General features: G+C 39.7%; 60 protein-coding genes (2 of these 60 cut by a window edge). 33 read left to right on the forward strand and 27 right to left on the reverse strand.

Going from position 1 to position 57,311, the window contains the following annotated elements:
* From mscL to tsaB, 8 genes are all read left to right on the forward strand, one after another.
* Positions 1-386, forward strand: partial view of a large conductance mechanosensitive channel protein MscL gene (gene mscL / locus EZ437_RS09820; RefSeq protein WP_317126426.1) — the 3' portion only. 181 nt of this gene lie to the left of the window's left edge; only the last 386 of its 567 coding nucleotides appear in the window; its start codon lies beyond the left edge, outside the window; its stop codon occupies positions 384-386.
* A gap of 247 nt (positions 387-633) precedes the next feature.
* Positions 634-1,407 (forward strand): LiaF transmembrane domain-containing protein, encoded by a 774-nt coding sequence (locus EZ437_RS09825; protein WP_131595753.1) that lies wholly within the window; start codon positions 634-636, stop codon positions 1,405-1,407.
* Between the two features lie 144 nt (positions 1,408-1,551).
* Positions 1,552-2,499 (forward strand): sensor histidine kinase, encoded by a 948-nt coding sequence (locus EZ437_RS09830; RefSeq protein ID WP_131595754.1) that lies wholly within the window; start codon positions 1,552-1,554, stop codon positions 2,497-2,499.
* Positions 2,477-3,217, forward strand: a complete 741-nt coding sequence (locus EZ437_RS09835; protein ID WP_131595755.1) for a LytR/AlgR family response regulator transcription factor — start codon at positions 2,477-2,479, stop codon at positions 3,215-3,217. Before EZ437_RS09830 ends, EZ437_RS09835 begins: the two co-directional genes overlap by 23 nt.
* A gap of 90 nt (positions 3,218-3,307) precedes the next feature.
* Positions 3,308-3,466: a 50S ribosomal protein L34 gene (gene rpmH / locus EZ437_RS09840; RefSeq protein WP_015807371.1), complete on the forward strand. Its 159-nt coding sequence runs from the start codon at positions 3,308-3,310 to the stop codon at positions 3,464-3,466.
* Between the two features lie 67 nt (positions 3,467-3,533).
* Complete coding sequence (locus EZ437_RS09845) at positions 3,534-3,938, forward strand: ribonuclease P protein component (RefSeq protein ID WP_131595756.1); 405 nt, start codon at positions 3,534-3,536, stop codon at positions 3,936-3,938.
* Entirely contained in the window at positions 3,925-4,155 is a 231-nt protein-coding gene (gene yidD / locus EZ437_RS09850; RefSeq protein WP_131595757.1) for a membrane protein insertion efficiency factor YidD, read from the forward strand. Before EZ437_RS09845 ends, yidD begins: the two co-directional genes overlap by 14 nt.
* Before the next feature lie 11 nt (positions 4,156-4,166).
* Positions 4,167-4,850: a tRNA (adenosine(37)-N6)-threonylcarbamoyltransferase complex dimerization subunit type 1 TsaB gene (tsaB, locus tag EZ437_RS09855; RefSeq protein WP_131595758.1), complete on the forward strand. Its 684-nt coding sequence runs from the start codon at positions 4,167-4,169 to the stop codon at positions 4,848-4,850.
* A 21-nt stretch (positions 4,851-4,871) separates the two neighbouring features.
* Here tsaB and EZ437_RS09860 read toward each other — a convergent pair whose 3' ends face one another.
* Together EZ437_RS09860 and EZ437_RS09865 are read right to left on the reverse strand one after the other, a co-directional pair.
* Positions 4,872-6,287 (reverse strand): DUF5723 family protein, encoded by a 1,416-nt coding sequence (locus EZ437_RS09860; protein WP_131595759.1) that lies wholly within the window; start codon positions 6,285-6,287, stop codon positions 4,872-4,874.
* Positions 6,288-6,331: 44 nt separating this feature from the next.
* Entirely contained in the window at positions 6,332-7,927 is a 1,596-nt protein-coding gene (locus EZ437_RS09865) for a hypothetical protein (protein WP_131595760.1), read from the reverse strand.
* Positions 7,928-8,021: 94 nt separating this feature from the next.
* On the opposite strand from EZ437_RS09865, the gene EZ437_RS09870 reads away from it, so the two are divergent.
* The 3 genes from EZ437_RS09870 to EZ437_RS09880 all read left to right on the forward strand — a co-directional run bounded on the left by EZ437_RS09870 (position 8,022) and on the right by EZ437_RS09880 (position 11,644).
* Complete coding sequence (locus tag EZ437_RS09870) at positions 8,022-8,417, forward strand: DUF423 domain-containing protein (protein WP_131595761.1); 396 nt, start codon at positions 8,022-8,024, stop codon at positions 8,415-8,417.
* Positions 8,410-10,890, forward strand: coding sequence for a replication restart helicase PriA (priA, locus tag EZ437_RS09875; protein ID WP_131595762.1), 2,481 nt, complete (start codon positions 8,410-8,412; stop codon positions 10,888-10,890). Before EZ437_RS09870 ends, priA begins: the two co-directional genes overlap by 8 nt.
* Before the next feature lie 97 nt (positions 10,891-10,987).
* A complete protein-coding gene (locus tag EZ437_RS09880; protein ID WP_131595763.1) occupies positions 10,988-11,644 on the forward strand; it encodes a protein-L-isoaspartate(D-aspartate) O-methyltransferase in 657 nt (218 codons plus the stop codon).
* 12 nt (positions 11,645-11,656) lie between these two features.
* On the opposite strand, the gene smpB is transcribed toward EZ437_RS09880, so the two are convergent.
* Genes smpB through EZ437_RS09895 form a run of 3 tightly spaced genes read right to left on the reverse strand, consistent with a single transcriptional unit; the run spans position 11,657 to position 14,691 of the window.
* The gene (smpB, locus tag EZ437_RS09885; RefSeq protein WP_131595764.1) at positions 11,657-12,106 is read right to left on the reverse strand and encodes an SsrA-binding protein SmpB; all 450 of its coding nucleotides are present in this window, start codon (positions 12,104-12,106) and stop codon (positions 11,657-11,659) included.
* A gap of 23 nt (positions 12,107-12,129) precedes the next feature.
* Positions 12,130-14,004: an Nramp family divalent metal transporter gene (locus EZ437_RS09890; protein ID WP_131595765.1), complete on the reverse strand. Its 1,875-nt coding sequence runs from the start codon at positions 14,002-14,004 to the stop codon at positions 12,130-12,132.
* A 33-nt stretch (positions 14,005-14,037) separates the two neighbouring features.
* Positions 14,038-14,691, reverse strand: a complete 654-nt coding sequence (locus tag EZ437_RS09895) for a metal-dependent transcriptional regulator (protein WP_131595766.1) — start codon at positions 14,689-14,691, stop codon at positions 14,038-14,040.
* Between the two features lie 136 nt (positions 14,692-14,827).
* On the opposite strand from EZ437_RS09895, the gene EZ437_RS09900 reads away from it, so the two are divergent.
* Positions 14,828-15,298: an Lrp/AsnC family transcriptional regulator gene (locus EZ437_RS09900; RefSeq protein WP_131595767.1), complete on the forward strand. Its 471-nt coding sequence runs from the start codon at positions 14,828-14,830 to the stop codon at positions 15,296-15,298.
* Here EZ437_RS09900 and ung read toward each other — a convergent pair.
* Together ung and EZ437_RS09910 are read right to left on the reverse strand one after the other, a co-directional pair.
* The gene (gene ung / locus EZ437_RS09905) at positions 15,295-15,972 is read right to left on the reverse strand and encodes a uracil-DNA glycosylase (protein WP_131595768.1); all 678 of its coding nucleotides are present in this window, start codon (positions 15,970-15,972) and stop codon (positions 15,295-15,297) included. The genes EZ437_RS09900 and ung overlap by 4 nt on opposite strands.
* Before the next feature lie 2 nt (positions 15,973-15,974).
* Positions 15,975-16,490 carry a thioredoxin family protein gene (locus tag EZ437_RS09910; protein WP_131595769.1) on the reverse strand — a complete coding sequence of 172 codons (516 nt, stop codon included), beginning with the start codon at positions 16,488-16,490 and terminating at the stop codon, positions 15,975-15,977.
* Positions 16,491-16,587: 97 nt separating this feature from the next.
* Here EZ437_RS09910 and EZ437_RS09915 point away from each other — a divergent pair, with 97 nt between their 5' ends.
* Complete coding sequence (locus tag EZ437_RS09915; RefSeq protein WP_131595770.1) at positions 16,588-17,127, forward strand: DUF2892 domain-containing protein; 540 nt, start codon at positions 16,588-16,590, stop codon at positions 17,125-17,127.
* A gap of 8 nt (positions 17,128-17,135) precedes the next feature.
* Here the strand turns inward: EZ437_RS09915 and EZ437_RS09920 are convergent, their stop codons facing one another.
* The 6 genes from EZ437_RS09920 to EZ437_RS09945 form a co-directional block, all read right to left on the reverse strand.
* Positions 17,136-17,348, reverse strand: coding sequence for a hypothetical protein (locus tag EZ437_RS09920; RefSeq protein ID WP_131595771.1), 213 nt, complete (start codon positions 17,346-17,348; stop codon positions 17,136-17,138).
* A gap of 87 nt (positions 17,349-17,435) precedes the next feature.
* On the reverse strand, positions 17,436-19,157 hold the full coding sequence (lysS, locus tag EZ437_RS09925; RefSeq protein WP_131595772.1) for a lysine--tRNA ligase: 1,722 nt from the start codon (positions 19,155-19,157) through the stop codon (positions 17,436-17,438).
* Between the two features lie 64 nt (positions 19,158-19,221).
* On the reverse strand, positions 19,222-21,135 hold the full coding sequence (locus EZ437_RS09930; protein ID WP_131595773.1) for an AMP-dependent synthetase/ligase: 1,914 nt from the start codon (positions 21,133-21,135) through the stop codon (positions 19,222-19,224).
* Between the two features lie 68 nt (positions 21,136-21,203).
* Positions 21,204-21,530, reverse strand: a complete 327-nt coding sequence (locus tag EZ437_RS09935; RefSeq protein ID WP_131595774.1) for a HesB/IscA family protein — start codon at positions 21,528-21,530, stop codon at positions 21,204-21,206.
* 53 nt (positions 21,531-21,583) lie between these two features.
* Complete coding sequence (gene iscU / locus EZ437_RS09940; protein ID WP_131595775.1) at positions 21,584-21,997, reverse strand: Fe-S cluster assembly scaffold IscU; 414 nt, start codon at positions 21,995-21,997, stop codon at positions 21,584-21,586.
* A gap of 112 nt (positions 21,998-22,109) precedes the next feature.
* On the reverse strand, positions 22,110-23,321 hold the full coding sequence (locus tag EZ437_RS09945; protein ID WP_131595776.1) for an IscS subfamily cysteine desulfurase: 1,212 nt from the start codon (positions 23,319-23,321) through the stop codon (positions 22,110-22,112).
* Positions 23,322-23,445: 124 nt separating this feature from the next.
* Between EZ437_RS09945 and mce the strand changes: the two genes are divergently transcribed.
* From mce to EZ437_RS09980, 7 genes are all read left to right on the forward strand, one after another.
* Positions 23,446-23,847: a methylmalonyl-CoA epimerase gene (gene mce / locus EZ437_RS09950; protein WP_131595777.1), complete on the forward strand. Its 402-nt coding sequence runs from the start codon at positions 23,446-23,448 to the stop codon at positions 23,845-23,847.
* Positions 23,848-24,166: 319 nt separating this feature from the next.
* Positions 24,167-24,415 carry a type B 50S ribosomal protein L31 gene (locus tag EZ437_RS09955; RefSeq protein WP_048906621.1) on the forward strand — a complete coding sequence of 83 codons (249 nt, stop codon included), beginning with the start codon at positions 24,167-24,169 and terminating at the stop codon, positions 24,413-24,415.
* 72 nt (positions 24,416-24,487) lie between these two features.
* Entirely contained in the window at positions 24,488-25,663 is a 1,176-nt protein-coding gene (locus EZ437_RS09960) for a putative sugar nucleotidyl transferase (RefSeq protein WP_131595778.1), read from the forward strand.
* A gap of 50 nt (positions 25,664-25,713) precedes the next feature.
* Positions 25,714-26,475: a triose-phosphate isomerase gene (gene tpiA / locus EZ437_RS09965; protein ID WP_131595779.1), complete on the forward strand. Its 762-nt coding sequence runs from the start codon at positions 25,714-25,716 to the stop codon at positions 26,473-26,475.
* On the forward strand, positions 26,475-27,314 hold the full coding sequence (prmA, locus tag EZ437_RS09970) for a 50S ribosomal protein L11 methyltransferase (protein ID WP_131595780.1): 840 nt from the start codon (positions 26,475-26,477) through the stop codon (positions 27,312-27,314). Before tpiA ends, prmA begins: the two co-directional genes overlap by 1 nt.
* Positions 27,315-27,382: 68 nt before the next feature.
* Entirely contained in the window at positions 27,383-28,741 is a 1,359-nt protein-coding gene (locus tag EZ437_RS09975; protein ID WP_131595781.1) for a UDP-N-acetylmuramate--L-alanine ligase, read from the forward strand.
* 34 nt (positions 28,742-28,775) lie between these two features.
* Positions 28,776-29,105, forward strand: coding sequence for a helix-turn-helix domain-containing protein (locus EZ437_RS09980; RefSeq protein ID WP_131595782.1), 330 nt, complete (start codon positions 28,776-28,778; stop codon positions 29,103-29,105).
* Between the two features lie 4 nt (positions 29,106-29,109).
* Here EZ437_RS09980 and EZ437_RS09985 read toward each other — a convergent pair whose 3' ends face one another.
* From EZ437_RS09985 to EZ437_RS10000, 4 genes are all read right to left on the reverse strand, one after another.
* The gene (locus EZ437_RS09985) at positions 29,110-30,228 is read right to left on the reverse strand and encodes a GNAT family N-acetyltransferase (protein ID WP_131595783.1); all 1,119 of its coding nucleotides are present in this window, start codon (positions 30,226-30,228) and stop codon (positions 29,110-29,112) included.
* Positions 30,229-30,299: 71 nt separating this feature from the next.
* A complete protein-coding gene (locus EZ437_RS09990; protein WP_131595784.1) occupies positions 30,300-30,491 on the reverse strand; it encodes a hypothetical protein in 192 nt (63 codons plus the stop codon).
* Positions 30,492-30,902: 411 nt separating this feature from the next.
* Entirely contained in the window at positions 30,903-33,854 is a 2,952-nt protein-coding gene (locus EZ437_RS09995; RefSeq protein ID WP_225869586.1) for a ligand-binding sensor domain-containing protein, read from the reverse strand.
* Positions 33,844-34,623 carry a LytR/AlgR family response regulator transcription factor gene (locus EZ437_RS10000; RefSeq protein WP_131595785.1) on the reverse strand — a complete coding sequence of 260 codons (780 nt, stop codon included), beginning with the start codon at positions 34,621-34,623 and terminating at the stop codon, positions 33,844-33,846. Before EZ437_RS10000 ends, EZ437_RS09995 begins: the two co-directional genes overlap by 11 nt.
* A 166-nt stretch (positions 34,624-34,789) precedes the next feature.
* Between EZ437_RS10000 and EZ437_RS10005 the strand changes: the two genes are divergently transcribed.
* Together EZ437_RS10005 and EZ437_RS10010 are read left to right on the forward strand one after the other, a co-directional pair.
* Positions 34,790-35,506, forward strand: coding sequence for a ferritin-like domain-containing protein (locus tag EZ437_RS10005; RefSeq protein WP_131595786.1), 717 nt, complete (start codon positions 34,790-34,792; stop codon positions 35,504-35,506).
* A gap of 11 nt (positions 35,507-35,517) precedes the next feature.
* Complete coding sequence (locus EZ437_RS10010; RefSeq protein ID WP_131595787.1) at positions 35,518-36,336, forward strand: ferritin-like domain-containing protein; 819 nt, start codon at positions 35,518-35,520, stop codon at positions 36,334-36,336.
* A 137-nt stretch (positions 36,337-36,473) separates the two neighbouring features.
* On the opposite strand, the gene mqnC is transcribed toward EZ437_RS10010, so the two are convergent.
* Positions 36,474-37,598 carry a cyclic dehypoxanthinyl futalosine synthase gene (gene mqnC, locus EZ437_RS10015; protein ID WP_131595788.1) on the reverse strand — a complete coding sequence of 375 codons (1,125 nt, stop codon included), beginning with the start codon at positions 37,596-37,598 and terminating at the stop codon, positions 36,474-36,476.
* Between the two features lie 145 nt (positions 37,599-37,743).
* Between mqnC and EZ437_RS10020 the strand changes: the two genes are divergently transcribed.
* The 6 genes from EZ437_RS10020 to guaB all read left to right on the forward strand — a co-directional run bounded on the left by EZ437_RS10020 (position 37,744) and on the right by guaB (position 44,307).
* Positions 37,744-38,988, forward strand: a complete 1,245-nt coding sequence (locus tag EZ437_RS10020; protein WP_131595789.1) for a M16 family metallopeptidase — start codon at positions 37,744-37,746, stop codon at positions 38,986-38,988.
* On the forward strand, positions 38,981-40,255 hold the full coding sequence (locus EZ437_RS10025) for a M16 family metallopeptidase (RefSeq protein WP_131595790.1): 1,275 nt from the start codon (positions 38,981-38,983) through the stop codon (positions 40,253-40,255). Before EZ437_RS10020 ends, EZ437_RS10025 begins: the two co-directional genes overlap by 8 nt.
* 45 nt (positions 40,256-40,300) lie before the next feature.
* Complete coding sequence (locus EZ437_RS10030; protein WP_131595791.1) at positions 40,301-40,762, forward strand: GNAT family N-acetyltransferase; 462 nt, start codon at positions 40,301-40,303, stop codon at positions 40,760-40,762.
* 70 nt (positions 40,763-40,832) lie between these two features.
* Positions 40,833-42,347 (forward strand): glycoside hydrolase family 43 protein, encoded by a 1,515-nt coding sequence (locus EZ437_RS10035; protein WP_131595792.1) that lies wholly within the window; start codon positions 40,833-40,835, stop codon positions 42,345-42,347.
* A gap of 13 nt (positions 42,348-42,360) precedes the next feature.
* Complete coding sequence (locus EZ437_RS10040) at positions 42,361-42,651, forward strand: SelT/SelW/SelH family protein (protein ID WP_131595793.1); 291 nt, start codon at positions 42,361-42,363, stop codon at positions 42,649-42,651.
* A gap of 186 nt (positions 42,652-42,837) precedes the next feature.
* Complete coding sequence (gene guaB / locus EZ437_RS10045; RefSeq protein WP_131595794.1) at positions 42,838-44,307, forward strand: IMP dehydrogenase; 1,470 nt, start codon at positions 42,838-42,840, stop codon at positions 44,305-44,307.
* Between the two features lie 2 nt (positions 44,308-44,309).
* On the opposite strand, the gene EZ437_RS10050 is transcribed toward guaB, so the two are convergent.
* From EZ437_RS10050 to EZ437_RS10070, 5 genes are all read right to left on the reverse strand, one after another.
* Positions 44,310-45,017 (reverse strand): hypothetical protein, encoded by a 708-nt coding sequence (locus EZ437_RS10050; protein WP_131595795.1) that lies wholly within the window; start codon positions 45,015-45,017, stop codon positions 44,310-44,312.
* 116 nt (positions 45,018-45,133) lie between these two features.
* Positions 45,134-46,498 carry a hypothetical protein gene (locus EZ437_RS10055; protein ID WP_131595796.1) on the reverse strand — a complete coding sequence of 455 codons (1,365 nt, stop codon included), beginning with the start codon at positions 46,496-46,498 and terminating at the stop codon, positions 45,134-45,136.
* A 24-nt stretch (positions 46,499-46,522) separates the two neighbouring features.
* On the reverse strand, positions 46,523-47,116 hold the full coding sequence (locus EZ437_RS10060) for a YceI family protein (RefSeq protein ID WP_131595797.1): 594 nt from the start codon (positions 47,114-47,116) through the stop codon (positions 46,523-46,525).
* A gap of 125 nt (positions 47,117-47,241) precedes the next feature.
* Positions 47,242-47,649 (reverse strand): hypothetical protein, encoded by a 408-nt coding sequence (locus tag EZ437_RS10065; RefSeq protein ID WP_131595798.1) that lies wholly within the window; start codon positions 47,647-47,649, stop codon positions 47,242-47,244.
* Positions 47,650-47,654: 5 nt separating this feature from the next.
* Complete coding sequence (locus tag EZ437_RS10070) at positions 47,655-48,260, reverse strand: YceI family protein (protein ID WP_131595799.1); 606 nt, start codon at positions 48,258-48,260, stop codon at positions 47,655-47,657.
* 196 nt (positions 48,261-48,456) lie between these two features.
* Here EZ437_RS10070 and EZ437_RS10075 point away from each other — a divergent pair, with 196 nt between their 5' ends.
* Complete coding sequence (locus EZ437_RS10075) at positions 48,457-48,993, forward strand: pyridoxamine 5'-phosphate oxidase family protein (RefSeq protein ID WP_131595800.1); 537 nt, start codon at positions 48,457-48,459, stop codon at positions 48,991-48,993.
* 5 nt (positions 48,994-48,998) lie between these two features.
* Here EZ437_RS10075 and EZ437_RS10080 read toward each other — a convergent pair whose 3' ends face one another.
* Entirely contained in the window at positions 48,999-50,825 is a 1,827-nt protein-coding gene (locus EZ437_RS10080) for a hypothetical protein (RefSeq protein ID WP_131595801.1), read from the reverse strand.
* Positions 50,826-50,960: 135 nt separating this feature from the next.
* Between EZ437_RS10080 and EZ437_RS10085 the strand changes: the two genes are divergently transcribed.
* The 4 genes from EZ437_RS10085 (at position 50,961) to hemN (ending at position 55,139) form a co-directional block, all read left to right on the forward strand.
* On the forward strand, positions 50,961-52,145 hold the full coding sequence (locus EZ437_RS10085) for a PAS domain-containing sensor histidine kinase (RefSeq protein ID WP_131595802.1): 1,185 nt from the start codon (positions 50,961-50,963) through the stop codon (positions 52,143-52,145).
* Between the two features lie 44 nt (positions 52,146-52,189).
* Positions 52,190-53,245: a response regulator gene (locus EZ437_RS10090; protein ID WP_131595803.1), complete on the forward strand. Its 1,056-nt coding sequence runs from the start codon at positions 52,190-52,192 to the stop codon at positions 53,243-53,245.
* 81 nt (positions 53,246-53,326) lie between these two features.
* The gene (locus EZ437_RS10095; RefSeq protein ID WP_131595804.1) at positions 53,327-53,791 is read left to right on the forward strand and encodes a Rossmann-fold NAD(P)-binding domain-containing protein; all 465 of its coding nucleotides are present in this window, start codon (positions 53,327-53,329) and stop codon (positions 53,789-53,791) included.
* Entirely contained in the window at positions 53,781-55,139 is a 1,359-nt protein-coding gene (gene hemN, locus EZ437_RS10100) for an oxygen-independent coproporphyrinogen III oxidase (protein ID WP_131595805.1), read from the forward strand. The genes EZ437_RS10095 and hemN overlap by 11 nt, the downstream gene beginning before the upstream one ends.
* 7 nt (positions 55,140-55,146) lie before the next feature.
* Here the strand turns inward: hemN and EZ437_RS10105 are convergent, their stop codons facing one another.
* The 3 genes in view from EZ437_RS10105 to ccoG are tightly spaced (at most 4 nt apart) and all read right to left on the reverse strand, a layout consistent with a single transcriptional unit that may run on beyond the window.
* Positions 55,147-55,830, reverse strand: coding sequence for a sulfite exporter TauE/SafE family protein (locus EZ437_RS10105; protein ID WP_131595806.1), 684 nt, complete (start codon positions 55,828-55,830; stop codon positions 55,147-55,149).
* Positions 55,823-56,035, reverse strand: a complete 213-nt coding sequence (locus tag EZ437_RS10110) for a FixH family protein (RefSeq protein WP_131595807.1) — start codon at positions 56,033-56,035, stop codon at positions 55,823-55,825. The genes EZ437_RS10105 and EZ437_RS10110 overlap by 8 nt, the downstream gene beginning before the upstream one ends.
* A gap of 4 nt (positions 56,036-56,039) precedes the next feature.
* Positions 56,040-57,311 carry the 3' portion of a cytochrome c oxidase accessory protein CcoG gene (ccoG, locus tag EZ437_RS10115; RefSeq protein ID WP_131595808.1) on the reverse strand. It continues 126 nt past the right edge of the window, so 1,272 of the gene's 1,398 nt are visible here — the last part of the coding sequence; its start codon lies beyond the right edge, outside the window; it ends in the stop codon at positions 56,040-56,042.

Raw genomic sequence — 57,311 nt, forward strand, 5'->3', positions numbered from 1 at the left:
TAATGGATCTTGCTGTGGGTGTTATTATCGGAGGTGCCTTTGGTAAAATAATTGACAGCGTTGTTAAAGATTTAGTGATGCCTTTAATATCTGCTGTAATAGGCTCGGTTGACTTTAGCAATATGTATATCGTACTGAAAGGTACCGTTGACAATGGCCTGGCGCTTGATAAGGCCAGAGAAGTCCCTGATACAGTAATATTTGCTTATGGTAATTTTATTACCGTTGCCATTAACTTTTTATTGCTTGCGCTGGCAGTTTTTATGTTGGTAAAAGGGATTAATTCTTTGAAACGTAAACAGGAAGCTGCTCCTGCGGCACCTGCGGCTCCCTCCAGAGAAGAAGTTTTATTGGCAGAGATCAGAGATGCGCTTAGATCTAAATAGGCTTTAGCTTTCCGTACGATTGGCACCTGATCTTTGTCAAGATAACGGACAATGGATCAAGTGCTTTTTTATTCCTGCATATTTTTACCGATAGAATGATATACTTTACCGATGTTTTGACCTAATATGGGTGCACGATGTTGGTAGGTGTTCCGGTTGTGCCTACATTTGAAGAAATAAACGGGAATAATTAAATTTATAATTCCTAATGGTTAGTCACCATTAAGAATTGATTAACATAACGAAAATGGATAACGTAACAAATAGCAATAGTTCCAGCAGATTGTGGAGTGGTTTGATCTTATTACTGGTAGGACTTGTGTTTTTTTTAGATAACATCGGTGTAAATATCCCTCACTGGGTGATCAGTTGGCATACATTGCTGATCGTGATTGGATTACTTGTGGGATATAAACGCAATTTTGATGGAGGCGGCTGGCTGATTATGGTCCTGATAGGAGGCTTCTTCACCCTTGAAGACATCACTAACTACGACATGTCAAAATATTATTTTGCTGTGGCTTTTATCATTCTTGGGCTGTATCTGATCTTTAAACCTAAAAGAAAACAGTCTTTTAAAGCCCAATGGAAAAATAAATGGGATTCAAAGAATGCAGATTTTGGTAATTTGAACGATCCTGCCGAACCAGTAGCTGAAAAGGTGTACACAGATATAGACAAGCATGATATCCTGGATTCTGTAAATGTTTTTGCAGGAACGCATCAAAATGTGTATTCTAAAAATTTTAAGGGTGGTGAAGTGGTCGCCATATTTGGTGGATGTGATCTCAACCTTACGCAGACTGACTTTGAGGGTATTATAATTATAGAGGTTGTGGCCGTATTTGGTGGGGTAAAAATTATTGTCCCTCCCAGCTGGGAAGTAAAATCTGAAGTTACTGCTGTGTTTGGAGGGATGGATGATAAAAGAGCCGTAGGGCCTGCCAATGATCAGCCAAAGAAAATATTGATCATCAAAGGAGTAGCCATGTTTGGTGGGGTAGAGATAAGAAATTTTTAATTCAAACTCATTATTAGATCCTGATATATTTTGACAACCAGACCTTTATCAATTATTCAGATACAAAAGATAGCTGCTTCCATATTTTTGGTATGGGTAGCAGTTTTCATTTTTCTGTTTTATTATACGCTGAATTTCAGTATCATGATATCGGTTTCGGATAGCTTGGTTACCAATGGCCTGCTTGCTGTGGCCTGTATAAGTTTGAGTAATCTGCTTGGTTATTATCAGCCTAAGAATGAAACCATTTTGTTTATACTGGTGCTAACCTTGATGCTTGCGCTTATTATTACCTTTGCGAGTAAGTTTTTGCTGGCCATGCTGTTTATGGACGACAAGACTTATCTCAGTTTTCTAAACCTTTCTTTGCTGATAAGATTTGTGATCTTGTTTGTGTTTATCGCCTGGTGTGCCCTGGCCAATATTTTATGGTACAGGCTTGAAGAGCAATCAGCTACGCAGGACCGCCTGCTTACTGCTCAAAACTTAAGTAAAGAGGCTGAATTGAATAAGTTGAGACACCAGTTGCAACCTCATTTTTTATTTAACAGCTTGAACTCTGTATATGCACTGACCATTGTAAATCCGAAAGAGGCGGGTACGATGATTACTAAGTTAGCCGCCTTTTTGAGAGGGACACTTAAACGTGATGATGAAGTATGGGTAGCCGTGAGCGAGGAGATGGAGTACATACAACTCTACCTGGATATTGAAAAAGTCAGGTTTAGCCACAGACTAAATATACAGGTAGAAGTAGAGGAAGATACCATGGAATTATACCTGCCGGGTACCTTACTGCAACCCATTGTAGAAAATGCCATAAAGTTTGGATTGTACAATACTTCGTCTGCAATAACGATCTCTATGTTTGTAAAGGTAGAGAATAACGTGCTGGTAGTAAAGGTTCAGAATCCTTATGATCCTGAGATGAGGGCAACCGGAGGTACAGGTTTTGGTTTGTCGGCCATTAAAAGAAGATTATATTTGCTGTTTGCCGATGAAACTTTACTGCAAACACAAGCTACCGACGATAATTTTTTTATAACTACGCTTAAAATACCTCAAAAGAATGATAAGAACTATATTGATTGATGATGAGTCTCTGGCCAGAGATATTGTGAAGCATTATTTAAGTGATTTTCCGGAGATTGAGGTGGTAGCCGAGTGCAGTGATGGTTTTGATGGTTTAAAAGCAATTACCCAACATCAGCCAGACTTTATTTTTCTGGACATACAGATGCCAAAAATTAATGGTTTTGAAATGCTGGAGCTGGTAGAAAAGCCCCCGGCAGTAATATTTACGACTGCGTTTGATGAATATGCCATCAAAGCTTTTGAAGTAAATGCCATAGATTACCTGCTAAAGCCTATTGAAAAAAGCAGGTTTGACCTGGCTATTCAGAAGCTGCCCTTAAGGCTGGCCAATGCCGAAGGAGTGGCCACACAGGAATTGCTGGATTCTGCTGCGATGAGTCCGGCACAGAATAATAGGGTAGTGGTAAAGAAAAATGGAGTCATTAAGATCATTGCGGTAACAGATATCCATTACCTCGAAGCAGATGATGATTATGTGAAAATGAGTACTACAGAGGGAATTTTTCACAAAAATAAGACCATGAGCTTTTTTGAGCACACTTTAGATCCTGGGCAGTTTATCCGGATACACCGCTCCTATATCATAAACCTTGCCCAAGTAACCCGCATAGAACTAAAAGAAAAGGACAGTTATATCGTACTTTTGAAGTCTGATATATGGTTGCCGGTAAGTAAAACAGGTTATGTAAAATTAAAAACCGCATTAGGTTTATAATTACCTTTTAATAATTACTTGCAATTATTAAAAAATCACACTATATTTGCACCTCTTAATTAAAAAAATAGTCTAAGATATAATACAGTTATGAAAAGAACATTCCAACCTTCGCAAAGAAAGAGAAGAAACAAGCATGGCTTCCGCGAAAGAATGGCTACAGCAAACGGTAGAAGAGTATTAGCTTCACGTCGTGCAAAAGGAAGAAAAAGATTAACGGTTTCAAGCGAAGGCCGTCATAAAGCATAGTTTTTGATTGCAGCACTTTGCTGAGTGTTAGCAGATCAAAACAATCTGCAAGATAGCTATCAAGAACATGAACACATTTAATAAAGAAGAACGGTTGTGCAGCAGGAAGTTAATTGACTTGCTGTTTAAAGACGGTTCTTCTTTTTTATTATACCCTTTTCGTGTATCCTATCTGTTTACGGATACACCACATTCCTTCCCTGTACAGGTTGTGATCAATGCTTCCAAGAAGAGATTCAGGAGAGCGGTAGACCGAAATCTGATCAAACGCAGATCAAGAGAGGCTTATAGATTACAAAAACAAATACAACTTTATTCATTGCTTACAGATCGCGAAGATCTGCTGTTGCTTTCATTACAATTTGTTGGGAAGCAGATTTATGATTATTCGTTTTTTGAGAAAAAACTGTCAGCTGTTTTTAAACGACTGGTGTCAACCATTGAACTGAGCAATACCGATGGGATTAATTAAAACTTTATTAGGCTGGATCTTTTTGATCCTGATAAAAGGCTATCAATGGCTGTTATCACCTTTGCTCGGAGCAAGTTGCAGGTTTACACCCACCTGTTCGCAATACGGCATAGAAGCGATCAAAAAGCACGGCCCTTTTAAAGGGGGCTGGCTGACTTTAAAGCGCATCGGCAGGTGTCACCCCTGGGGAGCCCATGGCCATGATCCTGTCCCTTAACAATTAATATTATGGCTATTATAATTCAAATCGAAACCGCTACACAAGTCTGCTCTGCTGCTATTTCTGAAAATGGCAAGACCATTGCCCTGAAGGAAGAAAAGGCGAGTAATATCCATGCCGGTAGCTTGACTTTATTTATAAAAGAGGTTATGGATACTGCAGGCCTGCAGTTTGCGGATATAGATGCTGTGGCCGTAAGTAAAGGCCCGGGTTCTTATACAGGCCTGAGGATCGGAGTATCCACTGCCAAAGGATTGTGCTTTGCGCTGGATAAACCATTAATTGCCATAGATACGCTTCAAATGATGGCAGCCGGATTTATGATTGATCAGCCATATTATTCAGGGATGGTCTGCCCGATGATCGATGCCAGGAGAATGGAAGTGTTTACTGGATTATATGATAAGGATTTGAAAGAAGTAACGCCTGTTGCTGCGCAGATTATTGATGAGCATAGCTTTGCAGAAGTATTGGCATCAAATAATGTAAGCTTTATAGGTGACGGGGCTGAAAAGTGTAAAGCAGTGCTGCAACATGAGCATGCATCATTCTCTGATGTTAATTTTAACTCTGCGACCAATATGAGCAAACTTTCATATGAGGCATTTGCTGCTGCTAAATTTGTAGATGTAGCCTATTTTGAACCTTTTTATTTAAAGGATTTCGTGCTGACCACACCTAAAAAGAGGTAGTAAACCCAGTTAACCGTAATGTTACTTCTTTTTGGAAAATACGCTGAAAAGACGTCTAAAGAAGCTAGTTTCCTCCTCATCCAGTCCGGGCATATAGCTGCTGTTTTGAGGATGTTCTACGAAATAACCAAACTTAATCCCTATGCCTGCATATACTGCAAAACTGTTATAGCCGGTTCCGATAGCTCCGTTGTGCTTGTTTATCTTTGTCTGATCTATGGTATTAAACGCATTGTTGGTTCCCAGGTAGACTTCAAAATTTGGCGTCTGATACATTCCCTGGGCACCCAGCATAAAAAGATTTGCCAAATTGTAGGAAGGGTTGATGCTGGCAGAGAAATTATTAAAATTAAATCTATTTACCAGTGTTGCATCGCCACCTTTAAAGAATAGATTTTTTGACAATACCAAGCTGGGGGTATAGCTGCCATAGGATTTGGAAATGAGGAAATCTGCTCTGGCATTGGTGGGGCTGTAAAAGCCGGTATTGTCATCTTTAGGATTAGCTACTTCAGCAGCAATCCTGTTTTCAAGGTAAGCAACATCTCTCTCAGCCGCCGATGTGATCCTCACAGGTGTATCAAATTGCTGAAGGGAGGTTTCTTTCCATCTGATAAAGCCCAGGTCTTTTATATTGGCCATGATAAATACACCGCTTTTTGCGGTGTATGTAGTGCCCAGGCTTATAGCAAGGCCGGGATTTTTAAAGCTCGGCAAAAAGGATTTGTTGCTTAGCTTACTGCCTTCTACAAAACTTGTACGAAAGTCACCCTCAAGGGCCATTCTTATTTCGTCCTGTACCGGATCAAAGGTAAAACTGGTATTGGCCAGGTTGAGGCTATTGTATAATATGCCGCTCAGGATACTGATTTTGGCACCGAAAGCCAGTTTTTTATTATAGTTTTCTCTATAGCTCAGGCTAAACTGATGGTATGACTGCACCCTGTCAAAGCTATTGAAGGAGTTTGCTAAAGGGATATTGATGTAATTGGGATTTGTTTTATAGTTGTCCAGAATGTCGAGACTTTCTCTGTTGTAGTTAAATTCGACGTCGGTACGCAACTGCCATGAAAAACCCAGCTCTTTGTGATACTTATAGGATTTAAATATTTTATAATTAAACAAATATATATTGGGGCTCTGCAGCAGCATATTTAAATATTTGTTTTGCGACAAGCTGTCTTTGGTGGTAGAAAGTCCGGTCCTGGCAAGTAAACGAAATAGTTGGTCATTGCCATCAGTATTTGCATTTATAGTCAGATTAGGTAAAAAGAAATTGGAGGCATATTGGCGTGAATAGTCCAGTACAAATGTTTTTTGGGCAGTATTTTCAAATCCATCAAACATGGTCTTGGTATTAAATAAGCCATATTGCTGCGCTTTTGATTGGTTAGCAAAAAATACCAGGCAACAGAGAAAGGTGAATTTTCTTAACATAATATAGACGTAACCCAATAAAGCTAATGAATTAAATTTATATGTCAGGGTGCGATTATTAATGAATCGATGTTAATAGCTAAAGAATCTGTGATTATTTGCTGGTTTTTATTGATCAGCATATTTGTTTGAAATTTGCCATTGTCCCCATTTAGCTGGTAGGTGAAAGAGGAATAGTTCTTCAGCCCATTTTCTGAAATCATGTGCTTGTAATAAGTTGAAAAGCTGTTTTTTCTAAAAATATCAGTGGAATGCGGCAGGTCCACAAAAAAGCTGATGCATGCTGTATTGGGAAGCAGATTTATGGTATAGCTATACCCTTTGTCATTAATTAATAACCGGTTATTCTTATAACTGTTTAAGAATGATTGTATTGTGCTTGCATTGTTGGCAAATACCAGGTAATTGTCAATAATGGTATAATAAGGCCGCTTAAATTTTTTGAATGGTTCTCCAAAATAGGCATACAATAGGGTTTCTTCCCGGAAAAGCCTTATTTCTTCATTGTATTCTGTACTCAATTCCAAAAGAAGCTGATCTGTTTTATCACCATTGCTCAAATTAATTGCACCTAGCCTTTCGGTAGTACTGAGCTGGAATGTTATGATCTGGTCCTTAAAGTATTTTGGAAATACTTGTGCCAGGTCGAGGTGGTACTTTTGGTTAATCTTTTCGGTGGTATTTTCAATGGCTTCATCAGTCTTTTGTGTTAGCAACCACTTATCTAATAATGGTTTCCAATTGGCGTAGTTGTCAATGGTAAAAACTGAATAATTTGCCGTATTGATCGGTAAAATATTAGTAATAGTGATTTTTTGAGGGGCTAGTTTGGCAAATAACTGGTAATAGTTATTGGCATCATTTGCTTTCGTGGTTCCGGTTAGCAACACTTTATCTTTGCTATAATTGTAAACCAAAGAGGCAAATGAGTTTTGATTATTGAGTATGGAAAGCTCACCAGTTAATTTCCCTGGTATTACTGATTTGAGCAGTACCGGAAGTTTTGCAAAGTTAATATACAGTTCTGCAAGACTTGTCTTTGAAAGCCTGCTGTTTAATTTAATGTACTCGACAAATTCATTGTTCTTTTCAAATTTTGCAGCAATGACATCCCGGATAGGTTTGTCCGAACTTGAAAGCAGTAATAAATTGTCCTTCACACCGAAATAAAAAACAGAGCTGTCTGTCAGTGTAATCCGGGTGATTGCCTTTTCTTCTTGCAGCAAGGCCTTGCTGGATTTTAATGCAGCCAGTAACTGGGTGATGGTAGCTTCCTGATTAATCTGGGTGGTGTAGAGTAAATCTATTTTTCGGTTTTCTGCCGGTACCAGACTTATATATATGCCTTGCTGATCTATTATACTGTTAATTGCCGGAACATTTAGCAAATGATTCTTTAATGAAACCATCTGGTTATAATTTTCTTCACCAATTATTTCAGAAAATAAAGGTTGGCTTTTGAGGATGTCAAGAATACTTTTGTCATTCTGAAAGGATAATATCACCGCAGAATTATTCACAGCAGCGTGCAGATCGTTATCATTATTTTCCCGTTCAGTATTCAGCCTGCTAAAGTAGAGGTATGCCATGGTGATGATGGCAGTAAATAATACGATAACTACGACTAGGATCCTTTTCATGACTTGTATAGACAAACTTAGACAAAAGCAGGCAGCAATCATGGGTTCAGTTGAAAAAAGTTTGTTAAGTTTGCTTTATAAAATGCCTGGAGTAATGAGTAAACGTATATTGGTAACTGCATCATTATTTGGTGCCACAGCTGTAATACTTGGTGCCTTTGGGGCGCATGGCTTAAAAAGTTTAATAGATCAAAATGCATTGGCAATCTGGACAAAAGGAGTGGAATACCAGTTTTACCATACTTTTGCTTTGCTGTTTCTGTACCTCTTTGCTGCAAAAAGAGCTGGTAAGCTTGTTAAACTCGCCTATGGGTTTTTTACCTTCGGTATTTTACTGTTTTCCGGGTCACTTTATCTGCTTGCCACACGCAGCATATTGGATATTGGCTTTGTAAATTACATAGGCCCGGTAACACCCGTCGGGGGTCTTTTATTCATCTGTGGTTGGCTATCCTTATTTTTTGCGGCTTTAAAAAATGACAATGCTTGATTTCCATGAACCGGATTTTGAAGAAAGAGAAACCCTTTTTATAGAGGTAGTTCTGCCGCTTTCATTAGCAAAGAATTATGTTTACAGGGTGCCTTTTGAGCTAAATGACCAGATCGCTGTTGGAAAGAGGGTGGTTGTCCAGTTTGGCAAGAACAAGATCTATACTGCTTTAATCAGAAGCATAGATCTTGTTGCGCCATCGGTCTATGAAGCGAAATATATCATTGATGTGGTAGATTCTTATCCGATTATCACCGTGGAACAGCTGCAGTTGTGGGATTGGATGACCGGTTATTATTTGTGTAATGAAGGAGATGTTATGTCCGCAGCATTACCCGCAGGTTTAAAACTGGCAAGTGAGACGATCATAGTGTTAAAAGAAGAAGCCACCTGGGCAGAGGGAGTGCATACCGGAAAAGAAGAAACTATCCTCCATGCATTGAAAAGCAGGCCCCGGTTAACGATTGATGATGTCATGGCTTTGCTGGGACAGAAAACCGTTTATCCGGTAATTAATTCCCTGCTGGACAAAGGTATGGTTTACATAGCTGAGGAGGTGGTAGAGAAATATAAGCCTTTATTAAAGTCATTTATAGCATTAAGTTCCTTTTATCAGGATCAGGATAACCTGAAACAGCTTTTTGTTATTTTGGAAAGAGCACCTAAGCAATTAAATGCACTGCTGGCTTATTTAAAACTGTCACGGCTGCAGCCCGTTGTTTCTAAGCAACAATTAGTGGAAGAAAGTGAATGTGGCACGGCGGCTTTAAAAACACTGCTGGATAAAGAGATTTTTACTGTTTCTAAAAAACCAGTAAGCAGGCTCAAAGATAATACGGATGATTTTATATTAAATTTTGAGTTGAGCAAGGCCCAAAACCATGCATTGCAACAAGTAGAAGAGTCATTTTCTGTGAAAGATGTGGTGTTATTGCATGGCGTTACGGCGTCGGGCAAGACCCAGATCTACATAAAGCTGATAGAAAAGGCAATAGAAAAAGGAGGACAGGTATTGTTCTTGTTGCCAGAAATAGCATTGACCACACAGATTGTAGAGCGGATACAACGGTATTTTGGTGACGCTATTGGGGTTTATCATTCAAAATTTAACAATAATGAACGCGTAGAGATCTGGAATAAAGTGCTGAATGGAAAGTACAGGGTAGTTTTGGGTGCCAGAAGTGCAGTGTTTTTGCCATTTAAAGAGTTGAAACTCATTGTAGTCGATGAAGAGCACGAGTCGTCGTACAAGCAACAAGAACCTGCCCCACGGTATCAGGCCAGAGATGCAGCTATTTATCTTGGCCATTTACATGGTGCCAAAGTAGTTTTAGGATCTGCAACGCCTGCTATTGAGAGTTATTATAATGCGGCATCAGGTAAGTATGGGCTGGTGACGATAATGGAGCGCTATGGTGGAGTCGAACTTCCGGTACAGGAGGTAATCAGTATTGCTGAAGAGACTAAGCGTAAAAAAATGGTTTCTTATTTTTCCAGCAAGCTGGTGGACGAGATTGCCAATACACTTGAAAATAAGGAACAGGTTATTTTATTTCAGAACAGAAGGGGGTATGCTACCATTTTGATATGTGCTACCTGTGGTTATGCTCCCAAATGCGTGAACTGTGATGTGAGCCTTACCTATCATAAAACGAGCGGTAAGCTGCACTGTCATTATTGTGGGTATCACCAAAGCAGTATCAATATCTGTCCGGCATGCGGTTCTGTACACATTGAACAAAAAGGCTTTGGCACAGAAAGGGTAGAGGAGGAACTAAGCCTTATCTTTCCTGAGGCAAAAATTGCCCGGCTGGATGTAGACAGTACACGTACAAAGAACGGTTTGCAACAGATTATCTCTGATTTTCAGGATAAAAAGACCAATATATTGATTGGCACTCAAATGGTGGCAAAAGGACTGGACTTTGACAATGTGACATTAATAGGTGTGATCAATGCCGACACTTTATTGAATTATCCTGATTTCAGGGCTTTTGAAAGGAGCTATCAGCTGCTGGCACAGGTAGCTGGAAGAGCCGGCAGACGGGATAAGCAGGGTAGAGTGATCATACAGGCTTACGATGACAATCACAGGATCATTGGGCAGGTTATTGAAAATAAGTACCTGGAAATGTATCAGGAAGAACTTGCCGAGCGTAAACAGTTTAATTATCCTCCATTTACCAGGCTGATCTTTGTTAATATTAAACATAAGGATGCGGATCTGTTGAACGTAGCTTCTGTAAAATTTGCAAATGTCTTAAAAGGTCAGCTGGGCGGCAGGGTATTGGGACCAGAGCAGCCACTTGTGTCGCGGATCAGAAACTATTATATCAAGCAGGTTATTATAAAGTGTGATAAAAGTACTTCCATACAAAAAGTAAAATCGATTTTGAAGGATACCGTTTTACAGTTCCAGTCAGAAAAGGAGTTCAGGTCGCTGAATATACAAATTGATGTAGATCCGTATTAATTTATTGAGATTGATTTTGTGCAGATTAGCTTTTTTATAGCGATACGTTTGAAATTTATATCAGGATTAGTTTTCTAAAAGCTATTTTTGGGATGGTATGGCATATAGGTTTGTAGATAATTACAGGGAACAGGGAGCAAGGAAGAAGTTAGTCGCCCATTTGGAAGCCCGCGGTATTGAAGATAAAAATGTTCTCAAAGCCATAGGCAAGGTTCCGCGTCATTTCTTTTTTGATGAGACTTTCTGGAACCAGGCTTATAAAGATATTGCGTTTCCGATAGGAGATGGGCAAACCATTTCACAACCTTATACCGTTGCTTATCAAAGTGAGCTGCTGCATATTAAAAAAGGCGATAAAGTTTTGGAAATTGGTACCGGTTCTGGTTATCAGACCTGCATATTAATGGAACTTGGGGCCAATGTATATACTATCGAACGGCAGGAAAGTATCTACCGCCATACCATAAGGGTTTTGCCAGGCATGGGCTACAATGCACATTTTTTCTTTGGCGATGGGTCTAAGGGAATTGCAGATTACGCGCCTTATCATAAAATCATCGTAACGGCCGGTGCTCCCTTTGTGCCGGAAATCTTACTCAAGCAGCTTAAAATTGGGGGTATACTTGTGATCCCTGTAGGCGATGAAAATTCGCAGAAGATGGTGACCGTAATCCGTGTGAGTGAAACTGACTATGAACGAATAGAACTGGATACTTTCAGGTTTGTCCCTTTGGTGGGAGATCAGGCCTGGTAGCCTGGATCACACCTATATTTTCATTGCCCTGTCCATCTCGCGTTTAGATTCCCGGTCTTTAATGCTGTCTCTTTTGTCAAATTCTTTCTTTCCCTGAGCCAGTGCAATTTCTATCTTAGCAAAGCCTCTTTCATTTGTAAAAATGCGAAGGGGAACGATAGTATATCCCTTTTCTTCCCCTTTTACTTTTAACTTTCTAAGTTCTTTCTTCTGTAAAAGGAGTGCCCTGTCACGCTTGATATCGTGATGGTGAAAGGAACTGTGACTGTATTCTGAGATATGAAGGTTTCTTACGTATAATATATTGCCGACAAACATGCAAAATGCATCAGACATATTGGCTTTACCCTGTCTGATGGCTTTTATTTCAGTACCCAGCAAGGCCAGGCCAGCATTGAATTTTTCAATGATGTGGTAGTCGAAGTAAGCTCTTTTATTTTTTATTTGAATGTCGTTTTTCATAAGGAACCGCTAATATCTCAATTTTATCTGACAATAAGCACTGGAATTGAAACCCTGTGACGAACAGAATTGACGGTAGTGCCCAGTATCAGGTCTTTTAATCCCTTATGTCCATGAGCTCCCATGACCAGCAGTTCAAGCTTATTTTCCTCTGTTATATTTACGATTGCTTTTACAGTACCGCCATAACCGATATGCGTGCTTGATTTGTATCCGAGTTCGGCTAGGTTAATTCGGTATTTTTCCAGGTTTTCAGCGTCGCTCTGTGTCTCAAAATCAAGAGCAGAGTCGCCATGGTACCGTGCTACCGCAGTTTCGACCACATGTATCAGGAAGTAATGAGCTTGTTTGCCCCCTTGTATCAAGGCATGCCGGATGGTATTCCGGTCATTTTTAGAGAAATCTACTGTTATGCCGATTCTTGCATAATGAATCTTTTCAACTGCCTGGATATTGAGCGCATTGCCATGAGGTGCAATATCGACAGACTGTTTTCTTGAACTAACCAAAGGATAGATGAATATGTAGAGCAATAACAAGCCTATTAGCACGGCCACTGGTATTACAATTGCATAAATATACCACCCTCCATCTGCCGCCCATCCTTTAATCTCCTCAAGTACAAGTTTCACGTTTAACAAAACAATGATCAGTGAACTGATCCAGGCAAGGATCTTTACCCAGGGCTTGATAGCAAATCCTTTCATGGTCTTTTTGTCTGATGTAAAATGGATTAGCGGAATGACCGCAAAACCAAGTTGCAGACTCAATACAACCTGACTCAGGATCAATAAACCTCCAAGAGCATCGTTGCCAAACCATAGAATTGTAAAAAAAGCAGGAATGATGGCGAGTAGGCGGGTAATTAATCTCCTTAACCAGGGCTGGATGCGAAGCTTCAAATGTCCTTCCATTACGATCTGTCCGGCCAGTGTTCCTGTCACGGTAGAGCTTTGCCCTGCTGCAATCAGCGCTATGGCAAAAAGTGCCGGAGCCACATCCCCAAATATATTCTGGAGTAACCTGTGTGCATCCTGTATTTCGGCAACTTCATGCAATCCATTTTTATAAAAGGCTGCTGCTGCAAGGATCAATATGGCTGCATTTACAAAAAAAGCAAGGTTTAGGGCCACTGCAGTATCAATAAAATTGAACTTTATTGCTTCTCTGATGCCTTTGTCATCCCGCTCAAATTTCCTGGTCTGCACCAGGGAGGAATGAAGATATAAATTGTGGGGCATAACGGTAGCACCAATGATCCCTATTGCAATATAAAGTGCTTCTCCGGATAACACCGAGGGCTCAAGGCCTTTTACGATCTCTTTAAGAGAGGGCTCTACGATGAACATTTCTATTAAAAAAGAAACACCTACTATGAACACCATTGAAACAATGAATGCTTCCATCTTGCGCATTCCTTTGTTAAGTAAAAAGAGTAGTAAAACCGTGTCAAAAATGGTAATGCTGATTCCCCAGATCAATGGCAAACCAAATAACAGATTCAGGCCGATGGCCATCCCGATAACCTCGGCAAGATCGCAGGCAACGATAGCAGTTTGCGCCAATCCGTAAAGCGGGATATTTACCCATTTAGGATAGCCATTTCTTGATGCCTGTGCCAGATCCAGACCTCTTACTATACCCAAACGTGCGCTGAGCGACTGCAACAATAAGGCAATCAGATTGGACATTAATAAGATCCATATTAGCTGATAGCCGAACTTACTACCTCCGGCGATATCTGTAGCCCAATTGCCCGGATCCATATAGCCAACGCTAACGAGATATGCGGGTCCAATGAAAGACAGTATCCGCCTCCAGCCGGTGCGTTTACTGGTATCAACACTTTGGTGGACCTCACTTAATGATTCGGCATTTTTATGTTCAGGGTTTTTCATGGTACTTTTAAACTATTTATCGAAGGAATATATTTAAATTTTAATAAGAATGTGTTTGGCAATCTCACGGCTCAGGCTGATTTTTTTGGTTTCTACAACAAGTTCTATAGACCCGTCAAATTCTGTGATCTCTATGATTTCTATTTGCTTACCCAACGTCAGCCCAAGTTTTTCCAGGTGCTTTAAGAATGCGGGAGAATGTTCATTTACCCCCATTATCAAACCCCTGGTTCCCGGCTTAAGCTTGTTTAATTTATTAAATATGATATTGTCAAAATTCCCGTTTTTATCAGGGATTGGGTCGCCATGAGGATCGTTCTTAGGAAATGCAAGAAATTCGTCCAGCCGCTCGATAAGTTCTGCCGAGTTGATGTGCTCAAGTTCTTCTGCAATATCGTGTATTTCATCCCATTTAAAATTCAATTTTTCTACGAGGAAAACTTCCCAGAGCCTGTGCTTCCTTACAATGTTGATCGCAGCTAACTTCCCTTTTTCAGTCAAAGTAACACCCTGGTATTTTTTATAATTGACCAGTTGCTTATCTGCCAGTTTCTTGATCATGTCTGTTACAGAGGCGGGCTTTGTCTGGATCTTTTCTGCAATAGCATTTGTTTGTACGCTGGCGGTACTGCCCAGCGACAAATGGTAAATTATTTTAAGGTAGTTCTCTTCTGTAAAAGACTGCATTTTTGTTTATCTAACTATATATTTAGACAAATCTAAAAAAATATAAAGAAATAAACTATAATTAATTCTAAATATTTTAGAATTAAATTTGGCAGATGCCGCATTCTTATTACCTTTGGGTCACATATAAATTAAAATGGCGGCAGAACTAGATAAAACGGATTTTAAGATCCTTAGATTATTGCAAGAAAACGGAAGGATAACAAATTTGCTTTTATCCCAGGAAATAGGACTTTCTCCTGCACCTACATTAGAAAGAGTGCGTAAATTGGAAATGTCCGGTTTTATCAAAAGTTACCATGCGCTTGTTGATGAAGAAAAATTAGGTTTGGGTATTAAAACCTTTATCCAGGTTCAGCTGGATTTTCACAAAAACAACACCATTCAAATATTTCTGGACGAAGTAAATCAGATAAAGGAAATTACTGAGTGTCACCATGTGACCGGGCAGGCAGACTTTCTATTGAAGGTTTATGTAAATGACATTAAGGCTTATGAACGCCTGATCATGGATAAAATAAGTAAAATCTCGGTGGTTAAAACTTTTCAAACCATGATGATCATGTCCACTACTAAAAAAGAACCGATAGTACCTTTGGAATACTAAGTTATTTGCCAGTCAACGGATGCTTTACCTGCTTTTGTTAAGATCTCATTTGCTTTTGAAAAATGCCTGCTTCCCAGGAAACCGTTATAAGCAGAAAATGGAGAAGGATGTGCTGCGGTAAGTATACTGTGTTTGCTGCCGTCTATCAATGCTGATTTGTTCTGTGCATACCTGCCCCAGAGTAGAAATACTATTCCTTCGCGTTTCTCAGATAGTGTACTGATTATTTTGTCAGTAAAAATTTCCCATCCTTTGCCTTGATGTGAACCAGCTTCATGCGCCCTTACAGTTAAGGTCGCATTTAACAACAAGACACCTTCATCCGCCCATTTGGTAAGATTGCCATGATTGGGAACCGTAAATCCGGAAATATCTGTGCCGAGTTCCTTATAAATATTTTTTAGCGAAGGTGGTATAGCTACACCTTTTTGTACAGAAAATGATAATCCATGGGCCTGCCCGACCCCGTGATAAGGGTCTTGTCCTAAAATAACCACGTTAACTTTATCAAATGGTGTATGGTTTAAGGCGTTAAAGATATCCGGACCTTTAGGGTATACCTGATGGCCTTTCTGTTTTTCTTCCAATAGAAAAGCTTTGAGGGTTTTCATATAAGGCTTTTCAAATTCCTCTTTTAGTACATTTAGCCAGCTTTCTTCAATAGCAACAGACATATTTATTTTTTTGATAGTATTAACAACATATCTTTTTCAAGGCTTGTCTGAGGACTTTCAATAATACGGCCTGTTTCTTTCTTATCCTTGTTATAGAAAATAAAAGTAGGTACACGCTGTATGTCAAGGCTGTCTGTCAATCCGTTTTCCGCTTTTTTTAGCCCATCTACACAGATAAGGGTGATGTTTTTTTCGGGAATACTCAGTGCATCCATAATTTTAAAGAAATGTGGTAACTGCAGTTTACTGTCGCCGCACCAAGTACCCAGTACAATGGTGATTTTTTGATCCTTAACAAGCGGTTTTAATGAATCAATAACTAAGGAATCAGGCTGGTAAGCGGGGTATTCCACATCATATCTTTCCTTCATTTCGGGGAAGGTAACCAAGCCTTCTCTTGTACTCTGATTGATCAGAATAGCTCTTTGCTTTGTTGGGTCTTCAATTTTTTTGTTCATCTTTTGCGCATTTGCCGTGAAGGCAAAAAGGATTAATAGGAATGTACTGATATGTTTCATAACCAGATATTGAGGTTTGTTTTTTTTGTTGAAAGTATCAATTTAAATCTGTTTTTTGGTATTTAAACACGATATTTGCAAAAAATTATTTAAGGATATGCCAAATTTAGTTCGTCTTATTATAGGTTTTGTTGTGTTAGGAGCTTCAATCGCCGTTATGTTTACAAGCTTTTGGGGACTGGGTATTTTAGGTGTATTTATTAGCATACTTGTTTTTGTTACTTTCTTCTATAATGAAAACATGTTATTGGCACAATGGTTTTTAAGAAAAGACAATATGGATAAGGCTGAAGTCTTCTTAGGAAAAATAACCAATTATGAAAAGCAACTGATCAGGGTACAGCATGGTTATTATAATCTATTGATTGGCCTGATAGAATCCAGAAAAGCACCAATGCAGTCTGAGAAGTATTTTAAGAAATCCCTTTCTTTGGGCTTACATATGGACCATAATGTTGCTTTAGCCAAACTGAGTTTGGCGGGTATTGCAATGGCCAAGAGAAATAAGAGAGAAGCGACAATGTACCTTTCAGAAGCTAAAAAGGCAGATAAGAATAAACTGCTTGCAGACCAGATCAAGCAAATGAAAGATCAGATGGGAATGATGGACAGGCAGCAGCAGGTAAGATACAGGTAGTTATACCCTTATTTTTCGCTCAACCTATCAAAGTTTTCATCTCTATCATAGTCAGCTCTGCTGATAATATCGCCTTCTAATTCGTCCTTTTTCCTGCTAAAGAACAATTGTTCTGATTGTATCCTGGTGATCAGTTGACGGATCAGGGTCAGGTCAAAAGTGTCTTTATTCAGTTTTATGCAGTATTCGTTTTCAGTTATTTCCAGACTTGAGTGATTCATATAATTCTATAATTTAATAATGCCTAAAAATAAAAAAGACCTGGATCATTATCTGACACAGGTCTTTAAGTTTACGTTATGTTTCTGTTAAGAGAACCAGGCAGTTACATCTTCCTTAGAAGGCATCACTAACTCTAATTTAAGCTTCTTGCGCATACCTCCAAGGTCATTAAATACCTTATTAGGATTGGCTGCTTTTAATTCCTCAATTGTATTGATGCCCATTTTCCTGATTACCTGAACCCATTCAGCAGGAATACCAGCATTCACAAAATCATCATCAGTAGTTACCTTTGCTTTTTTCTCTGGTCTCATCTGAGGAAAGAACAGCACTTCCTGAATGGTCGACTGATTAGTCATCAGCATCACCAAACGGTCTATTCCGATTCCCAAACCTGATGTAGGCGGCATGCCATATTCCAATGCACGAATAAAATCATCATCCATCGCCATCGCTTCATGATCTCCGCGGGCTGCCAGTTTCAACTGATCTTCAAAACGCTCTCTTTGGTCTATAGGATCATTCAATTCTGAATAAGCATTGCCTATTTCCTTACCCAGTATAAACAGCTCAAACCTTTCCACCAAACCTTCTTTGGTTCTGTGTTTTTTGGCAAGAGGCGTCATTTCCAGTGGGTAGTCGGTAATATAAGTTGGCTGGATCAGGTTGGCTTCTACTTTCTCACTAAAGATTTCGTCTATTAATTTACCGCGACCCATGGTTGAGTCAATTTCTATATTAAGGCTTTTGCAGGTTTCCTTAAGCTCATCTTCTGTCATTGCTGATACATCTATCCCGGTATATTTTTGGATAGACTCATACATGGTCAGTTTTTCATACGGACCCTCAAAGTTGATCTGATGCTCGCCAACTTGTACCACAGGAGCACCATGAATGGCTACAGCAATCTTTTCAAGACATTCTTCTACCATGGCCATCATCCAGATATAATCTTTATAGGCCACATATATCTCCATCGAGGTGTATTCAGGATTGTGTGTACGGTCCATGCCTTCATTCCTAAACATTTTTCCAAATTCATACACACCATCAAAACCGGCCACGATCAATCTTTTCAAATAAAGTTCATTCGCAATACGCAGATACAAAGGCATGTCCAATGTATTGTGGTGCGTAGCAAAAGGGCGTGCTGCTGCTCCGCCATGAATGGGCTGTAATATTGGTGTCTCTACTTCCATCCAACCCTGATCATCAAAATATGCCCTCATCGTATTGATCACTTTTGAGCGGTTGATGAAGATCTGTTTAAAATCAGGATTTACCGTAAGATCCACATAGCGCTGTCTGTAGCGCAATTCAGGATCAGTAAAACCATCATAGATATTGCCCTCTTCATCTCGTTTTACAATTGGCAATGGTTTTAATGACTTGGAAAGCAAGGTCAGTTCAGTTACATGCACAGAAATCTCACCGGTTTGGGTAGTAAATACATATCCCTTTACCCCAATGAAATCACCCAGATCCATCAGTTTCTTAAATACCGTATTGTAGAGGGTCTTATCCTCTTCTGGACAAAGGTCATCTCTTTTCAAATAAACTTGTATTCTTCCTGTTGAATCCTGAAGCTCTACAAAAGAAGCACTCCCCATAATCCGGCGGGTCATGATCCTGCCGGCAATGCTGATGTTCTTATAGGCTGTCTTATCCCTGTCGTAATTCGCTAAAATATCCGTTGCATTGGCGTTGATCTCAAACGCTTCTGCAGGGAATGGGTTGATGCCCAGTTCACGCAATTGATTTAGTGAACTGCGACGCAATTGTTCCTGTTCTGATAATCCTGTACTCATATATCTGTTATATCCGGCGGATGCCGTAATAGCTTATTTTTAAAATTATGCAAAAATAGTGTTTTTAGTCTGCTTTAACAGACTCAGCATACATTTGATTGATGCTTTCGGCATATTTTTGCTCAATCACTTTTCTTTTTGCTTTTAATGTTGGCGTTATTTCACCTTCCTCCATGCTAAAAGGATTTCTTTTCACCTTGAAATTTTTAATGCGCTCAAATTTTGCCAGCTCTGCTGAGTGCTTTTTAATATCCTTGCCTATCCAGTCTATGATCTCCTGATCTTCAATAAATAGTTCAGGCTTTTGAAAAAATGCTTCAGCGAGTTTAAATTCTTCCTGCATGTTTTCCTTGTTAGGGACGATGATGGCAGTCAGGTATTCTCTTTTATCTCCTATTAAAAATAACTGGTCTATTTTAAGACTTTTCAGGTACACATTTTCAACAGGGGTAGGGTAGACGTTTTTGCCATAGGCATTTACGATCATGTTTTTCAACCGGTCGGTAATCTGCAGGTTGCCCTTATAAAATCTTCCTATATCACCGGTATGAAACCAATCATTCTTGTCAATCGCTTCTGCGGTTTCTGCGGGTTTATTAAAGTATCCCTTCATTACGCAATGTCCGCGTACAATGATCTCACCTTCGGCACAGTCAAAATCCTCATTAAAGGTTTCATGGGTCTGGATACTGATCATCTCTTTGTTCTCGACATGCTGAATGCCGATCTCGATTCCCGGGATTACCCTCCCTACCGTTCCATAAACCTGCCTGTGAAATTCAGTCACAGCCATTACCGGCGATGTTTCCGTAAGTCCGAAGCCTTCCAGTATCTTTATACCAAGGTTCCCAAAAAATTCCCCCACATTCTTTGGTAATGCCGCTCCGCCTGAGATCATGAATTTCAACCTGCCACCTGTCTTTTCTTTGATCTTACTGAATACCAGCTTCTCTGCAATAGCCTTTTTGGCAGACATGATGATTCCCGGATGCTTTCCTGCTTCCTTTTCCTTACGATATTCCTGGCCAGTTTCCAATGCCCATAAGAATATTTTTGCTTTTAATCCACCTCCGGCAGTGCCGCTTTTGATTGCTTTATCATGAATTTTTTCGAGCAGCCTCGGCACACAGTTCATCACTGTAGGCCTCACTTCGCCCATGTTTTTGGCCAATAGCTCGAGGCTCTGTGCAAACGCAATTTTACAACCCTGGGCACAGCACACATGATAGGTCGCAGTACGTTCAAATACGTGCGATAAGGGCAAAAAGGATAGGAAGGTCTCTGTTTCATCTATCACCGGGATCTGCTGCAGGCAAACCTTTACATTTTCTACAAAGTTGCCATGTGAAAGCATTGCTCCTTTTGGGATACCGGTAGTACCCGAAGTATAGATCAATGAAGAGAGATCTGAAGGCCTTAAAGCCTCACGAAGTATGTTTATTTCATTAAGTTGGGTTTTACTGATCCTGTTTTTAGTAGCAAGGACTTCGTCAAAACTGATGATCTCTGTATCCAGCCCGGCAGGAATGGCAACTTTAGTATATTCTTCAAAAGCAGGAATGATATAGCGAAGCTGCCTGCAGTTGTCGGCTATTTTTAATACTTTTTTTAATAAGAATGTATTTCCTATCAGAATGGCTTTAATGCCCGAATCATTAATGATGTATTCCACCTCATGTTCTGAAAGCGTAGGATATATCGATACATTGATGGCGCCGATCTGTTGAATTCCTTGGTCGTAGTATACATATTCAGGGGAGTTTTCTATCATCAAGCCCATTCGGTCGCCCTTTACAATGCCTCTTTCTAAAAAGAATGCAGCAACAGCATCTGCGTTTTCCAGGGTCTGTTTGAAAGATATTTCTTCCCAGTCCGATTTTTTCTTATCAATCAGGAAAGTCTCATCCGGCTTATGGATATTTTCTACCACATTCCTAAGCAGACTCGGAACAGTAGAAAACTCGTTAAATACTACCATATGGTGTTCGTTGGTTATATACTAAAAAAGGACGCTAAAAGCGTCCCTTACAAATATAACAATATCTATTAAACAGAAAAACTCTCTCCACAGCCACATGAGCGGCTGGCATTTGGATTATGGAAATTAAAGCCCTTTCCATTCAGTCCATCGGAGAAATCCAGCTCAGTTCCGGCCAGGTATAAGAAGGATTTCATATCCAGTGCTATTCTGATACCACGGTCTTCAAAAAACTGATCACCTTTTTGTTCTTCATTATCAAAATCGAGGTTGTAAGATAAACCTGAACATCCACCGCCTTTAACCGAAACACGCAAAAAATAGCGCTCATCCATAGCTGCATCCTGCATCAGGTGGTCTATTTTGCTCTTTGCTTTATCTGTTATTGTAATCATCTTATTAGTATTAGTAATTTCTATAGAGTAGTTAGACTACGATATAACGCTACCTAGTGATGCGATTTAGCTAATTCAAAAGGCGCTAAACCATTTTTAACCCTGTAATCATTGATTGCAGATTTAATAGCATCTTCTGCTAAAACAGAGCAGTGAATTTTCACTGGTGGTAAAGCAAGCTCCTCAACGATGTCCATATTGTCTATCGTCAAAGCTTCATCCACAGTTTTACCTTTTAACCATTCTGTAGCCAAAGAAGAAGAAGCAATTGCAGAACCGCAGCCAAAAGTTTTAAATTTAGCATCGGTGATCACATTGTTCTCATCCACTTCAATCTGAAGGCGCATCACGTCGCCACATTCAGGTGCGCCAACAAGACCTGTTCCAACTGATTTACTATCTTTGTTTAATGTACCAACGTTTCTTGGGTTGGTATAATGTTCCATTACTTTTTCTGAGTATGCCATGATATTTTGTATTTAGGATTTTAGTTTTACAATTTCTAAAACCTGGTAAACTTTATTTTTTGTGATTTTAGGCTGAATTCGTATTCGTCAATCTAAAATCGTAATTCTCTTTTTAGTGTTCAGCCCACTCAATTTTGCTTAAATCAATACCTTCTTTAAACATTTCCCAAAGCGGAGAAAGGTCTCTCAGATGATTAACAGCTTTTTTAGTGTTTTCAATTGCGTAGTCGATCTCTTCCTCTGTAGTAAAACGACCCAATCCAAAACGGATAGAAGAGTGTGCCAGATCGTCTGACAGGCCCAGGCTTTTCAATACATAGGAAGGCTCTAATGAAGCTGAGGTACAAGCAGATCCTGAAGATACAGCCAGGTCTTTCATGGCCATCATCAATCCTTCACCTTCCACATATTTAAAGGAAATATTGGCTACGTGAGGCAGGCGGTGTTGTACGTTTCCGTTTACATAACTTTCTTCAAGCTGGGTCAATGCACTTTCCAGTTTATCTCTTAATCCCGATAAGCGCTGAGCTTCGCTATCCATCTCCAGGCGACAAAGTTCACATGCTTTACCCAAACCAACAATACCGGGTACGTTTAATGTGCCTGAACGCATACCGCGCTCATGACCACCGCCGTCCATTTGGGCAGTTACTTTAACCCTTGGGTTTTTACGGCGCACATACAATGCACCTACACCTTTAGGGCCATACATTTTATGCGCAGAAAACGCCATTATATCTATTCCATCGGCATTCACGTCAACGGGTATCTTACCTACAGCTTGAGTTGCATCGGTCATAAATAATGCACCAAATTTGTGTGCAATTGCAGAGATTTCCTTAACAGGCTGAACTACACCGATCTCATTATTTCCATACATAATGGTCACAAGGATTGTCTGATCAGTCATAGCCGCTTCCAGCTCCTGAAGATCTACCAGTCCGTCTTCCTTAACCTTAAGATAAGTGATATTTGCTCCAAGTTTTTCAAGATGTTTACAGGTATCTAATACCGCTTTATGCTCAGTAGTCACCGTAATAATGTGATTACCCTTGTCCTGATACATTTCATAAACACCCTTTATACCCAGATTGTCTGCTTCTGTTGCACCTGATGTAAAAATGATCTCTTTCTCTGTGCAGCCAATCAGTTTGGCAACCTGCTCACGGGCGTAATCAACCGCTTCTTCAGCAACCCATCCAAAAGCATGGTTACGGCTTGCAGCGTTACCGAATTTGTTGGTGAAATAAGGCAGCATAGCTTCTAATACCCTTGGATCCAAAGGCGTAGTAGCATTATTATCTAAGTAAATAGGAAGTTCCATTATTTGTTTATTCTTTTATATAACACAAAGATACGAAAAAAGATTACCAACAATTATAAATAATAGCTATGATGGTATAGGTAAAACCCGCATTTTTACATTAGTTTAACGGTTTGGTGTGATTATGAAGAATATAGAACATATTGGTATTGCGGTAAGGGATCTTGATGCTTCCTGCGATTTATATGAGAAGTTGTTAGGTACTGGCTGTTATAAAAAAGAAATGGTGGAATCGGAAGGTGTCAATACCGCTTTTTTCAGGACCGGAGAGCATAAAATTGAGCTGCTAGCTGCAACGGAAGAAAGCAGTCCTATTGCAAGATTCCTGGAAAAGAAAGGGGAGGGCATCCATCACATCGCCTTTAATGTGGATGATATCCTTGTAGAAATGGAACGCTTAAGGCAGGAAGGGTTTGTGTTGCTTAATGAAACACCTAAACGGGGAGCAGACAATAAGCTTATTTGTTTTGTGCATCCTAAGGGGACTAATGGCGTATTGGTGGAGCTCTGTCAGGATGTAAAATAGCTTGTCTAAATTCGGTTTGTGCTTTGACTGACACCCTTTGAGCATCGGACGAGCTTCGGGCCAGCTTCGGCTCAGCTTCGGGCCAGCTTCGGAAAAACCCGACTGTGAGCCGTCGCTGGCCCGTTGGTGGTCGGTCGCCCGTCCGAGGGTGATAAGTACACAGACAAACAACAAGTAAAGCAAAAATTGGAATTATAGCCTGTTTAAAAAAAGGTTGTACGGAGCGATTGAAATTGTTTTTAGTAATTATTTGTTTCTGAAAAATAAAATTCTGATATTTGCATCCTTAAAAATAAGCGACAAATAAGTATATAACAATATGAAAAAAGATCTGCATCCATCAAACTATAGATTTGTAGTGTTTAAAGATATGTCTAACGAGTATTCTTTTTTAACAAAATCTTGTGTAGATACTAAAGAGACTGTTCAGTGGGAAGATGGTAATGAATATCCTCTTTATAAATTAGAGATCTCGCATACTTCACACCCTTTCTATACTGGTAAAATGAAACTGGTTGATACAGCTGGTCGTATCGATAAATTCAAAACTCGTTACGCTAAGAAATAATTTAACCAAAATAAAAAAATTATTTTAAAGTCCCGGGCTATAGCTTCGGGACTTTTTTTATTTTTGTGGCTTATGATGATCAATTTATTTGATGATGGCGCATGGCAGTCCCTGCGTCCGCTATCTTTCACCAGGCCTGTGGCCGATCTCCGTATAGGAATCCTTACCATAGCCCAGAAATGGGAAAAGCATCTAAATGCCCGGTCTGGTTTTGTGACTGTTCCTTATCTTGCAGTGAAGTATCCAGCCATAGATAATGCTGAGCTCTTCATAAATGGTTCAATCTGTCCGGATGAACATCTTACAGAGGCCATCATGGGCCTTGGGAAAGGCGAAGTGCTGGTAAAGCAGGGGCTTAGTATAGCTTACAAGCCAGAGACAGATGAACCTATAAGTCCTGAGCTACTGACCGGACTATCTGTTAAAGAATATTCCGGTGAGTTTATAAGGATAGCCATGCCTGAAGACCTCTTTAAATTTAATGACGCAGAATTAAAAAAGGATTTTAAATTAATTACCAAAGGCAGGACTTCAGTAAAATTGAGCAACACCAATACCTTCATAGGCGATGATATTTTTGCAGAAGAAGGTGCTGAAGCCGAATGTGCTACCTTCAATAGCAAAAATGGCCCGATTTATCTTGGAGAAAATACCCAGGTTTGGGAAGGATCTCACATCAGAGGTTCATTTGCACTTTGCCATGATTCGCAGGTAAAAATGGGTGCTAAGATCTATGGGCAGACCACCATCGGTCCATTCAGCAGGGTAGGAGGAGAAATCAATAATGCCGTGATCTGGGGATATTCTTCGAAAGGCCATGAAGGCTATCTTGGGAATTCTGTAATGGGCCAATGGTGCAATATTGGGGCAGACAGCAATAACTCCAATCTTAAAAATAACTATGCAGGCGTAAAATTATGGGATTATTCCAATGAAATTTTTCGGGAAACAGGATTGCAATTCTGCGGATTGATCATGGCTGACCATGCTAAATGCGGTATCAATACCATGTTTAATACAGGTACAGTTGCCGGTGTAAGTGCGAATGTTTTTGGTCCCGGTTTTCCAAGAAATTTTATACCTGATTTTGCATGGGGAGGTGCCCAGGGGTTTGAAACTTATGCGCTGCATAAAATGTTTGAAACAGCTGTAAAAGTGTATGAGCGCAGAGGATTGGAATTTGATGAAATAGAAAGAGCTATTTTAACAAAGGTTTTTGAGGATACAAAAACCTTCAGACATTTTTAAAAGAATATATTTGGGCTTAAAGCTTTTATAATAACCACAATAATTATATTATGAGAAAAAAAATAGTAGCGGGTAACTGGAAAATGAATTTGGATTATGCAGAAGGCATATCATTGTTTTCAGAAATTGTAAATATGGTAAGAGATGAGAAAAATGGTGATCAGCTGGCCATTATCTGTGCTCCATATGTTCATTTAAACAGTCTTGCAAAGCTGGGTGGTGATACGGTAAGTATAGGTGCCCAAAACTGTCACCAAAAAGAAAGCGGTGCTTATACTGGCGAAATATCTGCTAAAATGATTAAGTCAATTGGCTGTGAGTATGTAATCATTGGACATTCAGAAAGACGCCAGTATTTTGCAGAAAGCGATGAGCTTTTGGCAGAGAAAACTGTGATCGCATTGCAAAATGGTTTGGTGCCAATTTTCTGCATAGGAGAAACCCTGGATGAAAGAAACAATGGCAGTTATTTTGACGTGCTCAAATCTCAGTTGGAGAATGGGGTTTTTGGATTAAGTACGGAAGATTTCTCTAAAATTGTGATCGCATATGAGCCTGTTTGGGCTATCGGAACAGGACTGACTGCTTCATCAGATCAGGCACAGGAAGTACATGCTTTTATCCGCAAAGAGATCGCAGCTAAATATGATGCATCTACAGCGGAGGCGACAACCATTTTATATGGAGGAAGCTGCAATCCTAAAAATGCAGCTGAGCTATTTGCCCAGCCTGACATTGATGGTGGTTTAATAGGTGGTGCTTCATTAAAATCAAGAGATTTTACAGACATCGTTAAAACTTTCAATTCTTAATGCAATATATCCAGGTCACATTCAGCCTTGGCAATGCTGCAGATTATCATAAGGATCTGTTGATAGACGAACTGGCAGGTATAGGCTATAACACATTTGAGGATACAACGGATGGTTTTGCTGCATTCATCGAACTTGCAGATTATCATGAATCGGACCTTGCGGAGATTACTGACCGCTACAATGACGAGATGGCATGCAGCTATACAGTGACGGAGATTGCTGCAGAAAACTGGAATGAAGAGTGGGAAAAAAACTTTGAACCGCTGATTATAGATGATCAGTGTTATGTAAGGGCTACATTTCATCAGCCTCAGCCACAATTCAAATATGAGATCGTTATTGATCCGAAGATGGCTTTTGGTACCGGGCACCATCAGACCACAACGATGATGATGCAATATATCTTATCTGCAGACGTTAGTGGCAAATTGATATTGGATATGGGTTGTGGTACCGGAATCCTGGCTATTTTGGCTTCCAAAGCCGGAGCAGGAACACTGATAGCCATTGACAATGATGATATATGCTATCAAAGTACCCTGGAAAATGCTGCTTTGAATAATATCGGCAATCTCACTGCTACCTGCGGGGGCAAAGAGGCAATCCCTCATTTAGACTTTGATATAATATTAGCTAATATAAACCGCAATATCTTGCTGGATCAGATTGTAGATTATGCCAAGATATTAAAGGCTGGAGGGAGTATTTTTTTTAGTGGGTTTTATGAATCTCCTGATCTTGACATGATCAAATCAGCCTGTAAGCCTTTTGGGATAAATTATACAGACCATAAGAAGATTGATGATTGGGTTGCTGCCCGGTTTGTCAGGGAATAATGAAAAGAAGGGTAGCGCACAATTAAGAATCAGGATTAAATAGCTTAAATCAATAAATATATTAATAAATGCGTATACATTTTATTGCAATAGGAGGTAGTGCTATGCATAATCTGGCAATAGCTTTACATAAAAAGGGCTACCAGGTCACTGGTTCGGATGATGTTATTTTTGAGCCTTCAGGAAGCAGGCTTGAAAAACATGGTATTTTGCCAAAACAAATGGGCTGGGATGCTGCTAATATCACTCCCGACCTGGATGCAGTAATATTGGGGATGCATGCGCTTAAAGATAATCCGGAACTGTTGAAGGCCCAGCAGCTCGGACTGAAAATATACTCTTATCCTGAATATATTTATGAGCAGACCAAAGACAAATTACGGGTTGTGATTGGTGGAAGTCACGGTAAGACTACCATTACTTCTATGATATTGCACGTCCTTAATTATTATAATAGGGATTTTGATTATCTGGTAGGTGCGCAGTTAGCGGGTTTTGATACAATGGTCAAGGTGACGGATTCAGCTCCGGTGATCATTATAGAAGGTGATGAATATCTGGCATCTCCAATAGACAGAAGGCCAAAGTTTCATTTATATAAAGCAAATATTGCAGTCATCAGCGGTATAGCCTGGGATCATATCAATGTTTTCCCTACCTATCAGGAATATGTAAAACAGTTTGAGATTTTTATAGAAACAGTTCAACCTGAAGGATGTTTAATATATTGCAGCGCCGATCAGGACTTGTGCCAAATTGTTCAGGATACTGACAATTCTGTAGTAAAAATAGGTTATGAAATTCCGGATCATGTGGTGAAGGACGGTGTAACCTATTTGTTACCCGGTGATATCCCCCTGAGGATATTTGGTGATCATAACCTAATGAACCTCAATGCGGCTAAGCTTGTTTGTGCGCAATTGGGTATTGATAGCCAGGAATTTAATGAGGCTATCGCTTCATTTACAGGAGCTTCGAAGAGATTGGAACTGCTAAGCAGTATAAATAAAACCAATGTTTATAAAGATTTTGCCCATTCCCCTTCAAAATTAAAGGCCACAATTGAGGCAGTAAAGCTCCAATTTGAGGAAAGAAAACTAGTGGCATGTATAGAGTTACATACATTTAGCAGCTTGAATAAAGCATTCCTTTCTCAATATGCCAATACTATGACAAATGCAGATGTGGCAATTGTTTACATCGATGAAGAGACTTTTAAGCATAAAAAATTGGAGCCATTTACAATAATAGATGTTCAAACGGCATTTAATGATAGTAGAATAAAGTTTTTTAATAATTTTTCCCTATTGGAAAGTTACCTGTCAGGCATTAATTTTTACAATACGAATTTATTGTTGATGAGTTCGGGTAACTTTGGAGGACTTGATCTTGTTAAATTGGCACGCGAGTTGAATACAATAACTTAAAAGAACAATAAAGTAATACACATAAATTTAAAACATGAACGTAATAGGTAAAAACATTAGACAGTTGCGCCAAAAGAACGGATGGAGTCAAGGCGAGGTGGCTAAACGTCTGAGTATTTCTATCCCTGCATTTTCAAAAATCGAAACAGGAATAACTGATATTAATATTTCAAGGTTAGCACAAATTGCAAATTTATTTGAAGTCTCTACTATGGACATTATATCAAAGGAAGGTGAAAACCCACAGTCGGTTAATTTTGAGGAAATAAACAACTTAAAGGATAAACTTTCTCAAAGAGAAGAGGAGATTATCAAACTTCAGAAGAAGGTAATTGATCTTTATGAAGAGATAAGAGGAAAATAATTTATCAGATAGTTTTACGCATAGTCAGGTGCCGCTTCCCAAAAGTGGCACCTGTTGCTTGATGGATAGCCAGCATTTTGTCGTTAAAGTCACCTACCCATGAAAGCTCAAGCTCATCATATTGATTTAGTGGAAGAACATATTCTTTAAGTTTGATAAAGAGTGCAGATTCCAGCCCGTGTTTCTGATAAGCTTTCTTGGTGCCCATTACTACCGCCCGCATCCTGTTTACCCCTACCCAGCGCTTATATAAGAATATAAGTTTCTGCAACAGACCTAATTTGCCGTTAAATTCTTTTATCATTTGATTGGCGTCGGGAATGATCACAACAAAAGAAGCCGGTTCGCCATTTATATAGGCAAACCATATGAGTCTTTCATCCATTATGGTTTCCATTTTTTTAAATGATTCCTCTAATGTCTCTTTCTTGATCGGTACGAAGTTTTCGAAATTTTGCCAGGCATCGTTGTAGATCTCCATTAGGTCATTCACATATTTTGCTGCGTTCTTTTTGGAGAAATGTTCAAATGTATACCCAGGTTTATTTGCTACCCAGTTGGCTATTTTGGTGAATCTGTCTGGAAAAGGCTTTCTTACCGCAAGAAAATTGGTGATTTGTTCGTATTCTGTTTCAAACCCATATGCTTTAAAAAAATCATAATAGTAAGGTGGATGATAATTCATTCCATAAGATGGAGGCGTAAAGCCTTCTACCAAAAGTCCCCAGAAGGAATCAGTCTCACCAAAGTTAATAGGTCCGTTCATCGCTTTCATCCCTTGATCCAGGAGCCATGATCTGGCTGTATCAAATAACTTAAAGGCGGCTTCTTTGTCGTTAATACATTCAAAGAATCCAAATCCACCGGTAGGCTCATCGTACTGCCAGGCCTTTTTTTCGTTGATAAAGGCTGCAACTCTACCTATGGTAAGATTATTGTCGTCTTTTAGGATCCATCTTACACACTTACCATGCTCAAAGAAAGGATTTTTTTTTGGATCAAAGGTGGCTTCTACATCTTTGTCTGGCGGACAAATCCAATTCTTGTCATCTTTATAAATAAAACGGGCAACTGCTAGAAATTCGTTTTTGGTTTGCTTGTCAGATACAGGTATTATAAGCATGTTTCCTTTTGTATATAAAATAAAAAGCATCCCAAAAGGATGCTCCTATATATAAAATATATTTTCAATTATTAATAATCGTCATCATCATCATCAGATCCATAACTATCGAAAGAATCAAGATCATCTAATGGCATATCGAAGTCATCATCGTCATCATCAAATTTTTTTTTACTAGTGCTGGTCTCTTCATTTGAGTCTTCCATCTCTGCATCCTGGTCAACTAACGGACTTTTCTTAATTGGTTTCTTTGGAGTTTTCATTACAAAAATTAATTTCCTAATGGTTTTTTATTACAAGATAAATTTACAAAAAATCTTTTACTGTTATGAAGCTTGCGTAAAACTTATTTTCACAAGCATTTCATTACTTCAAAAATAATATAAAAAACACTTTTTGGAAGAGATTATTTGAAAAAAATGCCAACTACTATGCGTAATGGAAGAAGTTGAGCAAAAAAAATGGTAAAGCTTTGAACTTTACCATTTTTTAACACACAAATGAAACCTGAATTGAGATATAGTTTTAGGTTAGGTAAAATATCTTTGATCAATTCTATAAGAACGCTTTTTACAAACTCTGTTTGTTTTAATATCTATAACAAGTTTAATGCAAATTACAGAACGATTTTTTATTAATTAGTGAGTGGTATAAATAATTGAGTAAACGGTATTTTAATGCTTTAAAGGTATAGCGATTGATACAAATGTACCGGATGCACCGTTTTGTTTTATCTTCATCTGTATAGGATTTACTTCTACCTGGTTCAATAGGTTAATGCGTTCTCTCGTCAGGTCCATGCCTTTACTAAAATGGTGAACTTTCTTATTTTTCATGGAGTTGTCTATTCCTATCCCATCATCAATGATCTGGATGAGTAAATGATTTTTATCTCCCAGATCTATGTGGATATCAATTTTTCCGCCTTCATCTTTTGGCATTATTCCATGCCATATGGCATTTTCTATATAGGGCTGCAATAACATGGATGGAAGCATTGTTTCTTCCCTGTCTATCGCCTTGTTTACACGGATAATATAATTAAACTTCTCTCCAAATCGTTTCTTCTCCAAACTCAGATACAATTCCAGATATTCAAGTTCCTCCTCTAGTGAAATAAAGCTTTTGGTACAGATTTCAAGATTCTTTCTGATCAGCCTGGCAAATCCAGTTAATATTTTGTTGGCCGATGTGGTATCCTTTGTATTAATATAATGCTGTATGGAATTCATTACATTGAAAACGAAATGAGGATTCATCATCGCCTGCAAGGCGCGTTGCTCCAGCATCAGGATTTTGTTTTTGAGCAGCAGTTGTTCCTGTTCTTTATTTTTCTGCCGTTTTGTGACGATAACTGCCACTTTGTAAAAAGTAATCCCGGCAATTATAAAGATAGTTACCAGAAACCAGCCGGTCTGCCAGAAATGCTTTTCAAGAATAAAATTTACTTTGGCAGGATAGCTCCAGGCACTATTGTTGGACTTAGCACTTATCTCGAAAGCATAATGGTCCGGTTCAAGCGAAGAAAATTCCAGCATTCTGTTCTTGGTTTCGGTCCAGGGCCTGTCTGCTTTTAATCTGTACCTGTATACAATATTCTTGTTTTGGAAATCAATGGCACTGTAATAAAATGAGATGTTGTTGTTTGAAGGATCAAGTGTATGGTTTATTTCATTCAGCCCTAGTTTGACTTTATTGTTTATAATCGAAGATATAAATACCTTAGGTGCTTCGCTGGCAGTTTTTGTTTTAACAACGGGAAAATAGATCAGCCCGTTATTGGTGGCGAAGTAAGCATAAGCTGAATCTATGTAAAGGTCGTTTACATCATCTTTTAATAAGGCATTGGTGTATTCAAATGTCTCTACAGCAGCTGCTTTTCCGTTCAATGAAACTTTATTGATGCCATTATTTGTGACCACCCATACATTGTTGTCCTTAACATATAGTTTTTTACAAATATTATCAGCCAGGCCGTCTCTTTGGGTGATTACCTTGACGACCTTCTGGTCTTTAATGTATACCAAACCAAACCCATCGGTAGCCAGTATGATCGTACCATCATTTTGTTCAGTGATGTCATTGATCCTTCTAGTTAGCAGCGGGCTTTTCTCATAAAATCGATGCAAGACACCTTTGGAAAGTTTGGATAGTCCATTGATATTTGAAAACCAGAGGTTTTGATCTTTATCATAAAATGCACAGTAAGCCCTGTCGTTAAAAAAGTCAGTCCCTACTTTGAAAAACAGCGAATTAAAGCCAAAATTATTCACCCTGTCGGGTATAATCACTACTCCGGAAGATAATGCGAGAGAGAGGTTTTTGTCTTTTGATATGCTGAAACTCTTAATTACAAACATCGAATTATTTGCTTCCCTGAGATATTCAATACGTTTTTTAGCACTGTAAATATCGCTGACCCTGCCCAGGCCATAGTCTGAAGCAAAATATACAGACTGGTTTGTCTGATCAAAATTTAATTGCTTAATGATGTTATACTTGCTATGATCAGGCAATGAAATATGGGCAACAGAGAAATCATTTGGGCTGAGAATGTCAATCTTCGCGTCATTAAATCCAAGCCAGAACCTGTTTTTACCATCTTTGATAACACTCTTCACCACATCGCTGCTTAATCCATTATTGGTGTTTATAATATAGAGACGCTCATTTTTTTGAGGCAGCATATATATGCCGTTATTGGTGGTAAACCACATGTTGTTTTTGGCATCTTTGATTACCTGGCTGGAAGATATGTTGCTCAGGTATTTATCGGTTTTACCATTACTTTGGATGTGGTATATTCCGGCTCCGTTACTGATCCACAATTCTTTATCTTTATCCAGATGAAAATATCCAAGGTCATTGTTCAATAAAGACGAATTTATTTTCAGATCTAAATACTCTTGTTCTCCGTCTTTTATATTTAGCCCCCTGTTGTCAATGAACGCCATTGTGTTATCGGGCAAATTCAATGCAGTTTTGTATGAAATAGGTAATGTGTTATGTGGTATTATGGTAAAGGCTTTTTCGTCAAATATCCTTACACACCGGTTGCTGAATGCCCAGATCTGTTTATACCGGTCTTCGTGAACAAATGTATTGATGAATTTCTTGTCCTCATTTGCAGAAATGTATTTCATAATGGTTTGTCCATTCCACATTACCAATACATTTTTGTTTGTTCCCAGCCATATACGACCTTTGCTGTCTTCAAAAAATGAGACGATTACTGCATTGAACTTTAAAAGTTTAAGTAGCTTATCGTTGGTTTCATTGTAGATCTTACCATTGTAAAAATAACTAAGTTGGCCGTTAAGCGCCAAAAACCATATTCTTCCTTTTTTATCCTCTTTAAGCTGCAGGATTTGGTTGTCAGGAAGTCCGTCATCTACAGAAAAATTCTCGAATATTTTTCCGTCAAACCTGCTTACACCTGCATCAGTAGCTACCCAGATATATCCTTTGGTATCCTGCATGGTATAAAAGCAATTATTGCTGGGAAGACCATCTTTGGTGCTAAAGTGCTGAAGATAGGTGCTTTGAGAATATCCGAAAAAGCAAATGGTTGATAAAAAGAGTATAATTATAAACCTGCCTATAAAATATTGTCCGTTATTTATCACTGTCAAAACTGGTATATAATTTAATTCTTTCTGCAAAATCACTTGCACGCCTTCGTGATACAGCAATTTTATCACCGTTCTTTAAAATTACCTCCAGCCCGTTTTTAGAATTATATTCCCTTAGATAATTCAGGTTTACAATACTTGATTTATGAATTCGTACAAACTGATGATCGGGTAATATTTCTTCATACTCCTTAAGTACTTTGGAAACCGTTATTTTTTCATTATTGGCCAGATAGAAAATAGAATAATTGCTGTCAGCTTCAATATGGATAATGTCGTCAATATTTATCAAGCTGTATCCCTGTCCGTTGGGTAAACTGATTTTACGGATCTCATTTCTTTCTGAAAGGTTGGCGGCCAGGTTGTGTAAACTCTCCACTCTGCTAAATTCATTTTTGCTCCGTTCAATGTATTTGGAAGCTTTAGTTACCGCCTCTTTAAGTTCATCTATATCAATAGGCTTTAATAAATAATCCAGCGCATTGGCTTTAATGGCCTTTAAAGCATACTGATCATAAGCAGTGGTGAAAATAACATGAGATTTACTTTGTGCTGCCTGTGGGATTAGTTCAAATCCATTCTCTCCCGGCATGGCAATGTCGAGAAAGATCAGGTCTACGGAATGTTGTTGAAGAAGTGTTCTGGCTTCAGAAACCGACTTTGCAATACCTGAGATATTGATATTCTCACAGTTTTCCTGTAGTAAAAAATACAATGAAGAACGGGCAAACTCTTCATCGTCTACAATAATAGCATTCAGCACATCGATTGGTTTTATATAGTGAATTTATCAAAAAATAAATTATTTAATAATATTTCTTCGAAACTACAAATCCAAATCCATTTTTCCATCGTAAGTGTCATTATAAAGCAATATGAAGCTGTTCTTAAAGCAGTCTAATAAAATTTTAAAAGCAAATTCTAAAACTATGAAACAATTACTTGAAAAAAATGAGAAAGAAATACTGCTAGAGGACCGCAGTATACTTACCTCTCCATTACAACGTCGTTCCTTTCTGCAATTTGCAGGGGTAAGTGTAGCAGGCATAGCCTTAGTTGCAGCCGGATGTAAAAAAGACAAAAACGACACCCCGATCCAAACGGGTGTAACACTTGATTTTAAAGATGATTTTGGTGTATTGAACTATGCATATGCGCTGGAACAACTAGAGGCAGCATTTTACATCAAAGTTGCATCTGCTCCGCCTTCAGCTTTTACCCCTGCTGAAAAGGCATATTTTCAGGACATTCAGTTTCATGAAATTGCTCATAGGGAATATTTAAAAAAGGCGCTTGGTACGGCTGCGGTTGGTAGTTTGGAAGTAGATTTTTCAAGTATCAATTTTGCAGATAAAGCAAGTGTATTGGGTGCAGCAAAAGCATTTGAAGATCTGGGCGTAGCTGCTTACAACGGCGCAGGAAAACGTCTTACCACTCCGGCGTATTTATTGGCGGCCGGTAAGATTGTTTCGGTTGAGGCGCGTCATGCTGCTTACATCCGCGATTTAATCACTCCAGGCAGTTTTGCTGCAAACGATGTGATAGACGCTAATGGATTGGACAAGGCATTTACCCCAACTCAAGTCCTTGCAGCAGCAGGTATGTATATCAAAACCAAAATTAACGTAGTTGGTCTAACAGCTTAAAACTAGAAATTATGAATATCGTAAATATATTAGAAGAAATTGAAAAAGTAGACGGAGAAGTTTATGAACGTCTGAACCCGAGAAGGGCAGCAATGAAAAGCTTTGTTAACATGGGTAAAAAAGTATCTCTTGCGGCAGTGCCCCTTGCTTTGGGATCAATGTTTCAAAAAGCATATGGTCAGACATTACCCACCGCTGTTAAAGATGTTTTAAACTTTGCTTTAACCTTGGAGTATCTGGAATACCATTTTTATAACCATGCAGTACTAGCCGCACCAGGCTTGTTAAGCGGTGCAGCATTAACAGCTATAAGTACTATCCGTGATCACGAATTGGCTCACGTAAACTTGCTTAAAGGTGCATTAGGGGCTACAGATGCACGCCCGGCATTGGCCTATACAGATTTTGATTTTACAGCCGGTGGAACTTTTGGTGATGTTTATACCAATTATAATACTTTCTTAGCTGTTGCCCAGGCATTTGAAGATACAGGTGTTAGAGCCTACAAAGGACAGGCAGGTGTACTTAAAGGATTGGATGTATTGACTACTGCTTTGCAGATTCACTCTGTCGAAGCACGTCACGCAGCGCATATCCGCACCATGCGTGGCCAGAAACCCTGGATTACTCTTGGAGCAGGTGGTGTAGCTAATGATACTGGTATTGCGGCTGTTGATGCTGTTTATGCTGGTGAGAATGAGGAAATGCAAACAGGCGTGACCATTACGGGCATTGCAACAGGGGTTACAAAAGCGGCAGCTGTGGAATCATTTGATGAGCCGTTGGACAAAGCAAAAGTTTTAGTGATCGCTGGGTTATTCATTAGATAGTTAATATTTAATATAACAGCTCAAATTTTAATGGGTTAGAATTTGAACGCTATTATATAACAAATATTTGTTTTGAGTTTGGGGAAGAGGGCGTCAGCTTTCTTCCCTTTTTTATTGAAAATAATTCTATAACGCACTTAATAAGTGATTATCTGTTCTTCCAGGTGCTCAGGAAGATCACGATAATTGTACTGCTGTCCGCGTAACTGCGGTTCAAACCCGGCTTCCCTGATTGCCTCTTGTATTCCTTTTGCGGTAAAGCGATGCGGAGCACCTGCTGCAGACACAACATTTTCTTCAATCATAATCGATCCAAAGTCATTTGCTCCGGCATGCAGACAAAGTTCAGCTACATTCTTACCTACAGTAAGCCAGGAGGCCTGAATATTGATCACGTTGGGCAGCATGATCCTGCTCAATGCCAGCATTCTGATGTATTCATCGCCAGAGACATTATTACTGATACCTCTCAGCCGCTTCAACAAGGTTCCGTCATCCTGAAAAGGCCATGGTATAAAAGCCAGAAACCCTTTAGCATCTGCCGGCTTTTCACTTTGTACTTCCCTGATCCATACCAAATGCTCAAAACGTTCTTCAATGGTTTCTACATGCCCAAACATCATTGTAGCGGAAGTAGTAATGTTCAGCTGATGGGCAGCACGCATTACATCCAGCCATTCCTGTCCGCCGCATTTGCCTTTAGAGATCAGTCTGCGTACCCGGTCATTCAATATCTCGGCACCAGCGCCTGGAAGTGAATCCATTCCGGCATCCTTCAAAGCTCTCAATACTTCGGTATGGGTCAAACCTTCCAGCTTTGCCACATGGGCAATTTCAGGAGGGCCTAAAGCATGAAGCTTCAAATCAGGGTATAATTCTTTTAGCTGTTTAAAAAGTTCGCTATAGAAGCTCAAACCAAGATCAGGATGATGTCCGCCCTGAAGTAAAAGCTGATCACCACCCAGTCTGAATGTTTCTTCTATCTTTATCTTGTAAGTTTCAATGTCCGTAATGTAACTTTCATCATGCCCTGGTCTTCTAAAAAAATTGCAGAATTTACAATTAGCTATGCAGACATTTGTCGTATTCACGTTGCGGTCTATCTGCCAGGTAACTTTACCGCTGGGCACTTGTTTTTTCCTCAGTTCATTGGCCACATACGCCAGTTCGGCTGTCGAAGCATTATTATATAAAAAAACACCTTCTTCTTTTGTTAAGAAGTCGAAATTTAAAGCCCTCTCTAATAATCTGGCAGTTTCCATGCCGCAAATTTAGCGAAAAAAGCGCTATGCCGCAATTTATATAAGGTGTTGACCGAGGTTGATTTTCACGCTTTTGCAATATTTTTGTAGCTTTTCATGAATGCTTACTGAGTTTTATCTAAGTTTGGCGCATTATTTTCAATTTATGGTAGATTTTAATCGTTTTACATTAACCAATGGCCTGCGGGTACTCGTACACGAGGATGATACAACACCTATGGCTGTGTTAAATATATTATATGATGTGGGTGCACGGGATGAGGAGGGGGATAAAACTGGTTTCGCCCATCTATTTGAACACCTGATGTTTGGGGGTTCTATAAATATTCCGAGCTATGACGAGCCCCTGCAAAGGGTCGGCGGTGAGAACAATGCCTTTACGAGTAACGATATTACCAATTATTATATCACCTTGCCGGCAGTAAACCTGGAAACTGCTTTCTGGCTGGAAAGCGACAGGATGCTGAGTCTGGCATTTTCCGAAAAAAGCCTCGAAACACAAAGAAATGTAGTATGCGAGGAATTTAAACAGCGTTATCTGAATCAGCCTTATGGAGACGTTTGGCTTAAGCTAAGACCGCTTGCTTATAAAAACCATCCTTATCAGTGGGCTACTATTGGGCAGGACCTGAAGCAGATTGAAGATGCAAGAATGGAAGATGTGAAAGCATTCTTCAAAAAGCACTACAATCCCCAAAATGCCATTATGGTAGTTGGCGGAAATGTTAAAACTGAAGCCGTCAAAGCACTCGCCGAAAAATGGTTTGAACCGATTCCCGCAGGCGATAAATACCTGAGGAACCTGCCGCAAGAAGCCATACAAACTGAAGCAAGAAAGGAAACTGTGAAAGCAGACGTACCGCTAAATGCGATCTATATGGCATTCAAAATGCCGGAACGCAGAGATCCTGAATACCAGTGCTACGATTTGATGTCAGATGTGCTTTCTCAGGGTCACTCATCCAGATTATACAATAGCCTGCTTAAGGAACAGCAGCTGTTTAGTGATATTCATGCTTATATTACCAGCAGCATCGATCAGGGCTTGTTTGTAATAGAAGGTAAACTTGTAGAAGGGGTGTCCGTTGAGAAGGCAGAAGCCGCTATCTGGGTCGAATTAAACAAGATTCGTGTTGAGGAAGTCACAGCTGAGGAAATAACCAAAGTAAAGAACAAATCAGAATCAATCATGGTATTTGCAGAAATGAGTTTGCTGGATAAGGCGATGAACCTGGCCTATTATGAACTGCTTGGTGATGCCGCCGGATTAAACACAGAGATTGATAAATACCTGGCTGTTACTCCTTCAAGGATTTTACAAGCTGCTAAATCTACTTTTGTGAAAGAACAATGTTCTACTTTATACTATTTAACTGCCCAAGATGTTTAACCGTACGCTAGCCCCCGAATCCAAACACATCGATGAAATTCATTTTATTGAGCCGTTAAAGCAACAACTGGATAATGGTATATCTGTATTTACTGTCAATGCAGGTAAACAGGAACTTGTCCGCATTGAATTTATATTTGAAAATGTAAACTGGAATCCGTCAAAGCCGCTTGAGGCCATTTCGGTAAGCCATTTAATCAGCAACGGAACACCGGAACTGTCTGCAAGGGAAATTGCTGATCAGGTAGATTATTATGGGGCATTCCTGCAAACAGAATATGGCGCAGACCAGAGTACCGTAAAACTCTATACACTGAACAAGCACCTGGTCTCGGTATTGCCCATCCTGCGTTCCATATTGAACGATAGTATTTTTCCTGAACAGGAACTGGCTATCTTTGTTCAGAACCAGAAGCAATCGCTGCAGGTAAGTCTTCAGAAAAACGATTATCTGGCGAGGAAAACTTTTGCAAATGCCCTTTTTGGAGATACAACATACGGATCTAATATTGATGCTGCAGATTATGATGCCATCAAAAGAGAAGACTTACTCGCTTATTTCAAAAGCGCATATAAACCGGAAAACTGTACAATTTTTGTAGCGGGCAAGTTTGAGGAAGCTGAGTTTAATATACTAAATAGTGTGATCGGTGGAAAATGGAGCAACCACGGACAGTCAACTGTTAATCAGTTTAGTTTTACTGAGACAAGAGGAGCAGAGTTGCTGATCGAAAAGCCCGAAGCCTTACAGTCGGCTATCCGGATGGGTACATTAGGAATTACGCGAAAAAATGTTGATTTCGCAGGCTTCCAGGTGTTAAATTGCCTGCTGGGTGGTTACTTTGGGTCCAGATTGATGGCTAATATCCGTGAAGATAAAGGGTATACATACGGCATAGGCTCAGCTGTTACTTCTCTAAAAGATGCAGGTTATTTCTTTATCGCTACAGAAGTTGGCGCAGATGTATGTGCAAGCGCTCTTACAGAAATAGAGAAGGAAATAGATCTCCTTAAAACTGTACTGGTACCTGAGGCTGAACTGGATCTGGTACGTAATTATATGCTAGGTTCTATGCTAGGCAGCCTGGAGAATGCTTTTTCTCATGCCGATAAATTCAAAAATGTATATTTCTCAGGGCTTGATTATGGCTACTATGAGAATTACATACAAACTGTTAAGCATATCACACCTGCTGAATTACAGCAACTTGCAATCCGATATCTTAATACTGAAAACTTTGTTAAGGTGGTGGTTGGAAAAAAATAAAACAAAGAAATTGTACATATGTTGATATGAAAATTGACAGCTATTATGCCAGCTACTAAACTTAACATTAACGAACTGATTTACAAAATCAACCAGGATCTGGATGCAGTAGACTGGACAAGGGTGTGTGAGCTTTTTTCTAAAGTGGAATGGCGAACACGTACAGAAGCCGAGATTTCAACTGCTTTCAGACAAAGTAGCTGGACTATTTTTATCTATGAAAATGACCTGCTCATAGCCTTTGGAAGAACGGTAGATGATGGCAGATATTACGCAATGCTCGCCGATATCGTGGTAGATCCGGATTATCAGGGAAATGGACTTGGTAAATACCTGGTCAATGCCCTGAATGAGAAGCTCGGCGATAATTATCATTTCGTAACCCTTACCGCTGCTCCCGGAAAGGGCAAGTTTTATAAAAGCATTGGCTGGAAAAAGCAGTCCACTTCTTACATCTGGCCACAGGGACCAAAACAACTAAGGCAACATACTGAACCAGAAGAATGATTCAATTTTATATATTGCGGTCTATTAAATTTAACTATCAATATATTATAGAATTAAACCAAATCCTGCAATGGCAAAATCTACTTTCAAATATATCCTCCTAACGATTCTGTGTCAAGTTTTTACAGCCATGACACTGGTGACTGCTCAAAACATCCGTCCTGTTATTGCAGGGGATTTTGCCGATCCTTCCGTGATCAGAAAAGGAAATGAATACTTTGCCATTGGAACATCGTCTGAATGGGCACCGCATTTTCCGATATTTAAGTCTGCAAATATGAAAGACTGGAAACAAACCGGTTATGTATTTGATAAAGCACCTGACTGGACCTCAGGGTCATTTTGGGCACCAGAATATTACTTTCACAACAACACTTATTTCATCTACTATACTGCCCGCCGTAAGTCTGACAATGTATCTTATATAGGTGTAGCGACATCCCAATTTCCTGATAAAGGATTTAAAGATCACGGAATCATTATTGAATATGGAAAAGAAGCTATAGATGCTTTTGTATATAATGACAATGGGCAGTTGTACATCACATGGAAAGCTTATGGGTTGGATACCAGGCCTATTGAAATACTGGGAAGTAAACTTTCGGCCAGTGGACTTTTACTCGAAGGTGAAACCTTCAGTCTTTTGAAAGACGAGCCAAGGATAGGGTTGGAAGGACAAAGTATATTGAAAAAAGGCGACTATTATTATCTCTTTTATTCAGCAGGAAACTGCTGCGGTGTTAATTGTGATTATAATGTGAGGATAGCAAGGTCCAAAAACTTTAAAGGCCCTTACGAACTTTATGAGAAAAATCCTGCCTTACAGGAAAATGCGGAGTGGAAATGTTCGGGACATGGAACTTTTGTAAATACTCCCGAGGGCAAAACATACTATCTCTATCATGCTTATAATAAAGCGTCAACTGTATTCACAGGTCGACAAGGCATGCTTGCAGAACTAATCTGGCCAGAGAATAATGGCTGGCCTCTTTTTAAAGAACAAAGTGCCGACGTTAAAAGCAATGACTTTAAGGACTCATTTACAGCAAAAACACCTGCTATAAGCTGGCAGTGGGATTTTCGTAATGCTACTCCGGTAGTGAAACAGCAAAAAGGTAATTTGCATCTTTCTGGTGAGGTAAAGAAAGGTAATGGGGCAGGCGTAGTGCTTACTCAGCGCCCTGCAGCTGCATCATATGAAATGAGCACCACTGTAGTGAATAAAAATGATGCTTTAAAAGGACTGGCAATCTATGGCGATGCAAATGCAGCTATTGGAATCGGCGTTATTGGTGATAAGATTGAATATTGGGTGATCAAGGATAATAATAGAAATGTTCTGGGTACAGCTCCATTGACATCAAAAATAAATCCTGTTAGTTTAAAGATCAGCGCGCAGGCAGACATGACCTGCAAGGTATATTGGACTCAAACGCCAGGAGAATGGAAAGAATTGACCAGTGAAGCTGAGCAGTCCATTAAATTTCTCCCACCATGGGACAGAAGCCCCAGAGCAGGTCTTAACTTTAGTGGCATTCCAGATCAGGAAGCAGTATTTTCTTCATTTGAGTTGACTTATAAATAGATCTGTATTGAAGATGAAAGCATCAAAACCAACTGTCAGCATAGAATATTGCCCAAGGTGTGGATGGATGCTCAGGGCAGCATACATGGCGCAAGAATTACTGAGTACATTTACTGATGACCTCCATGGTGTACTGTTAATCCCCAGTGAAACAGGTGGCGTTTACATTATCAGTATCAATGATCAAATTGTATTTGATAGAAAAGACAAAGGCCGTTTTCCCGAAGTTAAAGAACTGAAACAGATGATACGTGATGTAGTAAGTCCTGAAAAAGACCTTGGTCATTCTGATAAACAAAATTAAATGTCGCTATGCTACAAATAAAATGATTTAAAAATTTCAACCTTAACAATCTTTGACATTGATGGTTGGCATATTAATCTTAGTGTAATCTTTTGTGCTTAGCTGTCATAACTAGCAAAACTGTTGCGCCGTTTGGATAATAATCGTATCTTTGCCTCGCAAATAGTAACTCCTAAATTATTTGCTATGCAACTCGATCCTAATAAATTTGTAGCTGAAGGTCTAACATACGATGACGTATTATTAGTACCTGCATATTCTGAAGTTCTCCCACGTGATGTAGATACGGGAAGCTTTCTTACCAAAAAAATACGTATTAATGTTCCGATAGTTTCCGCAGCAATGGATACTGTTACTGAATCAGGATTGGCTATTGCCATTGCTCAGGCTGGCGGTATAGGTATGCTTCATAAAAACATGAGTATAGAACGTCAGGCAGAGGAAGTAAAAAAGGTGAAACGCTCAGAAAGCGGAATGATCCAGGATCCGGTTACTCTGAGTAAAGATGCTAAAGTTGCTGATGCCTTCCAGATCATGAAGGAGTTTAAAATAGGGGGGATACCTGTTATTGATGAGGACCGCAAATTGGTAGGTATCATTACCAACCGTGACCTTCGTTTTCAGAAAGACATGCAGCGCAAAGTTTCTGAGGTTATGACCCGTGAAAACCTGATTACTGCTGCTGAAGGAACAACGCTTTTACAGGCGGAGGAAATTTTGCAGGACTATAAAATTGAGAAGCTTCCTGTTATCGATGGCGATGGCCGCCTTGCCGGCTTAATTACTTTTAAAGACATCCAGAAATATAAAAACTATCCTAAGGCTTGTAAGGATGAACGCGGAAGACTGCGTGTAGGTGCTGCCGTTGGGGTAGCTGCTGATAATATCGACCGCGTAGCCGCTTTAGTGCAGGCAGGTGTAGATGTTGTTACTGTTGATACCGCTCATGGACACTCTAAGGGTGTAATTGATATGGTCAAAGCAATCAAGGAAAGATTTCCGGATTTGCAGGTTATAGCAGGTAATATTGCGACTGCAGACGCGGCAAGAGCACTTGCAGCAGCAGGGGCTGACGCAGTTAAAGTGGGTATCGGCCCAGGCTCTATCTGTACCACCAGGATCATTGCAGGTGTAGGTGTACCCCAGTTATATGCTGTATTTGAATGTGCGCAGGCGCTGATTGGCACCGGCATTCCTGTCATTGCCGACGGTGGTATCAAACAAACAGGTGATATTGTAAAAGCGCTGGCTGCAGGTGCAAGCTCGATCATGGCAGGCTCCCTGTTTGCAGGAGTAGAAGAATCGCCGGGCGAAACAATTATATACGAAGGGCGTAAGTTTAAATCCTACCGTGGTATGGGTTCAGTTGAAGCCATGCAGCAGGGATCTAAAGACCGCTATTTCCAGGATGAGGAAGATGTAGTAACGAAACTGGTGCCTGAAGGGATAGTTGGCCGTGTTCCTTACAAAGGAACATTGGCTGAGGTTATCTATCAGTACGTAGGAGGATTGAGGGCCGGAATGCACTATTGTGGTGCAGCTACGATAGAAGATCTTCAAAAAGCAAAATTTGTGCGCATTACCGCTGCAGGTATGAGAGAAAGTCACCCGCACGATATTTCCATTACCAAAGAAGCACCAAATTATTCGCGTTAGTATTAAAGATACTCATCCGGGCCTAATTCCCAGGTCCAGGGTTTTTTGAAATTGGTAAATGTGCGCAAGCCTTTTAGCGTGAGCGGCTGTTCAGTTGTTTCATTTGTTAAAAGACTATTGTCTGTTTTTCCAATGGTAACTACGCGTTTTTTTGTCAAAAAATCGTACTGCTTGTCATTCATTTCACCTGATGTGCTATGATAGGTATGGTTGTTTGCATTAGTAAGCTGCCAGTCTTTATTCAGGTATTTAAATGAATAGCCTAACTTCCATCTCCAGGTACCCCCACCTTCAAAAGCAAGGCTGAGCTTATTGTCATTGATGCTCATTGGTCTTAGTGGATCGCCCATAGCACCACCTTCTTCGGAGCGCAGTACAAAGTTGTTGTTTTGTGTAACAATCCGGTAATTCCTGCCGGTCTTAAAATACACCGCCAATATTCTGGGTCTTTGAAGCTCTGTGATCAGTTCTGTAGTATTGTCGCCATATGCCCTGTTTTCCTTTACAGCGGCATAGAATTCAATGATCAGTGCAAGGTCTTCAACTTTATCGTTATTGAGATCCCCATAAGCAGAATCAACCACTTTCCATTGAGGGGGAATCAATGCTTTTATAGTCTTGCCCTGGGCGTTCATGATAGGGTATTTAAATGATTGGGAAAAGGCAGAACCGCTAACTGCGATAAATAACAGGAAGATTGTTGTTTTCATATTTGCTATAGAACGAAATTTAAGGATAAATATTCTATAAAAGGCAAAAGCCGGAATTCTCCGGCTTTTGTTGGTATTAGCTTATGTGTTATTTTATTGTTCACCAATGAAGCAGATTAAAAGCCTACAACCGCTTCTACAACGTAACCATTGAATTTTCCGCCTGAACGTATGTCTGCTGTAGGGAAATCTTTGTATTTCTGAACCACATACTCGCCTTTAAGCATTACATTTTTAGTCAGGAACCATCCGGCGGCCGCAGCCATGCGGTCAATCTTAACATCAGCAGTATAGGCTATCGGACCTGCACCAGTACCTGTTGCATTGTTTGCCAGGCGTGCAGAAACGGTGTTGTATTTGGCGCCAATGAACAAGTTTTCGTTAATTCCGAATCTATACACACCGTCAATAGAGAATTGTTTTGCATCGCGTGTGTCAGTTTCTCTTGCAGTCCTTCCTGAGGCCTGCTCATAGGTGCCAAACACCTCCACCCCTTTTACCTTAAGGAAACCATTCAACATAAAAGTGTTGATTTTTTTAGAGAATCCCGGATTAAAACGGCCGGAAAATGCCATTGCAGTAGATTCTGAAATGGTATTGGGTTCCATCACATATTGATAATTTGAACCTGTACGGTCACCGCCAAATAAGGTGTTTGATCCACCGCCCTGGTTGCCATAATATGATCCGCTTACTCTCACTCGGATATCACTGGTTAACTGTCTGTCAAATCCACCTTTTAATAAAATCGAAGGAGATTTGGTATAGTCACCATCTGGATTTGCTACTGCAGTAAGAGAATCAATATTTCCTTTGATCATACCATTGGTCATTCCTATTAAACCGAACAATCCATTTTTTCTAAGCATTACCTGACCGCCAATTTCTGTAGCAAAGGCATCCATAATGTTGTTCTCCATAAAAGGATTGAACAGGGTGTTTCCTCCATCGCTTCTACGATAATGGGCATCCCCATAGTCTATCTCATAATGTCCAATTTTTATAGTCGCTATTTCCATCAGATCTTCCCATATCTGACCTTTGAAGGGAAGTTTATCAAACTGAATGTAACCGCCTTTGATCCATACTTCGTTATGGTGCCTTGAAGAAAGATAGCTGGTAATGTTTAGTCTTACTCCATCAGCTAATTGAACATCCAGAAATAAATTGGCTTGTGCTGTCATAAAGCCAGGAGTAATGTTTCTCAGTTTATTTCCTGGTGTACCAACTGCTCCAATATTATTTTTCAAAGCATCAGGGTTTTTGTGTTTCAGATTTTGGAACTGTTGGGTAAAGCCTGCTCCAAATTTTATCTTAAGGCCGTCAAATGTGGTGATGGTATCTTTGGGATCTTCAAACACATTGATTCCAGTTTTATCATAAGCTCTTAAATTGTCTATTTTTTGAAATTGCGCTGTAGAGAGCAATGGAGAGAAGCAAAGCACCATGGCGCCTGCTAACATTAGTTTATTTGTTTTCATGATCATTGATTTAATGAGTGTATACTAATTTTTGAAAGTAAAATTGTAGTCAATGGTAAGGTCATTGTCGACCTTCATAGCACCCAGCATAAAGCTTGGCGGCTGTATGTTGAAATCTGTCAGCTTAAGTTTTTGTTGGCCTGTACAGTTGATCGATCCATCTTCTTTTACTTCCCCATTTACCATCATAGTGATAGCTTTAGAAGATCCGGCAATGGTCAATGTACCGTTTGCCTTAACGCTGAATTTATTCTTCTTAACAGGTGTTATAGTAGCATTGCTTAGCTTAAAGGTGATCTTAGGGAATTGCTCAGCTTTAAGTGTTTTATAAGTACGGCCATCCATCGAACTGTGTTCGCTTTTAAGGCTCTTAGTATTTACGCTAAAGCTCAATGAAGTCAGACTTTTAGGAGTATTTTCCCCAGTGGTCAGCGATCCAAAAGCAGCTTCACATACAGGGTTTTGAGCAATCATCGTCCAGCCATGAACATTCGAACCACCAGATATCTTAACTGTGTTTTCTCTGGCTGTACTTAATTTGTATTGAGCTTGTGTCTGCATTCCGATAACGGAAAATGCGATCATAAATGCGATGGGGTATAGAAGTTTTCTTTTCATTTTGTAGGACTTTATTGTCTCCTCAAAGGTACCTCCTGTTAATGGTGCCGGGCATGATTGCTGATACCAATATTCATGATGCTCATCACATAATTGGTGTATTTAAGCTATTGATTTTAAAATATTTATGGGTTTGTTTTTGCGAATACAATTCCTGCTGCTATGGCCTGCATAAGACCATATACAAACCAGCTTAATACCATGGTAGCAGTGATGTCCAACGCACTGAATGTGATCCACATTACAGGTAGTAGCGCAACGATTGAGTAGACAAGGCCAAATTCCAAACCTCTTATTAAATAAGACCCATGAAATAGACCTTTAAACCGGTCCCAAAACCAGGATAAAGCAAAACTGATGATAAAAGCATGTAAATAAAATAACAGGTCTCTGCTTCCGTCCGAATTGAAAAGCGGGTTGTTGTATTCTACAAATACAACAGGGAAAAACCGAACAGCCATATATAGGCCACCATAGCATAAGACAAACAATATAGATCCGGCAATAAAGCCTGAATAAAAGATTTTCTTCATTATATTTAATTTAGTTGGGTCATTTTTAAAATGAATTCTACTGCCAATGTATCATTGGTCTGGATCATTCCTCCTAATTTTCTGGGTGGAACTATATTAAAATCTGAAAAGGTTATTTGCTTGCTACCAATCAGCGTTATGGTATTTCCACCTATTGGCAAGCACCTGTAGTCAATCTCAAATTTTTTAGTCACCCCGGCAATAGATATTGTCACTGCCCCTTTTAATAAATGCGCTTTCTCCGATGGCTCTGGATATTTACTCAGACTGATGAATTTTATAATCAGGCTTGGGAACCTATCTGCTTTCAGTGTTTTTCTAAGATCCTTTGTCATAATAGGGTTATGACAATCAAAGGCCCTTATGTCAAGCATCATGATACCGGTAATTTTAACAGGCTCATTTAAGTTAGTTTTATAGAAAGTTAATGTATCTGCCTTCGGGTAACTTGGAATTACACAGCTGAATTTATTGACATTTGTACTGCCATTAACCTTTACCGAGCAATCTTTATTTAATACCCATTTCACAGAAGTATTTCTATAGGTTATAAATCCATAAGATAACGGCAGCATAAGCAATATGACAGACAATAATTTTAGATGATTCATAATCAGGATCTACACCCGCAAAAATTGCCATTTTATATAGTTAATGACATGATAGCCATCATTAACAATAATGATCCTCGTTATCAAAATAACCTACCACAATAAAGTATTGCTGAAACTAATTGGTTAAAATCAGAACTTTTATCCGGAGTAACTTGTTAGGGTAGGAGTATATATTTACCTAAATTTTATCCCTATGAACAGTATCAATAAAAATCAACCAGAAGATACAAATGAAAATCTTAGCCAGGAAGAGGCTTTAAAGAAAGTTAAAGAACTGATTGAACAGGCTGAAACCTGTTTTTTTTGTACAGAGGCTGCAACCGGCCCGTCTAAAGGGGTTAGGCCTATGACTATACAACAGGTAGATGAGCATGGCAACCTGTGGATCATTAGTGCAAAAGATAGCCATGTAAATGCAGAAATAGCCATCGACTCGAGGGTTAAGCTATATTTTCAGGGCTCCAAACATTCCAATTATCTTTACCTGACCGCTGAAGCAACCATTCATGAAGATGAGTCAAAAATAAAGGAACTCTGGAGTCCATTTTTAAAAGTGTGGTTTACAGAAGGAGAGAATGATCCCCGTATTTCCTTATTAAAAATAGTACCGTCAACGGGTTACTATTGGGATAATAAACATGGAAACCTGGTTGCGGGTGTTAAAATGTTAATCGGAACTGCCTTGGGTAAAACCCTTGATGATTCTATCGAAGGACAGATCCGGATGTAGTCAAGTTAGCTCATTAATGCCTTCAATCTTTCAGAAATCAGGTTAAACTGACGCAGTTGTTCCGTGTCCCACATGTGTTTTGACAGATCAGTGCTATTAATGAGCTCTCTATAATAATTAATACCGTTATTCAGCTGGTCATAAAATTTGGAAAAATACTTTGATTTTTTGCCATTTACTTCTTGCAATTTTTCATTCCAGTCTTCCCATTGCAAATTTACATCATCAAGGATGTTTTCAATTTCCTTTTTCAGGTAGTCGATATACAGTCCAAACTCTTTGATGAATAAGTTGGGCCTGGCAATGCCTGCAAGCAAGTCATTCTTTCCATATATATGGTCAATCATTTCCTTCAGACTATATTTTTTGTTAAAATAGGCTAAGTTAGGGCCAGGGCAAATACTTACTGCTTTATTTTCTCTTGGTCTTAATAGGTCATCTGCGAGGTAAGCTGAGGCGCACAAGCCTTCGCAAAGGCAAATTTTTTCAGTCACTTTGCTGATTTGTTCGGTCAACTTCGCCTGCTCAAAACCCATAGATTGCAGCTGCTTTATTTTGAGGTTCTGGTATTCTCTCGAAGCCGTACAGATAGGTTCCGCAGTAAATTCGGTATTGCTCACAAGAAACTTTTTTGTGCATGGACTGCCCGGCCTGCCCCGTTCAATCCGCTCTATTCTTTGCTGTTCACCCGTGCTTTTTGCAAAATTATTAAATGGGATGCCCAGTGGAGAGGCATCACTTAAATAGAAATCGCATTCTTCAGCATCGGCTAGTTGCACCAGTGTATCTGCATCTACATTTGTTGCTTCAGGTACCAGTAAAAACGGGCTGCCCCACCCAGCAGCATCAAGCTGGTAATAACTAATCAGGAACTGATGTTCTTCTGCGGTACCTATTCCGCCTTGTACCGTGATTTTTTGAACAGGATTAAATGATTGAAGTAATTTTATTTCCTTTCTCAGCAGCGCATTGATATATAGTTCAAGCAGCTCACCATGAAGGAGCATACGGTTGTCCTTAAATTCCTGCAGGATCGGGCCAAGCAACAGACCTTCTGTGGCAAATGCATGTCCTCCGCAATTAAGTCCTGATTCTATTCTGAATTCAGACACCCACAAGCCTTTTTTTGCCAATACCTTAGCCTGTATCAGCGCCGACCGGTAGTCGCTCACTTTTAGTATGATCTGTTTGTTAAAGCTACCATCTTCCTTTGGATAGAAGTCGCTAAATTCTTCCATATAGCTAAACAGTCTTGGATTTAACCCCGCTGATATCACAACTGAAGAATTAAGTTCGCTGTTTGCAAAACCTCTTATGGCTGCTAATGCATCGGTATGCTCGTCACCTAAATAAACATCCTTAAGGTAATTGGCTTTATCCACCTTCGACATGATATTTACATCAATATTACCTGTTGCAATATCTCTTTTTAATTCCCATTGTAAAAAATGCTTTTCAGTTCCGATTGGTAATAGCTGCATGTGATGGTATTTTGCACTTAGTTGGGATCCTTCAGGTAACAGTTCAAAATACCTGCACAGATCGTTGTCCTCCTCAAAACTCATTTGCGTCATTTCAGAAGCCTGTTTGTTTACCAGTTTCGTCAGCAGGTTTAAATAAGCAGTAATTCTTTCAGACCTGCTATTGGGGTCACTTTTTGTAATCAGCTGATAAGGCTCATGATTAATTTCAGAATGGTGTTTTCGCATTCTTTCTGTAAGTTCATCGTCTACAATAGAAACTACTGAGGATATACCAAATCTGGCTACTTTTAAAGGAGTGTCTATCGAATAACCCAGTCCTAATACAGGAATATGAAAAGTGTGTGGCATAAATGAAATTTTATCCGGCAAAGAAGCCTATATTAAGCCTTTTAAAACATGACGGTAGTCACTATTTCTAATGACAATCATTACGATAAGTGAACTGCGTTTTATTAATTTTGTAATGAGCTGTTAAATTAAAATATGGAAAGTGGTAAACTGTTAAAAGCAATTATAGAATCTGCGATAGATGGGATCATCACTATTGACAATAGAGGCAGGGTAGAGAGTCTTAATCCAGCGGCATTAAAATTATTTGGATATAAACTGGAGGAAGTGATAGGCCGGAATATCTCTGTTTTGATGCCGGAGCCTGATAAAAGCAGTCATGACGGCTATCTCCATCGTTATCAAAGTACGGGTGAAAAACGTATTATCGGCAAGGGAAGAGAAGTGAGGGGATTACGAAAAGACGGTAGTACGTTTCCATTTCGCCTGGCGGTAAGCGAAGTACAATATGACGACAGGGTGATCTATACTGGGTTTATTCACGATCTCTCCAAAGAAAAGGAAGCTGAACAGCGTTTAAAAGAGTACGCAGCCGAACTTGAAGAGCTGGTAAATGAACGTACTAAATCCTTGAAAAAGATGCTTCACGCACTAAGTGAGGCAAAGGAAGAAGTAAGTCTGTCGCTGCTAAAGGAGAAGGAACTCAATCAGATGAAAAGCCGCTTTGTATCGATGGCTTCACATGAGTTCAGGACCCCGCTAAGCTCCATACAGCTGTCATCTGTACTGATCGAGAAATATGCTGAGCCTTTTGACAACCCCCATATTAAAAAGCATGTCAGTAAAATTAAAAATGCTGTAGGTAATCTTACGACCATACTCAATGATTTTCTATCTCTTGAACGGCTTGAAGCAGGAAAGGTAGAGCCAGCCTTTACTCCCTTTGATATCGTGAAGCTTTCTGAAGAAGTTACTGAAGAAATGCAGATGATTGCTAAAGAAGATCAGAACATTATTTATCAGCATACTGGTATAGAAAGCATGGTCAATCTTGATCAAAACCTGCTCAGGAATTGTATGATCAACCTGATATCTAATGCCACTAAATATTCAGGTGAGCATACATTTATTGAATTTAACACAGAAGTTACCGATACTCAGTGCATCGTGACAATACGCGATAATGGAATAGGCATTCCCGAGTCGGACCAAAAGAATTTATTTCAGGCGTTTTTCAGGGCACATAATACAGGTAACATTCCCGGTACTGGCCTGGGATTAAATATTGTCCAGAGGTATGCCGGACTGATGGGCGGAGAACTGCATTTTGAGAGTAAAATTAACGAAGGGGCTATATTTACACTTTCATTTAAAAGATAAATGGCTTGCCTGTTAATAGCCGATACTAACTAAATAAAATATCCATGGATAAAGTAAACATTCTGATCATTGAAGATAATGATGACATCAGAGAGAGCACAGCAGAGATTTTAGAGCTGGGTAATTTTAAAGTTATCCAGGCATCCAATGGTAAGCAGGGTGTTGAACAAGCTAATAAACACCTTCCGGATCTCATTCTTTGCGATATCATGATGCCCGAACTTGACGGTTATGGTGTACTTCATATTTTAAGCAGGAACAAAGAAACAGCTGCAATTCCTTTTATATTCCTGACTGCAAAAGCAGAAAGAATGGATATGCGAAAAGGAATGGAAATGGGTGCCGATGATTACCTCACCAAGCCCTTTGACGAAATGGAATTATTGAACGCCATAGAATCCAGACTCAAAAAAAAGGAATCTCATAAACAGCTCTATAGTGCTTCACTGGAAAAAATAAGTACACTTCTCGATAAGAATAAGGGCCTTGAAGAACTTAGTAAATTGATATCGGAACGAAAAATCAGGAACATAAAAAAGAAGCAGGTGATTTATTATGAGGGAGATACTGTAAACGGGATTTATCTAATCATTAACGGCGGCGTGAAGACCATAAAAGTTGCCGGGGATGGTAGGGAACTATTGACCGGTATGTATGGGCCGGACGAATATTTTGGAATACCAGCGCTTTTGGCGAATGAGAATTATAAAGATACCGCTGAAGCTACAGAAGATACATCCTTATGTCTCCTGCCAAGATTACCCTTAGAAGAGCTGCTAAACAAGTATCCTGACGTGGCTGCCCAGTTTATAAAAATTCTTGCAAACAATATTTTAGATAAAGAAGAGCAGTTACTACAGTTGGCCTATCATTCTGTTAGAAAGCGCATGGCAGAGGTATTGATGCGGCTAAACACAAAAGAAAATCTTGAAAATTCTCAGCTGAATGTATCAAGGGATAATCTTGCCGCAATGGCTGGTATTGCTACCGAGACGGTAAGCCGTATCCTGAGTGATTTTAAAGACGAAGGGTTAATAGAAAGAAAGGCCAGTCAGATCACGATTCTAAACCCTGTCAAGCTCCAAAACATGAAAAACTGATCAAGATCACTATTCATAGGTGATCGGACTCATTATTTAATGCCCTGATTCCGGCTAATTTTGAAAGATAAAATTATTGGAATGAGAGTAGTAGCATATAGTATAAAATCGGCAGACAAGGAGCCGCTTGCATTAGCAAACCATAAGAGGCACGAAATAACGCTGATTTCTAACTCATTAACTGCTGAAACTGTTTTTTACGCAAAAGGTAAGGAGGCTGTTATTGTGTATACTGGTGATGATGTGTCAGCACTGGTGATCAACCAGCTTGCTGATCTTGGTGTCAAGTACATCGCAACACGGTCAACCGCTACCTCACATATAGACCATATCGCCGCAGGCATACGTCAACTCAAGATTGCAAATGTTCCGCAAAGCGCTTTAACTGATTTGGATGAGGAAGCGCTCCCGATGGCGTTGGCTATAGAAACGATTCATAATCTTGATAAGTGGCAGGAAAGAAAATGCCTCGGTGATGCTTGTGTATGTGCGAAGGCATGCGATCAGGCTAAGTCTGATCCATTAAATCATGATCATGGACAGTAACCAGCTTGCCGACAAATACCGCGTAGCTGCGCCCAGATATACCAGCTACCCTACCGTACCTTACTGGGACGAAAACAACTTTGATGAAACACAATGGAGGGAGAGATTAATAGCTTCCTATAGGGATAGTCCCGAAGGGCTTAGCGTGTATGTTCATCTACCTTTTTGCGAAAGCTTGTGTACCTATTGTGGTTGCAATACCCGTATTACAAAAAATCATGGGGTAGAACGGCCCTATATAGCCACTGTGCTAAAAGAATGGAAACTATATGTAGACCTGCTTGGTTCAAGACCGGTTATTAAAGAAATACATTTAGGAGGAGGTACACCGACTTTTTTTAGTCCTGATAACCTGGAATTACTCATTGATGGAATTACCCAACAGGCAGAATTGCATAAGGATGCTGAATTTAGTTTTGAGGCCCATCCCAACAATACTACAGAAGAACACCTTAAAACTTTATATAACCTTGGCTTCAAGAGGTTAAGTCTTGGGATACAAGATTTTGATCCGGTTGTTCAGTTGGTCATCAATAGGGTTCAGTCTGTAGAGGCTGTAGAAAATGTTACACACATGGCCAGGGAAATAGGATACAGCTCAGTAAATTATGACCTGATATACGGATTGCCATTGCAGTCATTAAACGGTTTGACCACAACCCTGAATGCCGTCATTAGATTGAACCCGGACAGGATTGCTTTCTATAGTTATGCACATGTACCATGGGTAAAACCAGGTCAAAGAAGGTATACTGAAGCTCATTTGCCATCTCCCGACTTAAAAAAACAACTTTATGAAACAGGAAGGGGATTATTGGTAGCAGCTGGATATGCAGAGATTGGTATGGACCATTTTACACTTACTACCGACAGTCTTTATCAGGCTGAGATGAAAGGCACGCTGCATAGAAATTTCATGGGTTATACCGAGCAGCAAAGTGATGTAATGATAGGATTGGGTGTTTCATCTATCAGCGATTGCTGGACTGCATTTGCACAGAACGTCAAAACGGTGGAAGAATACATGCGCATCGTAGATGCTGGCAGGCTTCCTGTTTTTAAAGGCCATATCTTAAATAATACTGATCTGGTAATCCGCAAACATATTCTTAACATCATGTGCAGGGGAGGTACTTCCTGGTTTTTTCCTGAAGAGCGGGATGAAAATTTTATACTGGGTATTCAACGTATGAAGAGCCTGGCCGATGACGCGCTGGTAGTGCTTACTCCTTACGACCTCAAAGTGACTCCTTTAGGTAAGCGTTTTCTCAGAAACATATGTATGGCGCTTGATGCAAGGCTATGGGCTCATAAACCTGCTACACAACTATTCAGCATGGCAGATTAAATGAAGCTTACTTACATTCCGTAGTGGCATTGGGCTGCTGCGGACTAATATAAGGTATATTGAGCTCCAATCCCCTGAACACAAACCAAATTCCTAGCAGCAGCATGGCATAAGGCATCACCTTATTGAGCTTATTTCTGAAAGATAGCTTAGAGAAGCTCAGCACAATCGCAGCGGCCAGCATCATAGGTACAGTTCCCGTACCAAACCAAAACATATAGCTTACCCCCTCAAATACGGTTTTCGTATTTAATGCACCGGCCAGGGCCAGATACACAAAGCCGCAAGGCAGCAGCCCGTTGATCATGCCGATGATCAAATGATTTGCCTTGTGCTTCAGTGCATAATCAAAGGCAGCATTGAAAAACTTTAAAGAAACGAAACTGGTCTGCTTTAGCATGCTTTGCTTAAAAATTCTGGAGCAGCCCGCCATGATGATCAGTACACCCGTTAAAATGCTTACGCCTTGCTGAAATCCTGCCTGCCAGATCTGTCCACCTACTAATCCTACCAAAGCTCCAAGTAAACAATAGGAGATTATCCTGCCAAGCTGATAGATCAGCTTATTCCATAAAAGTGCTGCCCAGCCAGGCTGATGAAGGGGTACAGCAAAAGCCAGAGGCCCGCACATGGCCACACAATGTACAGAGCCCAACAGACCAATCAGAAAGGCTAGCTTTTCGTTACTCATGCTGCCTGATTTTATGTGACAAAGCAATGCTGTCTTGCTTCACTTTTTCCATGCGTTTAATTTCCTGGTCGTAATTCAAACCTTTCTCATAATAATCTTCGTCCACCAGAGGGTCTGGATTACTTCTGATCATTAAGGTAGCCAACACTATTATAAAGGCCATAAATGAAGCCATTCCTATCATTATTTTTGTTCCCCAGTTCATAAGCTTAATTATTTGGTGGTGCGATAAATGTTGTTTCAAATTGGTCTGTTACCTTATCATCAGACAGGAGTTTGAAACCTATTTTAGTTTTATATGATTTGATCAGTTCCTGCGGCATGATGACAAAAAAGGTAATCTTTATGCTGCTGCCATACTTTATGCTGTCTGCTTTCTGCACCCACTGTATCTTCATATGCTTGTCATCCGGTACAAGGCTGAACCTGATATTTCGATTCGTTTTATTGACCAGTTCTGCGGTATACAAATTACTAACAGCTTTATCTTTTTCCCGCAGCTGATAAATTGTGCCGCTGGCGCGGAGTATAGTGGTCTCAATATCCGTGCGCCTGATCAGTAGAAAAGTCAGTATTATGGATAAGACCAGTAACAAGGCGCTATAACCATATATTTTTTTGCTGATTCTGAATGAAGTCTTATTCCTGATCTGGCTTTCAGATTTAAATCCGATTAGGTTTAGGGGCCTGCTGATCTTAGTCATCACCATATCGCAGGCATCTATACAGGCTGTACAGTTTACGCATTCCAGCTGCGTACCATTCCGGATGTCTATTCCTGTAGGGCATACCTGCACACATAGTTTGCAGTCTATACAGTCGCCATGCAGATTTTCTTTATCCCTGTTGATCTTGTTCCTGGGTTCCCCGCGTTCATAATCGTAGGCAACTATGATACTCTCGTCGTCCAGCAATACTCCCTGCAAGCGGCCGTAGGGGCAAACCACCGTACACACCAGTTCCCTCATCCGGGAAAAAACCAGATAAAATATAAAGGAAAATATCCAAATGGTTATGAAGCCTGATAGATGTTTGTGTATCGGCTCAGTCATGATCCTTACCAGCATCCCCGAACCGATAATGTATGCCAGGAATATATTGGATATTAGGAACGAGATACCAAAAAACAAACTGTGCTTCAGCGCTTTCTTAAAGAATTTATCAGCAGTCAGAGGCCCCTCATCCAGCTTTTGCTGATGATGGTGATCGCCTTCTATCCAGTGCTCTATTTTGCGGAATACCATCTCCAGAAAGATGGTCTGCGGACATACCCAGCCACAGAATACCCTGCCAAAAATTACTGTAAAAAGTATAATGAAAACTATGAAAACCAGTAGCGCCAATACGAAAAGATAGAAGTCCTGTGGCCAGAAAACAAGGCCAAAGAATACAAATTTCCTTTCTAGTATGTTTAGCAGGATCAGCTGTTCACCGTTCAGTTTAATGAACGGTGCTGAAAAGAGCAATAGAAGGAAAATATA

It is taken from the genome of Pedobacter psychroterrae, assembly GCF_004331695.1.
In the GTDB taxonomy this organism is placed as follows: Bacteria; Bacteroidota; Bacteroidia; order Sphingobacteriales; family Sphingobacteriaceae; genus Pedobacter; species Pedobacter psychroterrae.

Excerpts from the sequence above, each read along its gene's own strand:
- EZ437_RS09825 (WP_131595753.1), top strand. The coding sequence starts at position 634 with ATGGATAACGTAACAAATAGCAATAGTTCCAGCAGATTGTGGAGTGGT.
- EZ437_RS09830 (WP_131595754.1), top strand. The coding sequence starts at position 1,552 with ATGATATCGGTTTCGGATAGCTTGGTTACCAATGGCCTGCTTGCTGTG.
- EZ437_RS09835 (WP_131595755.1), top strand. The coding sequence starts at position 2,477 with ATGATAAGAACTATATTGATTGATGATGAGTCTCTGGCCAGAGATATT.
- rpmH (WP_015807371.1), top strand. The coding sequence starts at position 3,308 with ATGAAAAGAACATTCCAACCTTCGCAAAGAAAGAGAAGAAACAAGCAT.
- EZ437_RS09845 (WP_131595756.1), top strand. The coding sequence starts at position 3,534 with ATGAACACATTTAATAAAGAAGAACGGTTGTGCAGCAGGAAGTTAATT.
- yidD (WP_131595757.1), top strand. The coding sequence starts at position 3,925 with ATGGGATTAATTAAAACTTTATTAGGCTGGATCTTTTTGATCCTGATA.
- tsaB (WP_131595758.1), top strand. The coding sequence starts at position 4,167 with ATGGCTATTATAATTCAAATCGAAACCGCTACACAAGTCTGCTCTGCT.
- EZ437_RS09860 (WP_131595759.1), bottom strand. The coding sequence starts at position 6,287 with ATGTTAAGAAAATTCACCTTTCTCTGTTGCCTGGTATTTTTTGCTAAC.
- EZ437_RS09865 (WP_131595760.1), bottom strand. The coding sequence starts at position 7,927 with ATGAAAAGGATCCTAGTCGTAGTTATCGTATTATTTACTGCCATCATC.
- EZ437_RS09870 (WP_131595761.1), top strand. The coding sequence starts at position 8,022 with ATGAGTAAACGTATATTGGTAACTGCATCATTATTTGGTGCCACAGCT.
- priA (WP_131595762.1), top strand. The coding sequence starts at position 8,410 with ATGCTTGATTTCCATGAACCGGATTTTGAAGAAAGAGAAACCCTTTTT.
- EZ437_RS09880 (WP_131595763.1), top strand. The coding sequence starts at position 10,988 with ATGGCATATAGGTTTGTAGATAATTACAGGGAACAGGGAGCAAGGAAG.
- smpB (WP_131595764.1), bottom strand. The coding sequence starts at position 12,106 with ATGAAAAACGACATTCAAATAAAAAATAAAAGAGCTTACTTCGACTAC.
- EZ437_RS09890 (WP_131595765.1), bottom strand. The coding sequence starts at position 14,004 with ATGAAAAACCCTGAACATAAAAATGCCGAATCATTAAGTGAGGTCCAC.
- EZ437_RS09895 (WP_131595766.1), bottom strand. The coding sequence starts at position 14,691 with ATGCAGTCTTTTACAGAAGAGAACTACCTTAAAATAATTTACCATTTG.
- EZ437_RS09900 (WP_131595767.1), top strand. The coding sequence starts at position 14,828 with ATGGCGGCAGAACTAGATAAAACGGATTTTAAGATCCTTAGATTATTG.
- ung (WP_131595768.1), bottom strand. The coding sequence starts at position 15,972 with ATGTCTGTTGCTATTGAAGAAAGCTGGCTAAATGTACTAAAAGAGGAA.
- EZ437_RS09910 (WP_131595769.1), bottom strand. The coding sequence starts at position 16,490 with ATGAAACATATCAGTACATTCCTATTAATCCTTTTTGCCTTCACGGCA.
- EZ437_RS09915 (WP_131595770.1), top strand. The coding sequence starts at position 16,588 with ATGCCAAATTTAGTTCGTCTTATTATAGGTTTTGTTGTGTTAGGAGCT.
- EZ437_RS09920 (WP_131595771.1), bottom strand. The coding sequence starts at position 17,348 with ATGAATCACTCAAGTCTGGAAATAACTGAAAACGAATACTGCATAAAA.
- lysS (WP_131595772.1), bottom strand. The coding sequence starts at position 19,157 with ATGAGTACAGGATTATCAGAACAGGAACAATTGCGTCGCAGTTCACTA.
- EZ437_RS09930 (WP_131595773.1), bottom strand. The coding sequence starts at position 21,135 with ATGGTAGTATTTAACGAGTTTTCTACTGTTCCGAGTCTGCTTAGGAAT.
- EZ437_RS09935 (WP_131595774.1), bottom strand. The coding sequence starts at position 21,530 with ATGATTACAATAACAGATAAAGCAAAGAGCAAAATAGACCACCTGATG.
- iscU (WP_131595775.1), bottom strand. The coding sequence starts at position 21,997 with ATGGCATACTCAGAAAAAGTAATGGAACATTATACCAACCCAAGAAAC.
- EZ437_RS09945 (WP_131595776.1), bottom strand. The coding sequence starts at position 23,321 with ATGGAACTTCCTATTTACTTAGATAATAATGCTACTACGCCTTTGGAT.
- mce (WP_131595777.1), top strand. The coding sequence starts at position 23,446 with ATGAAGAATATAGAACATATTGGTATTGCGGTAAGGGATCTTGATGCT.
- EZ437_RS09955 (WP_048906621.1), top strand. The coding sequence starts at position 24,167 with ATGAAAAAAGATCTGCATCCATCAAACTATAGATTTGTAGTGTTTAAA.
- EZ437_RS09960 (WP_131595778.1), top strand. The coding sequence starts at position 24,488 with ATGATGATCAATTTATTTGATGATGGCGCATGGCAGTCCCTGCGTCCG.
- tpiA (WP_131595779.1), top strand. The coding sequence starts at position 25,714 with ATGAGAAAAAAAATAGTAGCGGGTAACTGGAAAATGAATTTGGATTAT.
- prmA (WP_131595780.1), top strand. The coding sequence starts at position 26,475 with ATGCAATATATCCAGGTCACATTCAGCCTTGGCAATGCTGCAGATTAT.
- EZ437_RS09975 (WP_131595781.1), top strand. The coding sequence starts at position 27,383 with ATGCGTATACATTTTATTGCAATAGGAGGTAGTGCTATGCATAATCTG.
- EZ437_RS09980 (WP_131595782.1), top strand. The coding sequence starts at position 28,776 with ATGAACGTAATAGGTAAAAACATTAGACAGTTGCGCCAAAAGAACGGA.
- EZ437_RS09985 (WP_131595783.1), bottom strand. The coding sequence starts at position 30,228 with ATGCTTATAATACCTGTATCTGACAAGCAAACCAAAAACGAATTTCTA.
- EZ437_RS09990 (WP_131595784.1), bottom strand. The coding sequence starts at position 30,491 with ATGAAAACTCCAAAGAAACCAATTAAGAAAAGTCCGTTAGTTGACCAG.
- EZ437_RS10005 (WP_131595786.1), top strand. The coding sequence starts at position 34,790 with ATGAAACAATTACTTGAAAAAAATGAGAAAGAAATACTGCTAGAGGAC.
- EZ437_RS10010 (WP_131595787.1), top strand. The coding sequence starts at position 35,518 with ATGAATATCGTAAATATATTAGAAGAAATTGAAAAAGTAGACGGAGAA.
- mqnC (WP_131595788.1), bottom strand. The coding sequence starts at position 37,598 with ATGGAAACTGCCAGATTATTAGAGAGGGCTTTAAATTTCGACTTCTTA.
- EZ437_RS10020 (WP_131595789.1), top strand. The coding sequence starts at position 37,744 with ATGGTAGATTTTAATCGTTTTACATTAACCAATGGCCTGCGGGTACTC.
- EZ437_RS10025 (WP_131595790.1), top strand. The coding sequence starts at position 38,981 with ATGTTTAACCGTACGCTAGCCCCCGAATCCAAACACATCGATGAAATT.
- EZ437_RS10030 (WP_131595791.1), top strand. The coding sequence starts at position 40,301 with ATGCCAGCTACTAAACTTAACATTAACGAACTGATTTACAAAATCAAC.
- EZ437_RS10035 (WP_131595792.1), top strand. The coding sequence starts at position 40,833 with ATGGCAAAATCTACTTTCAAATATATCCTCCTAACGATTCTGTGTCAA.
- EZ437_RS10040 (WP_131595793.1), top strand. The coding sequence starts at position 42,361 with ATGAAAGCATCAAAACCAACTGTCAGCATAGAATATTGCCCAAGGTGT.
- guaB (WP_131595794.1), top strand. The coding sequence starts at position 42,838 with ATGCAACTCGATCCTAATAAATTTGTAGCTGAAGGTCTAACATACGAT.
- EZ437_RS10050 (WP_131595795.1), bottom strand. The coding sequence starts at position 45,017 with ATGAAAACAACAATCTTCCTGTTATTTATCGCAGTTAGCGGTTCTGCC.
- EZ437_RS10055 (WP_131595796.1), bottom strand. The coding sequence starts at position 46,498 with ATGAAAACAAATAAACTAATGTTAGCAGGCGCCATGGTGCTTTGCTTC.
- EZ437_RS10060 (WP_131595797.1), bottom strand. The coding sequence starts at position 47,116 with ATGAAAAGAAAACTTCTATACCCCATCGCATTTATGATCGCATTTTCC.
- EZ437_RS10065 (WP_131595798.1), bottom strand. The coding sequence starts at position 47,649 with ATGAAGAAAATCTTTTATTCAGGCTTTATTGCCGGATCTATATTGTTT.
- EZ437_RS10070 (WP_131595799.1), bottom strand. The coding sequence starts at position 48,260 with ATGAATCATCTAAAATTATTGTCTGTCATATTGCTTATGCTGCCGTTA.
- EZ437_RS10075 (WP_131595800.1), top strand. The coding sequence starts at position 48,457 with ATGAACAGTATCAATAAAAATCAACCAGAAGATACAAATGAAAATCTT.
- EZ437_RS10080 (WP_131595801.1), bottom strand. The coding sequence starts at position 50,825 with ATGCCACACACTTTTCATATTCCTGTATTAGGACTGGGTTATTCGATA.
- EZ437_RS10085 (WP_131595802.1), top strand. The coding sequence starts at position 50,961 with ATGGAAAGTGGTAAACTGTTAAAAGCAATTATAGAATCTGCGATAGAT.
- EZ437_RS10090 (WP_131595803.1), top strand. The coding sequence starts at position 52,190 with ATGGATAAAGTAAACATTCTGATCATTGAAGATAATGATGACATCAGA.
- EZ437_RS10095 (WP_131595804.1), top strand. The coding sequence starts at position 53,327 with ATGAGAGTAGTAGCATATAGTATAAAATCGGCAGACAAGGAGCCGCTT.
- hemN (WP_131595805.1), top strand. The coding sequence starts at position 53,781 with ATGGACAGTAACCAGCTTGCCGACAAATACCGCGTAGCTGCGCCCAGA.
- EZ437_RS10105 (WP_131595806.1), bottom strand. The coding sequence starts at position 55,830 with ATGAGTAACGAAAAGCTAGCCTTTCTGATTGGTCTGTTGGGCTCTGTA.
- EZ437_RS10110 (WP_131595807.1), bottom strand. The coding sequence starts at position 56,035 with ATGAACTGGGGAACAAAAATAATGATAGGAATGGCTTCATTTATGGCC.